The organism is Salinivirga sp. (assembly GCF_055145285.1).
Genome location: NZ_JBSRDC010000022.1, coordinates 1 through 57671, shown reverse-complemented (window position 1 = coordinate 57671; position 57671 = coordinate 1). Strand labels below are relative to the sequence as shown.

Genomic DNA, 57671 nt, shown 5'->3' with positions numbered 1-57671 from the left:
TTAGTTATTCGTTTGAATAAATTACAATTTTTTTGCCTTTGGTCAGCGATGATCTTTTAAAAAGCATCCTGCAGTAAAGGTTATAGCCTTTTCGATACCCTCAAAATTGGTTTTTAGTGTTTGTTCAATTTTGGTATTGTCGTAAAGGGTTTTTGAGAAAGCAGAGCTGGCTGTGTCTTTATTAATTTGAGATCGCTTTCCGGTGAAATTGGAGAAGAAGCCGGTAATGGAAGCTAAAAAATACATCATCCAGGGCTGGGCCTCGAATCTTGGCCTCCTCACACTTAAGTTGTCTGCCACCATATTGAAGAATTGACGATAGTTGAGATTTTCATTATTTAGAATGAATTGCTGGTTGCTTATGTTACTGAATAATAATTCCCTGATTGTTTTTGCCACATCTCTAACATCAACAAAACCGGTAGTGCCCGTGGTGAAGAAGGGTAATCCTTTCCATACAGATTTGAATAGCTGCGGACTACCCTGATCCCATTGGCCGGGTCCAATTATTATGGTCGGATTTACAATAACAGCATCCATACCTTCTTCCACTCCTCGCCATACTTCAAGCTCTGCCAGGTGCTTGGAATTGCCGTAAACCGAGACAGGGTTAAACTCAAACTCCTGGTTATCTTCTTTAACCCTGCTATCTGATCCATCTCCCAGGGCAGCATTAGAGCTGACAAATATGAATTTCTTTACGCCGGCTTCAAGGGCAGCATTCACCATATTTTCTGTCCCCAGGTGATTAATATTGAGCAAATTACGCTTGTCGAGTGGCGAAAAGGAGACCAGTCCGGCACAATGAATCACTGAATCAACATTTTTCCCAAGTGCCGTTTCAAGTGAAAATATGTCAGTTATATCTCCTTCAACTAATTGAATTTGGTTTTCGTAGTTACTTAATTCGGCACCATAGTATTTGAAGGTCTGGGCAAGACGGTTTACTCTGTGCTTGTTGCGCACAAGTAGTTTTACTTTATGTCCCTCACTCACCAAATGATATGTGAGGTGACTACCTACTAATCCTGTTGCGCCTGTTACAAAAATCATTTATTAAAAAATTGATTTTTTTACTTCGTATGAAGTGCTACCAATTATGTGGTTGCTATGAATAAGCTCGAATCTGTACATCCCCGGAGGTAAGGTTTCGTATACCTGGTAATAGATGCACATATCAATAGCTTCATTGTTGTACTTCAGGTTTCTTTGGGCAGAGTACATTATATTGGTATTGTTTACTTTTACAGAATCGAGCTGTTGGTTTTCCATCACGAAATCTGCCGGGGTAATAATTCGTAAATAGATTGTTTTATCACCAGGTTCTACAACTTTGTTTTGATCGATGGTGAAGCAAGCTTTGAATTTATCGATTCGTTTGTTGCGGTTCCTTTCGTTACCATTTTCATTTAACCCAACAGCTGTAATATTCATAGCACGAAGTATCGATGCAACTTCAACTTTTTCAGATGCTTCTTCCATTTTTTCTTCGAGCTGTTCTTTTTCTGTTTGAACATCTTTATACCGGGTTCTGACTTGTTTATTTTCCTTACGGAGTGCTATATTGCTTTGGTTCAGAGAATCGATTTGTACTATGTAGCTTCGCATAATTTTGCGTAAGGTTGAAAGCTCTTTTTCGTATTCTTTGAATTTTGTTTTACTGTAACTTCGCTCATTACGAAGCCGTGTCAGTAATTTTTCGACCCTTTCTTTTTCGGCCAGTAATTCCTGATTTACCTCTTCATTGGTGGTTTGTAGCGACTCATACTCTGCAATCATATTTTCCAGATTGTTTTCCAGACTGTCTTTCGTTAGCGTTAGGTCAACGTTTTCCTGGATTTGAGCTTTATTTTTCTCTTTTTCCGTATAGTATAACCATGCCAAACCAATAACTGCGAGTGTCAATATGGCAAGGGTAACGTTGTAAAACAGATTTGAACGGTTTTTGCTACTATCGCTGTCTGTTAGGTTATGATCGAAATTCTCTGTGTTCATTTTAGTTTTTTTTTCGTTTTCTCAGCTTCTTATTTTTGCAAAAATAATAGATTGTCAGTTCATTCAAGGAAAAATGGCACCAAAATAAATTAGGAAATTGTAATTCAAACAAAAAACGCCTGATTTTGTACCAAATATTACAATTATTGCCATGCTAAAGGATTATAATTGCAAACGCACTGAATAAAGAATAATTTTACATTTGGAATATATTTTGTGTATTTAGATTAATTAAAAATTAAATAAATTCAAGGCTTATGGCCACAGAACAAGATAAACTACTTGATGAAGTAACGAAGAGCGATTATAAATACGGGTTTGTTACTGATGTTGAGGCTGATGCTTTACCAAAAGGATTAAATGAGGATATTATCAGGCAGCTTTCGGCCAAGAAAAATGAGCCGGAATTTATGCTGCAATACAGGCTCACTGCTTTCCGGAAATGGAAAGAGATGAAAACACCCAATTGGGCTCACCTTAATATTCCTGACATCGATTTTCAGGATATGGTTTACTATTCAGCCCCGAAGAAACAACCCAAATACGAGTCATTGGAAGAGGTGGATCCGGAGCTGATAGATACTTTTAATAAGTTGGGGATTCCGCTCGAAGAGCAAAAAGTTTTGGCAGGAGTAGCCGTGGATGCTGTAATGGATAGCGCCTCTGTAAAAACCACTTTCAAAGAAACCCTTGCCGAGAAAGGAATAATTTTCTGTTCTTTTAGCGAGGCAGTTCAGGAGCACCCCGATTTGGTTAAGAAATATATGGGTACGGTAGTGCCACCCGACGACAACTATTTTGCTGCCCTGAATTCAGCTGTTTTTTCAGATGGGTCGTTTGTTTATATTCCAAAAGGAGTGCGTTGTCCAATGGAATTGTCAACCTATTTCCGGATTAATGCAGCCAACACCGGCCAATTTGAGCGCACACTGATTATAGCCGAAGATGATAGCTATGTGAGTTATCTTGAGGGATGTACAGCCCCGATGCGCGACGAGAATCAGCTGCACGCAGCTATTGTGGAGATTGTGGCATTTGATAATGCAGAAGTGAAATATTCAACCGTACAGAATTGGTATCCCGGTAACTCCGAAGGTAAAGGAGGTATCTATAATTTTGTAACCAAGCGCGGATTGGCTAAAGGAAAAAACTCAAAAATTTCCTGGACACAGGTTGAAACAGGTTCAGCCATTACCTGGAAATATCCGAGCTGTGTGCTAATGGGCGATAACTCTGTAGGCGAGTTTTATTCAGTTGCAGTTACCAATAACCATCAGCAAGCCGATACCGGCACTAAAATGATTCATTTGGGAAAAAACACTAAAAGTACAGTGGTATCGAAAGGTATATCTGCCGGAAAAAGCCAGAACAGCTACCGGGGATTGGTAAAAGTTATCAAGCGTGCCGACAATGCGCGCAATTTTTCGCAGTGCGATAGCTTATTACTGGGAGACAAGTGTGGTGCACACACATTCCCATACCTGACAATAAATAACAATTCTGCAAAGGTAGAACACGAGGCCACTACATCTAAAATAGGCGAAGAACAAATATTCTATTGCAATCAGCGCGGCATAGAAACCGAAGATGCCATTGGTATGATTGTTAATGGTTATGCCAAAGAAGTGATTAATAAATTGCCGATGGAGTTTGCAGTAGAGGCACAAAAGTTATTACAAATAAGCCTTGAAGGCAGTGTAGGATAGAAATTAAAAACATCAATTAGCAAAATACAATATCATGTTATCAATAAAAAACTTACATGCATCCATAGAAGGACAAGAGATATTAAAGGGAATCAACCTTGATGTAAAACCCGGTGAGATTCATGCCATAATGGGGCCTAACGGTTCAGGTAAAAGCACCTTGGCCTCAGTATTGGCCGGCCGCGATATTTTTGAAGTTACCGAAGGTGAAGTAACATTTCAGGGCGAAAATTTATTCGATAAAGAGCCAGACCAGCGCGCAAAAGAAGGACTGTTTTTAAGTTTTCAATACCCGGTAGAAATTCCGGGTGTGAGCATGGTCAATTTCATGCGCACTGCTGTAAACGAAATTCGTAAACATCGTGGTCAGGAAGAGCTCAAGTCATCTGATTTTCTTAAAGTACTGCGTGAAAAGAAAGCATTGGTTGAAATAGATTCAAAATTAACCAATCGCAGTGTTAACGAAGGCTTTAGTGGTGGGGAAAAAAAGAAAAATGAGATTTTTCAAATGGCAATGCTTGAACCTAAGCTTTCCATTCTGGATGAAACTGATTCTGGTTTGGACATTGACGCCCTTCGTATTGTAGCTAATGGAGTAAATAAACTGAAAACCAAAGACAATGCTACAATAGTGATTACGCACTATCAACGGTTGTTAGATTACATTGTACCTGATCATGTGCACATTCTGTATGATGGAAAGATTGTAAAGTCTGGCGATAAGCAGTTGGCTGTTGAACTTGAAAATCACGGTTACGAATGGATTAAAAAAGAAATGGCACTTTAAAACTCTTAACTATGAGTACTGATTTAAACCAAAAATATAATCAGTTAATTACTGATAATCTTGCCAATATTCAAGAGCATTCAAGTGATTTGCTGAACAGTTTTCGAAAAAATGCTCAGGAGGCATTCCAAAAAAACGGTTTGCCCAGCATTAAAAACGAAGATTATAAGTACACCAACGTTTTACCGCTTTACAACCAGGATTGGAATCTGCCATTGTTGGAGAAAGAACTTCCAATGAATGTAAACGACATTTTTCGTTGCGATGTACCCAACCTCGACACCGATTTGGTGCTTACTGTAAATGGACGGTTTTATGAGTTCCAGGGAAATGCTGATAATTTACCCAAAGGCACCATCATTGGAGGTTTAGCCGAAATGAGTGAGCAGCATCCCGAATTAGTAAAGCCCTACCTGTTTCAGCAAGCCGAGCAAAATACAGACAGCCTTGTGGCCTTGAACGGTGCCTTTGCTGTTGACGGTTTGTTTATGTATATTCCGCGCAATGCGGTTTTTGAAAAACCCATACAGATTGTAAACTTGCTTTTGGGAGATAAGCCATTACTTACCCACAAGCGCAACCTTATTGTGGCAGATGAAAATGCACATTCGCAAATTGTAATTTGTGACCATACACTCAGCGCAGAACGCTTCTTTGACAATAGTGTTACCGAGGTGGTTGTAAAACAAAATGCCCAACTTGAGTACTACAATATCCAAAACCAGCATAACGGTTCATCACAAATTACTTCTTTATTTGCCAATGTACACCGCGATGCCACCTTCCACACGAGTACCATTAGTTTGCATGGCGGGTTAATCCGTAATAACTTACGCATTTCTCTGCTCGAAGAAGGGGGACATGCTGACGCATCGGGATTGAGTCTTACCGACAGAGAACAGCATGTAGATAACCACACTTATATCGATCACAAAGCGCCCAACTGCACAAGTAATCAGTTTTTTAAAAGCGTTTTAGACGATAAATCTTCTACTGCTTTTACTGGCCGCATTATGGTGCAACAGGATGCGCAGCAAACCAATGCTTATCAGAGTAATAAAAGCTTATTGCTTACCAATGATGCATCATCGAATAGTCGTCCACAGCTCGAAATATATGCCGATGATGTGAAGTGCAGCCACGGAGCCACTACGGGACAAATTGATGAGGAAGCTTTGTTTTATATGCGGCAAAGAGGCATTAATCAAAGGGAGGCTCGTTTGTTATTAATGTTTGCATTTGCTTATGAGGTTATTGATAAGATTAAAGTAGCGCCTTTAGCACTCAGGATCGAAGACCTTGTGAATAAACGATTAAGAGGAGAACTCTCAAGGTGCAACAATTGTGAGATAAGGTGTCAGTAATGATTAGCATTATTTTTCAGGACAATTTATAAATTTATATATCATGAGTTTTAATGTAGCAGATATTCGAAACCAATTTCCAATTTTGCATCAGCAGGTTTATAAGAAGGATCTGGTATATCTCGATAATGCTGCTACAACTCAAAAACCTCAACGGGTAATAGATGTGTTGGATAAGTATTACCAAAAATATAATGCCAACATACACCGGGGAGTACATTTTTTAAGCTCACATTGTACCGATGCCACTGAATCTGCTCGAAAAACGGTTCAGGAATTTATTAATGCAGCTCATTCACATGAGATCGTATTTACAAGAGGCACAACGGAATCTGTAAATCTTGTAGCTCAAACTTTTGCCGAAAAGTTTATAAAAAAAGGAGATGAAATTGTAGTGACCCGCATGGAGCATCACTCCAATATAGTTCCATGGCAAATGGTATGTGAAAAATATGGCGCAGAGTTAAAAGTTGTCGATATTCACCCGGACGGGCAAATAAATATGGACAGTTTCAAGGCCGCCTTGAATGAAAAGGTCAGGCTTGTTGCATTTACGCATGTATCCAACACGCTCGGTACCATCAACAATGTAAAAGAGTTGACAAGCTCGGCACATCAACAGCAAATACCGGTTTTAATTGATGGAGCACAGGCTGTGCAGCACACACATGTAGATGTGCAGGCAATAGACGCTGATTTTTATGTTTTTTCAGGACATAAAATTTACGCCCCAACGGGTATTGGTGTTTTGTATGGGAAAGAAAAGTGGCTTGAGCAATTACCCCCCTGGCAGGGAGGCGGTGAGATGATAGATCAGGTTACGTTTGAAAAAACAACTTTCAATGAGTTGCCCTTTAAGTTTGAAGCCGGCACCCCGAATTATATCGGTGCTATTGCGCTGGGCGAAGCTTTGGATTTTGTAAGAAGCACCGGAATAGACCAAATAAAGGCACATGAAGATGCATTGCTTACCTATGCTGCAGAAAAAATACGGCAATTTGATGGCATAAAAATTATAGGAGAGGCCCCGGAGAAAAGCAGTGTACTCTCTTTTGTAATAGACAATATTCACCCCTATGACATTGGTGTGTTACTCGATAAAACGGGCATAGCGGTGCGCACGGGAAACCATTGTACACAACCTTTGCACGATTGGTACAAAGTTCCCGGGACCGTACGTGCATCTTTTGCATTGTACAATACAAAAAAAGAGATCGATTATTTTATCGAGAAACTGGAACAGGTTTTGGAGATGCTTAAATAAATCAAAGAAAATCCCATATTATGAGCACGATAGACGATAAGCAACAAGAGATTGTAGATGAATTTTCAGTATTTGATGACTGGATGGATAAGTACGCTTACCTTATTGAACTGGGCAAAGAGCTCTCAGGACTAAAAGATGAGCACCGTACAGACAATAATGTAATCAGTGGTTGCCAGAGTAAAGTATGGCTACACGCTGAATACGAAGATGGTAAAATTGTGTTTGCAGCCGATAGTGACGCTATACTGACCAAGGGCCTTGTTGCTATGGTAATAAAAGTGTTTTCGAATGAGGAACCTGATACCATAATTAATGCCGAACCCTGGTTTATTAAAGAAATAGGGCTTGAAGAAAATTTGTCGCCTACACGCTCAAACGGACTTAATGCAATGCTTAAGCAAATTAAGTTTTATGCCATGGCATTTAAAGCCAAACACGGTTAGCGGCTAATTTATTGTGAGTTAATTGATTTTTGAACGTAGGACTCAAAGTATTATACGATGGCACAAAAAGTTGAAGAAGAAAAAGTACTGGAAGTACTAAAGAACATATTCGACCCGGAGATACCTGTAAATATTTATGACCTGGGCTTAATCTATAAAGTAGATATTGACGACGACAATACAGTGGAAGTTCTGATGACCCTAACTGCACCGAATTGTCCGGTGGCACCTACGCTTGTATCAGAAGTTACCGAAAAAGTAAAAGAGATAGAAGGCGTAAAAGATGCTTTTGTGAACCTGACCTTTGATCCACCCTGGGATCAGGAAATGATGAGCGAAGAGGCTAAATTGGAATTGGGGTTTATGTAACTCTGTCAGACAAATCCTGGAGCCTTTCTACTTTGTTTAGTTTAAATAAGCTGCTTGTTTATGAAGGAGATACAATGCATCACTAATTTGTGTTTTGAGCATTCGAGTGCTCCATAGCTTTCAACATAATTCTGCTACAATATTCATTAAATATTGTCATTTCATTGTGTCGTTCTGTTTTAGCCAGAAATGATGCTCGCTCCATCCCTCCGAAGTAGGTTTTGTAGAAGGTCCCGAAACCCACGAAGTATCCTGTGATCCAGAATTTAAAATAGGCCTGGTGAAAACCAAACGTAATCGCTGCAGCATTAAGCACAAAACTTGTGATACCTTCCCATGTACGACCAGCATAGATTTGACCGGCGCCGGGAATAAAACGGGACCAGTTTTTTGCTTTTTCACTTGAATAATTTTTGGGTAAGTTTTTCCTACTGTAGTGTATGTTTATACTATCCTTATATTGATTTACAAGCTTTTTTTTAATATTCAAATTATTGATTAATGAAATAAAAGTGTCTTGTGCAGCTTTCCATTCTCTGTTATGATTTAATATTAAAACTTGAAGCGGCTTGATGGCCAGTATTTGGCGGTTACGCGTAAATTCAGGTCTAATCTGATTTAGATTAAATAGAGCTCTTACAGGCTGTTCAAGCATCAGAAAGTTGAGAGACTTTTCATAATAAATAAGATTTTTAAGGGTGTCGTGCAGCGAGAAAAAATTAATACGATTTAGTTCGTTGAGTGCATCTTCGTGTCTGTGCAAAAAACGGTAGCAATAGGCCTTTTTAATTTTGGTTTTTGTGGCAAATTTACTATCTGCATTATAAAAAAGAAACTTTTCATATGCAATGGATGCTTTGAAATAGTGCCCTTTGTCAAATAAGGAATCTGCTTTGTAGAGCAGATTATTATCGGATTCTGCGTTAATTGAATACGGTACGCAAAGGGATATGCAAATTAAAAAGAATACGATGATTGTTTTCTTGTTGATATTCATCTTCAGAGATTTTAACTGTAAAAATGGTACCGTAAATATTTCCAATATAAAATGTTGTGAATAGGGCACCAAAGAATATTGTTTTTACATTTTTGATGCCGAGCCTGTCGTAATTTTCCCAGGTAGCTAAACCAAGTCCGGTTACGGTTAATAGAGTGGATATACCCTGACCTGTTTTGCCTGCATATATTTTACCACTACCAGGAATTAAGGCAGACATTATTCCAGCCATCCAGGGCGATTTTTTTTTATGATTTTTCAGGTTTTCTGCGATAATATTTAACTTCTTAATTTCTTCAGAAATAGCATAATATGATGTGTCGGGTTTTTCGATATATTGATGGAATTTTTGATAGTCTCTTTCTAACAAACTAATACCTGCCCTCTGAAAGTTTTTTAAATATTCGAGTTCTGTGTTTGCATGCTCTATATTATTTAGAACAGATTTGGCGCTTTTATAGTCATTGAGATATGTGTAATTATAACCTGTAAAGAAGCGACTTTTATGGTAAAATGGGCTATTGGGGGTGACTTTCATAAATGTTTTTGAGGATAAAAGCAGCGATTTTTCAGCATATAAACTCCATCCTCTTATGTAATGCAGACTATCTTTTAGTGATTGACTATAGATTTTAAAATTGATGTCGTTTGTCAGGAATATTACTTCTTTATTAAGGGCTTTTGATGATAAATGAAATAAAAAGCGGGAATCTGGTTTTTCCTGTGCATTTAGTGAAAAAACCATAACCAATAAAACAGCAATAAGGGCATGTTTTAAATTAATGTTCATATAACCTTGCAAAGTCATTATTTTCTTTTATTTGTTCATTCATACTGACTCACAGGATCATTTGCTTTGTGGTTATGGGGGTTAATCGATATTGGATGAATATCCTGACCAGCGATTTTGTTGCACCTGGTTAACCTGTCTGCTGCTATAAAAGTGCCCTTGAAAATACCATACTCCTTAATAGCTTTTTTCCCAAAATCGGAACATGAAGGTTCATAAAGACAATTGGCCGAGAGTTGTTGAGAAATTGTATTTTGATAAGTGTACAGTAAACTACCAACTATTAAACTTATGGGATTGTACTTTTTGATGAAACTTTTTTCATTTTTGTACATATAGTTTCTTTTTTGGAATACCGGCTTGGTTGTTTTATTTTCTTGAATAAAAGTTATATCCTGAGCCGGTTTTATTTCTTGTGCATTTATTGCTGAAGGAAGAATAACTATAAAAAAGATGAATAGAATGGTTTTGGTTGTGTTCATGCGATTGAATAAGGAGTAGTTATTTCAGTATTTTTGCGTCCTGAGGTATTTCAAAATCTAAATAGTAGGGATTAACTTCCTCATTTTTTTTAATGTCAGAAAAGATTGTGCGTTTTATTGTGGAATCTTTTTTAGATGTAAAACTAATTTCAGTAATCTTTTTTGGCAACACGAAACTGTTTCCAATATAGTAATCGCTGTAGTAAATTTTTTTGATTACATCGTTTTTTTTATTGAAATAAGCTGAATAAACAGGTAACATGTTTTCATATACCATTTCAACTTTTTCGATTGTATTCATTTCTTCTGGTGCTTGCCAGGTGGTAACCAGATAATTTTCCTCCTGACGAGAGCTTTTCATTCTAAACCCTTCGTTTTCGAGTCCAAGGTCTTCTGTGAGGTTATTTACAAAATAATGGAGTAATTCATTATGTGAAGAAAAATAAAAATCCTGATATATTGAAACCTTGTTTTCTTTGGGGAAATATACTTTCATCTCACCGTGCCGGTTTGTATTTTTTATAAATTCTTTGGGCGAGATGTAGTGCATAACAAATATTTCTGATTTTGGCTCATAGTAGCAATCGGCAGTTATGGTTTGCTTTTTGCCTTCTTTCAGAACCTGACTTTTTTTATGTACACTTACTCTATCTATTTGACCAAAGCCGATGATAGATGGCAATACCATAATAATGACTAAAAGTATTTTTTTCATCAGCAATACTGTAAAATTAATATTAAAAAAGAAACCGGGTGGAAAAGCACCCGGTTTTAATTGGTCTACCACATAAAGAATTTTGAGTTATCGATATAGGGTGAAATATCGTTGAAATTGACAGCTAATACAATAAGGTCAACTAATGGAACAATACCAAAAATTCCTCCGCATGTTAAAATATAGCCAATTCCAGTCATAGTCTTAGTTCCGAGGTAGAAACGGTGAACACCAAAACCACCCACAAAAACATCTAGTAATATTGCTACTAGAGCATCTTTTTCATTTACAGCAGACTCTACTGCAAAAGCTGCATTAGCAGGGGCAGAGCTGAAATCAGTAGTAAATTCAATTGATGTTGCCTCGGCGAAAAGTGCGTTTACTTTTGCATCATTAAGCTCATACTTTGAAGCGTATGTGTTAGCCGCAAAAAGGCCTAATGAGAAAAGTAATACAAAAAGCATTAAAAATTTCTTCATGACTAATAAGATTTAATTTGTTTAGTACAGTGCAAATATAAATTTTTTTTTGGTTTTTGACATTTAAGATTGATGATTAATTTTTAGGGAGAAAACAAAGGGTTGTTTGGATAGTAGCCATTCAGGGCTTTACGGTATTTTTGTGCTTTCCCATTTTCATTTTCAATTTCACTAAATATTTTAAATAGAAGATATTTACTTTCAGTATTTGTAATAATATCCTGCTCTTTTGCTAGTTTGACCAGTAAATCAAGATAATGCATTGCTTTCGCTTTGCTTTGTAAAATTAACCTATGTCTCGTATAATGGAAAAAAGCATATATTACTTCAAACCTTTTTTGAGATAGAGTATTATTAGATTGGAACTTCTCAATCGTTTTTTTAAAATCATTATAAGCGAAAAGTACTTTAAAATAATTCCCTTCCATTAGATGAAATCTAATGGAATATAATTTATAAAAAAGATTCGTTATGACAGACTCCTTGGGGTTTTCTTTTATAGTTATAGAGTTGGTTTCGATTATTTTTTTAAAGATTCTTTTTTCCTTTTTACTGTTTTGCGCAATCATATACCACCAGTGGTATGTTAAATCAAGCACCAAAATATTATCGTAAGAGCTGTCTTTATTTTTAAGTAAATTTATTAATTGATTAGCCCTGGAAAATTCATAGTTATAGATAGCCCTATAGCACTCATGAAATATTGAGTCACTATAATTGTTTTGTAATTGAACACCTTTGGAGCTAAAACTGATGAGCAACAAAAAGCAGACAGAAAGAATGATAGAATACTTTTTGGGTTTTAAAAGCATTGTTGAATTATTGATTTACTGTGCAAATAAATAAATTATAACAGTAAGTAGAAAGGCTTATTTGTAAATGTTTTAAAATTGCTCGGCAATCATTTTCAAATCATTGGTTTTGATGATTTTAATTTTGCGGCCTTTTAATTCAATAAGCCCCTGAGATTTGAATTGTGAGAGCATACGAATGACCGATTCTGTAGCTGTACCCACAAGGTTGGCCAGTTCTTCACGCGTAAGTGGAATGTTGAGGTAATCTTCTTCGTTTCTGCCAAATTGCTCCAAAAGGTTGAGCAGCACCTCTGCCAATCGTTCTCTAACAGTTTTTTGGGCAATATCTGTAATGTATTTGTTGGCATCACCCAGCTCTTTACAGGCTTGTTGTATCAATTTCAGACTAAAGTCTGTATTGCTTTCAACCAATACAAAAAGCCGTGGTGCGGGAATGAAACAAAGATAAGCATCAGTGATTACTTTGGCTGTAGTACAAAAGGTTTCTTTACTCAGCACGGACCGGTAGCCAATAATATCGCCTTCTTTTGCAAAGGTTATGATTTGTTCTCGTCCTTCGGGACCCGTTTTATACAGTTTTATAATGCCCTGGTTCACACAATAAAAACCTGTAGCATGGTTTCCTTCATGAAAAATAAAGTCCCCGCGTTTATAGGTCTGACAATTTTTGTCATAATTTAAGAGGGCATATTCTTCCTCATTCAACTGCTCAAAAAGCGTTGATGTTGTTAGTGTGCAGTCTTTACACTCTATATGCTTTTTATGCTTCAAGCGTCAAAATCTTAAGGTCAAATTACGTAATTTATTGGCAGGCCAATTTATCATTTTTTAATCATAAAAAAAAGAAAAGCCCAAAGTGTATTTTATGGCATCTAATTTCATGCAAAAAGGATTGAATTTTAGCTATGCGCTTTTGTAACATACCTTAATTCCTTTTATCTCAACGGAAAAATGATAAATTTGCAGTATTCAAATTCACTAAATATGAAGCACATTATAAAGGCTGCCTTTCTTACAATTGGTCTGGGTTTACTCATAACTTTTGCTTATGATATTAAGCAACCGGCTGATTTTTTCATCAATGATGCACGGACAACATATTTTGCAGCCACAATGCTTATAGTTTTTGGTGCACTTAGCATGAAGCGAGTAATGAGCTACAACACCAAAACCACAATTCAATATACGCCAAAGCATGAGGAGCTTAAAAATTCCGGTTTAAGTTTAGCGGTGGTCCTGCTTTTTGTACTTGCACCAATGTTTGATGAACCGCTACGGTTTTCTATTTGCGATTGCCAGTGGATAAGGTGGATTGGTTGTTTATTTTTGATTGATGCGATTACATTTTTTGGCTGGAGCTCATGGATATTGAGCAAACAATATTACAGAAACGACGGAAAACCATCAGAACTGAGGATTGTTAAGTCAGGACCATATGCCATTATCCGGCATCCCCGATTGCTTGGACTTATGTCGTGGGCGCTCTCCACAGCTTTGGTTTTTAATAATATAGTTGCGCTGTTAGTTGCTGTGCTTTTGGTTTGGATTGCAGGTTTGAAAGCCCGGGATGAGGAAGTATTAAAGGAACTAGAGTTTGGAGATCAGTGGATTGAATATAAAAAGCGAACTTATCGATTTATACCAATGATTTATTAAATATGGCACTACCTTATAAAAAATCAGATGTCATTGCTGCATACGCCCGTGTGAAAAAGAGTATTCATAAAACGCCTGTGATGACTTCGGCCCTGATTAATGAAATGGCCGAAGCGCAGCTGTATTTTAAATGTGAAAATTTACAAAAGGCGGGTTCTTTTAAAATCCGGGGTGCGACCAATGCTATTTTACAATTGCCGGAATTAGATCGCAAAAAGGGCGTGGTAACACATTCTTCTGGCAATTTTGCCCAGGCACTGGCCCTTGCTGCACGTAATTTATTTGTTCCGGCCTATATTGTAATGCCCGAGAATGCCCCACAGGTAAAAGTTGATGCCGTTAAAGCGTATGGTGCTGAAATACGGTTTTGCGAGAATACCCAGGAGCAGAGAGTAAGCACCATGGAGCAATGGCAAAAAGAAACCGGAGCTACTTTTTTGCATCCGTACGACAATACGGATGTGATTCTGGGACAGAGTACGTGTGCTTATGAATTGTTTGACCAGGTAGCAGACCTCGACAACATTATTTCTCCGGTGGGTGGTGGTGGTTTGATTTCAGGCACAGCCTTGTCGGCTTCTTTTTTCTCCCCGGAAACAAAAGTTTATGCTGCAGAGCCCAAGGGCGCAGATGATGCATGGCATTCGTTTACCTATGGAGAGATATACCCTTCAAAAAATCCACAAACCATTGCAGATGGTTTGCTTACTTCGCTTGGTGAATATACTTTTCCGGTAATAAGACAGTTGGTACGTGATATATTTATTGTGACCGATGAGGAGATTGTGGAAGCCATGAAATTGGTTTGGACCCGTATGAAAATTATCATAGAGCCATCTTCGGCTACCACTCTGGCCGTTATTTTAAAAAACAAGGAACAATTTCGGAGTCAAAAAACCGCACTTATTATAAGCGGTGGGAATGTAGATGTAAATCGTTTACCTTTTTAATGTTTTAAGTTATGGAGAATATTGAGTTCCAAAATATTATTTTAGCTTTTGGGTTAACCCTTTTTGCTGGCATGTCGACCGGAATAGGTAGTGCAATTGCTTTTTTTGCCAAGGCAACCAATTATAAGTTGCTGGCCATATCGCTGGGGTTCTCAGCAGGTGTTATGATTTACGTTTCATTGGTGGAAATTTTTCAAAAGGCTAAGACCGATTTGTCATCGGTATATGGCGAAATTGCGGGTTCGTGGTACACGGTAGCTGCTTTTTTTGGCGGTATTTTGTTTATTGCCATAATTGACAAGATGATTCCGAGCTACGAAAACCCGCACGAGGTTCGTAATATTGAGGATATTAATGCTCCACAGAAAAACAAAAAGCTCATGCGTATGGGTGTTTTTTCTGCTTTGGCCATTGCTATTCACAATTTTCCGGAAGGTATGGCCACATTTATGGCGGGGCTGGCCGATCCGTATATTGCACTACCCATTGCCGTAGCCATTGCTATTCACAATATCCCTGAAGGAATTGCTGTTAGTGTACCCATATTTTATGCTACAGGTAAGCGGCGCAAAGCATTTTTTCTATCGTTTTTCAGTGGGTTAGCTGAGCCTGTGGGTGCTCTGATAGGCTTTTTGGTCATTTACTTTTTCTTCGACAGTTTTAGTCCGGCTATTTCAGGTGTAATGTTCGGTGCAGTGGCTGGGATTATGGTTTTTATATCGCTCGATGAACTTTTACCTACCGCTGAGGAACATGGTGAGCACCATTTATCTATTTATGGATTGGTAGCCGGAATGGCTGTTATGGCATTGAGCCTTTTGTTATTTTTATAAAAAATTAGGACCATGAGAATACACTTAATAGAACCCCTATATGTAGAGGAGTATTTTTTAGAACAGTTTATTGAGAAAGTAAAAAATGCCGGGTTTGAGTTTCAACAGTGGCGCGACCGAAAAGAGGATACAGCAACTTTGATTGAACGCTGTAAAGATGCTGATGTAGTTATCTTTAGTAATATTCCTTTTCCGGCAGAAGTTATCGAGGCTTGCCCAAAACTTAAAATGTTGTCGGTAGCATTTACAGGAGTGGACCATGTAGATATGAATGCCTGCCGTGATCGGGATATTGTGGTTTCCAATGCTGCAGGATATTCCACTCAATCTGTTGCGGAGCTTACTATTGGGTTAATGATTGGGATATTTCGGGATGTGGTTGCCAATGAAAAAAAGACAAGGAATCTGCAGAGCAGAAAAGGGTATGTTGGTAGTGAATTAAACGGAAAAACAGTCGGTGTTGTGGGTGCAGGTGCTATAGGGGGCGCTGTAGGTCGTATTTGTGAAGTAGCCTTTGGGTGTCGGGTTTTATATTACAATCGGTCGCAGAAGGATTTGCAATTTGGGGAACAGGTGAGTTTAAAAGTGTTACTCAAAGAATCGGATATAGTAACTTTACACGTACCTTTAAATAGTGAGAGTAAGGGGTTGATAGGTGAAGAAGAACTGGCAATAATGAAGTCTACAGCTGTTTTAATAAATACGGCGAGGGGTCCTGTAGTTGATACTCAGGCATTGGTTGAGGCACTGCGCAGGCAAAGTATTGCAGGTGCGGCTATTGATATGTATGAACAGGAACCTCCTTTGCCCGAAGATCACCCGTTTTTGTCATGTCCGAATATTATACTTATGCCACACATAGCGTATGCTACGCATGAGGCATTTCGTTTAAGGGCAGAGATTGTGTTTGAGAATATTTTGCAATGGAATGCTGGTAACCCGCAGAATAAACAATAAAAAAGGCCTGAGCATTGACTCAGGCCTTCGTTAGTAAACCAAGAGTTGATTTTATTATTCTACTTCGTTTTTATAATCATCTGCTGAAAGCAGATCGTTTAGTTCATCCTTATTTTCAACTTTAATTTTTATCATCCAACCTTCATTGTATGGATCTTCGTTTACGGTTTCAGGTGCATCTTCCAGTTTTGGATTTACTTCTGCTACTTCTCCGCTAATTGGCATATACATGTCTGATACTGTTTTAACAGCCTCAATTGTACCGAACACATCACCTTTTTTGAGTGACTCACCTTCGGTTTCGACCTCAACAAACACGACATCGCCAAGTTGTTCTTGTGCAAAGTCAGTTACGCCAACGGTAGCAGTATCACCATCTATTTTCACCCATTCGTGATCTTTTGTGTACTTAAGGTTTTCTGGAATATTCATGATCGTAAAATTTTATTAGGTTTTAGGCAAAATTAATATTTTTTTATCGAAGCTCATCATTATTAAGTGTTTTTAGACACATTACATATTTTTTAATTCACTAACTTTATTCATGAGCTGTGTAATTTCTTTGTCGAGCTTAACTTTGTGGGTTATATCGGTAGCAATATTCAGTACCCGGTCTATTTCATCGTCTTCGTAAATGGGGATATAAGTTTCGCTAAGATAAATTGTTTGGTCACGTTTTGTGATTTTATGGATGCGCTTTTTAGTGACTCCACTTATAACTTCTTGCCAAAATTTAAGAAAATCTCTTCGTGAGGCATCATCCTGAGTGACAAAAGCATCCTGGAATTTGCCGGTCATATGTTCAGCAGCATGACCGTATGTGTTGGCCATGCGCTCGTTAATTCTGATAATACGGCCTTCCAGGTCATATTCGGCCATCATGGTGGTGTTTTGTAAGGTTTTTCTGATGGCAGAAAGTTCAGCTTCACGTTTTTTAGCTTCTTCTTGCGTTGCCTGCATTTCCTCAAGGTTTTGGCGCATTTCTTCTTCTTGCTGCGACAGCTCATCTTTAAGTTTTTCAGATTGTTTGAGCAGCTGCGCCGTGCGGATATTGGTTTTTACACTGGACACTGTAGCTGCAATGCTTTCAGCTACTTTTTCGGCAAATTCGATTTGATGACCTTCAAATGGGTTGAGTGCCATGAGTTCAAGTACGCCAAAAGGCTCGTCGTTCATGAGCATGGGTACAATGAGTAAGTTGTTGGGAATCTGGTCATCGGTTTTTCCGGTTGTAATAGAGGCGAATGATTCGGGTGTTTCGGTAAGGTGAATTGTATTTTTTTCGCTAATGGCCCTGCCAACTAATTCTTCGCCTTCTTTAACTTTTTTCTCTATTATTTTTTGGCTGCCATATGCATGTACGGCTTTTAGTTCGAATAATGTTTCTTTTTCTTCTTGTTCAATGATAAAAATAGCACATTGAGGGACATCCATATATTCGCAAATATTTTTTGTAATGTTTTCAGAGAATTTTTGCATATCGTCATTGTCTTCGCGCAAAATTTCTCCGAATTGTGCAAGTCCTTGAGTTACCCAGGCTTGTTTGCGGTCTTTTTCTCGTTTTTCTTCTTCAAACTTACGAGCTTCTTTGAGGCTTTCCCGCATATCTACCAGTGACTGGCCCAGAAAATCGTTTTTGCTCAATAATTCGTGTTCTTCTTCGAGGTTACCGTCGCCTATTTGTTTGGCAAAGTTTGCCGTGTTATTGAGCCCTTCAATTAATTTATTGACACTGAGGGTCATATCGTTTATCTCGTCGTTGAATTTTCCTTTTAATTTTAGGTTGGTATCGATATTACCTTTGGCAATTTCCTGCAATACTTTAGTGATATTTGTAACCGGTCTGGTAATTGAGCGTGCAATCAGGTATATGAAAATACTCAATATCGATAAAGCTACCAATCCAACAATAATACTCAGGATAAAACTGTTTTTAGCTACACTGTTTAACTCACTTGTTGGAACTGCAATACCAAAAACCCACCTTTCACTGGCTTTGCCAATAGTAAGCGGACTCATTGTAAAGTAAGTTTCCTGTTGGGTTACCGGGTCAATGTCTGTGAAATTATAATTGTTGTTCCATTGGGCATTTTGCAGGATTTCTTCAGCAGTTACTTTATTATATTGTAAAGTATCGAGTTTTTGTCCAACCCATTTTGCAGACTTATGGGCTACAATACTTCCGTCGTGAGCTATTAGAAAAGCATAGCTGTTGTCGAAAGGTTTAATTTGCTCTGCGTATTTTTGGAGGCTGTCTAATGATGCATCAGCGCCAACAACTCCCATAAACCTGCCATTGTAGAGCAATGGAACAATCATGTTGGTTTGCAGAATGGCTTGTTCCTTACCTTTCCCGTAGCTGTAATAATAGGGCGCCAGTAAGGTTTGTTTTCTGTTGGATTTGGGTGTAGTGTAATAATCGCCCTGAAATAGTGGCCCTGAACTTAAACCTTCAAGTTTAATACTATCGCGGTCTTTATAATAGGTAGGTGCGAAGTTGCCAAGATAGGTGTTCCCGGGTACGTTGATATATAAGCTGTCGAAATTGTCTATTGTATTATTTTCCCATATCGTCCACATACTAAGTATGTCGGTTTTTTTTCTGAGATTATACTTCAGAATTTTCATAAAGTTGTTTCTGCGGGCTGTAGAATCAAGGGCTTCGAATGACAAGAAAAAATTACTTAAGCCCTGAGCGGTACTCATATATTTTTGCATCTCGCCTTTTATTTTCCGTGCGTTTACTTCGGCAGTAAGATCGGCATATTCAACGCTTTTTTTGTATGCATTTTGCCTGATTTGTAAACCGATAACCAGAATAGATGCCCCAAAAACAACAAACGAGGTTGTTATTATGAGGAGTAGCATCTTGACGTATAGTTGAATTCTTACTTTCACGCTAAATTTTTTTATTTTGTTGGACTAGTCTAACTTATCGTTAAAATATTAAATGGTCTTTTATCTATTTAACTATTATTTTTTGCAGTTCAACTTTTGCATTGTTCCAAATTGTAGCAATTTCCTGGAGCAGGTCCTCAATGTTTTCTGTGTCTACTCCGGTTGCACAAATTGTTTCTATTTCCTTAGCCATTTCTACTACCCGGCTTAATCCAAGGTATGACATTTTGGTCCTAAAATTACCCATTTTGGTTCTAAGTAGTCTAAGGTCTGACTGGGCTATATTATTCAGCTCTTCTAATTGTTTGGGTATGGTGTCAACATAAATACTTACAATATTTTGGATTTTTCGCAGGTCGTTTTTATATACCTTTCTGAGGTGTGTGAGGTCAATGTACTCGAACCCTTCCTCTTGTTCTATAATTTCATTTATATCGACACTTTTCTTTTTGGAGTCTTTTGGATCACCTTTTTTATTGACAAGTTTGTTGTAGTCATCCTTTAATTGGCTGAGCTGCTTCTCTTTACGTTTTTCTTCTGAAACATCAATAGCTATGTTGATGATCTTGTAGGTTTTGCCTTCTTCATTTATCAGCGGATAATAATATTCCTTTAAATAATAATCTCTGCCCAGGTATTTTGAGTAGTAGCTGTTAGTTACTGACTGCCCTTTGAGTAATTTTTTCCAGATCACATCATAGTTATGCTTTATCTGATTGCTATTGAACTCATATGACCCAATTTGTTTATTTAAAACCTGTTCGCGCTTAAGTTGGAACAGATGGAGCATGTTTTGGTTGATTTCTGTAATTTTTCCGTTTATATCGTATTCAATGTACAATAGTGTGCTTTTTGCGGCATTGATAAAGTGTTGAATTTTACTTTCTCTTTTAGTTGCCTCTTCTTGCATGGCTTGCAGCTCTTCCATATTTTGCCGCATTTCTTCTTCCTGCTGGGCAAGCTCGTCGGCTTGTTCTTTTGATTCTTTTAATAATTCTGCTGTACGTGCATTGACTTTGGTCGATGATATTGTTGATGCAATAGATACACCAATTTTCTCAACGAATTGGATTTGATATTCTTCCATACGATTCAGCGATGCTATTTCGATAATACCAATTACATTTTCATTGATAATCATTGGCACTACCAATGTACTTCCGGGTTTTGTATTGCCAAGGCCGGAAAGTATCGGAGCCTGGTCATCAGGTATATCATCCATGTAGGTTCTTTCTTTTTCAAGAAGGCATTTACCAACCACGCCCTCGTTGGGTTGAATGGTTTTATGCCGCATTTTTTCTTTATCGAAGCCTATGGAAGCAACAAGTTCAAGGTATTGCTGTTTTTTTGTGCCTTCTGTGATGTACAGGCCTCCCTGATGTGCACCAAGATAATCGACCAGTGTTGATATAATTTTACCTGTAAGCTTTTCGAGGTTATCGTTATCCTGCCGTAAGATTGTTCCAAACAGGTTGATCCCTTCTGATGTCCATTTACTATGTTCTTCTTCTTTTTGGCGGTCAAATTCTTCTGCTTTTGCCTCTTTGAGTGAATCCCGCATTTCCAATACGGCATTACCCAGCACGTCTTTATCGCTCAGGGGAGTAAACTTATGATCAAAATTACCGTTTTTTATTTGGTTCGCAAATTCAACGGTGTCTTTGAAGCCTTTGATAACCGTATTAACCGAAAGACTCATTTGTTCAATCTCATCACCGGTTTTGATATTAATGTCATCTATTTTTTTGATTTCACCAAGTGATAATTGTTGCAGTACTTTGGTTGTTTTTTTGATTGGTTTGATGATTTGATAAGCTACAAGGAGGGTTACAAATATTAATATGAGTAACCCGTATATACCTACTTTTCGTGAATCTTCAATGTGGCTCTCGGCTTCGGTTATGATATTTTGTAAAGGCACATTGATGGCTATACCCCAGTGAGAGTCGCTTTTCCCAAAAGTGACCGGAATAATTGTTGTGTAAAATTCTTCACCCGTTTTATTATCCGCGGTAACAAATTTATTGTATTCCCCTTTTTTAATGTGGTCAATGATTGTATACTCTTGGTTCAGCAGGCTATCGGTAGTAGCGAAGTTTTTACCCAAATATGTTTCATTGGGATGTGCTACAATAAATCCTTTGTTGGATAGTATGTAAGCATAACCTTCGAATCTTTGGTCCAATGAATCAACGAGTATTTTTAGTTGCTTCAGACTAATATCTGCACCTACCATGCCCACGAAATTGGTGTCTTTCATAACGGGCACTATAATGGAGGTCATAAGAATTTCTTCGCCAGAGCCACCTGAATAAACATCAGTATATGGTTCTGTTATTCCTTCCCGGGGGTTCGATTTGTAATCATAATAAAGGCTTGTGGTGTCATCGCCAAAAGTGTTGAGCGTATCAACGGTATATGTAATCGAATTGCCTTCCCGGAAATAAATATATGAGAGGCGTCCGTAGGGTAGGTTCCAGTTGGGTTCTATATATTGTCTTTCCCAGTTATCCCATACGGAGATGTATCTTGGATTTTGTCTTAGCAAACGTTCCAGGGCACTGTTGAAGAAATCCCGGTAGGTTTGAGGCTCCAGGGCATTGAATTTTTCGAATGTGTTGCCGTAGGTTCTTATCAATTCGAAGTCGGCTTCAAATAAATTTTTAACCCGGGAGGTTATATTTTCGGCTTGCTGCCCGGCTGTTTTTTTGGCCATTTCTATGGCAACCTCTTTATAATCGTAGTTGATGTATTGGATGGTTATCAGATAGATAATGCCAGCAACCAGCACTACTCCTAATAATAACCGGATGCTTAAGCTAAACCTTATATTTTTAAATAGATTCATCAATCTTTGGATTTGTTATTTTTTTCTGATTGTATCTGTTATATCAATGGCCAGGTTAATAACTTTATAAATATCGCCATTTAAATTTCTCACTGGTATATAAACCTCTGAAAAATAAAGGTTTTTACCTTTGGCCATTATGTGTTGCACTAATCTTCTTGTTTTCCCGGCTGACAAATCTTTCCACAACTGATTAAACTCTTTTTGTTTTTCGGGATCGGTTTCAAAAGCTCCTTGTTTTACACCGATCATTTCTGATTTTTTTGTTCCCAGCAAATTAAGGAAGTTCTCGTTAATATCAATAATTTTTCGGTTCATATCATATTCTACGTAAAGGGAAACGTTTTTTACGCCATCAACGAGTAACTTCATTTCCTCTTTACTGGTTTCGGCCATTTCTTTAAGCTCCTTAAGCTGCTCCATTTTTTGCTCAATATCTTCCTGTGCTTTTTTCTTTTCGGTTAAATCACGCAGCACGCCTATAAATTTAGCTTCGTTGCCGAGCCGGCCTTCTTCGAGTCGTAATTCGACTTGGAATTTTTTGCCTGATTTGTGCATACCCATAACTTCTCTCGATTTTCCAAGCACATGCCGTTGTCCGGTTTTCAGATACCTTTTGATATAATTATCATGGTCCCTGGCATTTTCTCCATACATAATGAGTTTTATGTTTTGGCCAATAGCTTCTTTTGAGGTATAGCCAAAGAGTTCTTCGGCAGCTGGATTCCAAAGTTCTATAATGCCATGGCTGTCGATTGTAACGAGGGCATCGATAATATTATCGAAGATCATTTGTGTTTTGGCCTGGCTTTCTTTTAACGATTCTTGTGTGGCCTGAATTTCTTCCATGTTCTGGCGCATTTCTTCTTCTTGTTGCGCCAGCTCGTCAGCTTGTTGTTGCGATTGTTTGAGTAAAACTTCGGTACGCTGGTTAATTTTTGTGGTTGAAATATCACTGGCTACATTCTCTGCGGCTTTCTCCAAAAAGTCTACATGATAATCTTTGAATTCATTGAAAGATACAAGTTCAATTACCCCCAGAACCTGTTCATTTACTTTAAGGGGAATTAGAATAAGGCTCCTTGGCTTGCTTTCACCAAGTCCGGATGTAACACTTACGTAGTTTTCGGGTATTTCCCGCAGGTGTATGGTTAGTTTTTCGTGTGCACATCTTCCAACGAGTCCTTCTTCAGGCCTTACTTTATCGCGCATTAGCTTTTCGCGCTCATAGGCTACTGCTGTTATCATTTCGTAATATATGTCATCTTTCTCGGCATCGTTTAACACATAAATAGCGCCCATGGCAGCATCTACATATTTTATAATATTCGAAAGGATGGAGTAAGAGAGTTCCTGAAGATCTTTTGACTGGCGTAGTAAATCATTGATTATACTGTAGCCGTCGGCTGCCCATCGTCTTATTTCTTCTTCTTTTTTACGTTTGGCTTCTTCTTCTTTTGCTCGTGTGAGGTTATCGCGCATTTCCAGCAAAGCTTTACCGAGCATGTCTTCATCGCTGAGTTTCTGAAAGTCGACATTTAATTCACCATTTCCTACTGATGAGGCAAATTCTGCAGTTCTGTATAAACCTTCTGTCAACTGGTTTACAGAATCAGCCATCTCACCAAGCTCATTTTTTGTTTTTATGTCGAGGTGGTTTTTTTTGTCAATATTTCCATTGGAGAGCTCTTTAAGGATTTTTGTGCTTTTAATAATTGGTCTGCTTATGCTGCGAGCTATTATGGAAATTATAAACCCCATTACAATTAAACCCAGTATACCAATGGTAATTCCTGTGCGTAAAAAAGAGTTTGTTCTTTCTTCAATTATTGTGGTTGGAAATGCTACTGCCAATGCCCAGTTGGTGTCGGTTTTTCTGATTTTTATGGGAGAGAAAGTATATTGATACGCTGTTCCCATCAATGTGTCGTGGTGGCTGAAAGTAAATGTTTTACCCTTGTCAATGCGTTTGTCTATATTGCCACTCGCTGCGTAGACAGAGTCAATGGTGCTTAATTTTTGCCCAATCCAATCTTCTTTAGGGTGAGCAACAACAGTTCCATCTGCTGATAATATAAAAGCATAGCTTCCTTTGTAGGGCTGAATGGAGTCTGTAATGGTTTGGAAGTAATTCATATTAACATCAGCTCCGGCCAGACCTACAAAGTCGCTGTTTTTTAGAATAGGAACTGAAATATTGGTATTTAAAACAGCATCTTTTTCATTTCCCGTATAGGAAAAAAGCTCCGGGTTACTGATAAAGTGTTTTTTATTGGTCTTTATTTTATAGTAGTTACTTGTATAGTTGTCTCCTTCGAGGTTTCTTTTGGCATCAAAAAGTTTTATAACATTTCCTTCCCGGTAATAACCTCGCATAAGCCTTCCATAATCATTATTGTAGGTTGAGTCGATGTATTTAAGTTCAAAGCTTGTGGCAACTGAAATATATTGTGGGTTATTTTGGAGTATGGCTTTTTGTTGAGCCAGATATATTTTTTCCCATTCCTGAAAAGCAGCCATCTTAAATGTTGTCCCCACATCAGCGAGTATTTCGATTGCTTTTATGTCGGAATCAATTACAGATTTAATAAGGTTGGCTTTTTCTGCTGCTGTTTTTTCGACTATTCTGTAAGTATCTTTTTTTGTGCTATTAATAGTTTGCATTATTACAGTGCCCAATGAGATTAAATAGATAAATGTGGCCCCACTTAGCAGGTAAACCATCATCCGGGTGTTTAGATTGAATCGTATATTTTTCATTGCTGTAATGCTTTTAGTCTTCGCTTTTCATTTTCAGGTGTGTAATGTCTATTGCTATGTTTACTACCCTTTGAGGTTCTCCGTCGTTGTCTTTTATGGGGGTGTAAACTTCTGACAGCCACCTTGTTTTATTGTTAATTTCAATTTTTTGTTCTTGTTTGTGGGGGATTCCTTTCCGCATTTTCGCCCATAGTTTTTCAAAATTCTCAATGCGTTCTTTGTCATTACTTAATTCGAAAAATCCTTGTTTTTTGCCAATAATTTGTTGTCTGGGCAATTCAAGCAATTGGGCATATGCTTCATTGATATTAATGATGTATCCATCCATGCTAAACTCGGCTACGTAGGCTAAGGAATTTATGGCTGTAATCATTCCGGTCATTTCAGCTTCGCGCTTATTGGCTTCTTCCTGTGTCGATTGCATTTCCTCCATCTGCTGCCTGAGTTCTTCTTCTTTTTCTGTAAGTTCTCCGGCCTGACTTTTTGTTTGCTCGAGAAGTTTACTTGTGCGTTGGCTTATTTTTAGTGATGCTATTGTGGAGGCTATACTTTCTCCGGCTTGCTCTACAAATTCTATCTGATATTTTTCCAGCTCGTTGAATGAAATAATTTCAATAATCCCCAATACCTCTTCATTTAGCATCAAGGGTACAATAAGCAATGATCTTGGGTTTGCCTTGCCTAAACCTGATGTAATGTTGACATAATTGTCGGGTATTTCTGTCATGTAAAGTGTAGCTTGCTCATAGGCGGCCCTGCCAATGAGGGTTTCTCCCATTTTAACGGTTCTGTGCAAAGGTTTTTTTCTTCCCCATGCCAGGGCAGAGGTCGCTTCAAAGGTTATCTCTTCCTCAGATGCTATATTATCCTTGTCAGCTACAACGTAAAAGGCTCCCTGATTGGCGTTGAGGTAATCTGCTATAAATTTGACTACTTCATAAGAGAGTGTCTTTAGTTGATTATGTTGGCGCATTAAGTCATTAATTTTAGCTATGCCATCGGTGATCCATTTTTGGATTTGGTCAGTCTTTTTGCGCCTTTCTTCTTCTTTTTCAGATTTTTGCAGGCTTTTCCGCATGTTTAGTAATGCGTTGCCTATGACATCTTCATCGCTTAATTTTTCAAATTCTACATCGAGGTTGCCTTTCCCGATTTCTTCTGCAAACCCGGCTGTTCTGGCCAGGCTGTTTTTTAACCCATTGACATCTAACGATATGCTTCCTATTTCATCTTTTGTTTTAATTTTAAGCTCACGGTCTGTATTGATTTTGCCTTCGGCCAGTTCTTTTAGCAACTTAGAGATATTAACCAGTGGCCTTGTTATGTTGCGCGCAATAACCCAAAGGACTAATGCCAAAATAATAATTCCTGCTAATCCAATAAGCAGCGATTTTTGCATATTCTGATTCGCCTGTATTAGCATTTGTTCGTAGGGAACTACAATGGTTAAATACCATGGGGTATGGGTATCGCCTATGTATACGGGAGCAAAAGTTGTAAAGTGTTTTTTACCATATTTTGTTCGGTCGAATGAAAATGTTTTACCCGCTTTCATTCGTCTTTTGAAGTTGAATTTTTCAGCGTCCCTGGGGTTGTCTTCGAGGAGGTTGCTGCCAATGTTAGCAGATTCGGGGTGGTATATTATAGTGCCTTCGTGGCTTACGAAAAAAGCATAGCTGTTTTTATAGGGATTAATAGATTTAATTAGGCTTGAGAACCGTTCCAGTTTTAAATCTATACCCATTAATCCCAGAAAACGCGTACTTTGGAGCACGGGAACACATATGCTGGTTTCCAGTATTTTATTGGTTTCGTCTTCTGTATAGGAATACCAGTAGGGCTCTGTTATTACGTTCTTTTTTTCTTTTTTTATTTTGTAATATAAACCATCAATGTCATCCCCTTCAGTATCAACAGTATCTATTTTTCTTTTAATCTCATTATCAACTCTGTAGTAGTTCTTGCGCACTCTGCCGAAATTGTTGGGATAGTCTTCTTCAATGGCCGCAAGTTCCCAATGCATCCATATAGACTGTAGGTGCTGGTTTTGTTCGAATACGCGTTTTAGCATTGGTGGCAGCACCTGGTTTCTGATTGAATCATTGTATAGCACAAAATCTTGTATAGCTTTACCAAGGGTATGTGTGAGCATGAAGTCTTTGTTGAGTTCACTTTCAATATCAGCGGCTCTTTTTTCGGCAATTTCAATGGTTAACCTTTTTGCTTCATCCAAAGCCATCTGCCGGGTTTCTATACTAACATATAAAATGGTTAATAAAAAGATAACCGTGGCACTACTCAAAATAAAGAGCTGCAGTTTTGCCTGTATACTTTCTTTTATTTTATTGATTAACCCTTTCATGGTGATGCTTTAATCTGAGTTGATTTATAATACGTCTATGTGTTTTTTGTATGTGTAATGTCGATACCAATATTGATGACTTTGTATGGCTCGCCTTCAGCATTAATTATTGGTTTGTATGTTTCCAACAACCATACATCTTTATTACCTGATTTAATTTTTTGTTCTATTGTAATTGATTCACCTGCGCGTAGTTGTTCCCATGTTTTTTCAAATTCCTGTTGGTCAATGTTTCCGGAAAAACTGCCCTGCTGCATTCCTATCAATTGGTCTTTAGGCTTTGCCAGTAAAACCTCCAGGTTTTTGTTCATATCAATCAAATGACCGTCCATGTCAAATTCAGCTACATAAGCAATATCATTTACCGCCTCGTGGAGTGCTTTCATTTCGTGTTGTCTTTGGTGTGCTTCCTCCTGTGTAGCTTTCATTTCTTCTACATTTTGCCGCATTTCCTGTTCTTGCTGTGCCAGTTCGTCGGTTTGTTTTTGGGAGCGGTGCAGGAGTCCTTCTGTTTTTTGGTTTATGCGCACATTGGCTATTGTGGCAGCAAGGTTGCCTCCAATTTGCTCTACCATTTTTATCTGATAGTCGGAAAATTCATTGAAAGAAATGAGTTCGATTACCCCCAGCACTTCTTCATTATTTTTTATGGGAACCAGAAGTATTGTCCGTGGGTTGGCACCTCCAAGGCCGGTTTTAATGTTGACATAATCTTCAGGGATTTCTGTCATATAAACTGTTAAGCCCTCATAAGCACAACGTCCTACCAGGCCTTCTTCGTCTTTTATCTTTTTTTCGATGAGTTTATCGCGACCATAAGCAATTGCCGAAATAAGTTCGTAATATATTTCATCATCCTCATCATTTTTCACATATATTCCGCCTTGTGATACGTTGAGGTAATCAAGCAAGTATTTTAAAGTGTTAAATGTGAGTTCTTTAATGTTTTGGTTGTGTTTTCTGAAAATGTCACTGGTTTCTGTTATGGCCTGATTGACCCATTTATTAATTTCGTCTTCTTTTTGTCTTTCTTCTTGCTCTTTTCGCGCTTTTTGAAGATTTTCCTGCATTTCGATAAGCGACTGCCCTAATTCATCTTCTTCATCGTCAATAACCAGTTCCTGTTCTAAATCTCCTTGTCCGAGATGCCTGGCAAATTGGTTCTTTTGGTTGAGTTTTTCAATTGTTTGGTTAAGGGCTTTTGCCATTTCTTCAATTTCGTCTCCTGTTTTGAGCTCTAACTTGTTGCTTGTCTTAATTTCACCTTTAGCCAGCTTATTTAGTTGTTTGGTTACCGCCTGTACGGGCCTGGAAATACTTAGGCTTACGAAATATATTACAATGCTTAGTAAGATTAAACCTAATGTACCAACAAGGAATGATATATATAAATTTTCGTTAACCTGTTTAATAATAGAATCTTTTGGTACTGTAATTCCAAGGTACCAATAAGTGTTGGTGCGACTAATTTTTATAGGGAAATAGCTTACAAAGCGTTCTTTATCACCGTTATTATTTATAATAGAAAATGGCTTTCCCAGTTTTATTTTCTGATAAATATTGAAGTCGGGGTTGCTTGTGGGGTTTTTAGGAATATAGGTGTTTAATTTTTCGTTATCAGGGTGTCCGGCGTATTTACCATTGTGCGATATCAGGAAAGCATAGCTTTTTTCGAGGTTTTCTATTTGAATATTGCTTACAATTTCCTGAAAACGATCAAGTGTAACATCTACACCAACCAGTCCTACAAATTTCTTTTGGTCCATGATGGGGGCTTCGTAGGAGGTCATGATTTTTTTATCGGCTTTTTGCTCTGAAAAAGCATCGGCATATATTTCTGAGATGAGTTCTCGGGCAAGTGCTTTGTCTTTTGCGTAATACTGATTGTCTCCATCCAGACTGCGAATGTCGATAAGCCTTTTCATTTCACCTTTTTCACGCAATCGGGTGTTGGTAATTCTACCAGTGGGGCGGTTCCATGTGCTATCGACAGCATTCAGCTCCCAACTATCCCAGAGTTGGTAAAAGTCGGGGTTGCCCTGGAACACATGATCATAGATTTCATTTACCAGTTTCTGATATGTATCTTTATCAAGAAATTCATATGTTTTAAAGGCCAACGCAAGCGTTCTCACCACGGCAAAGTCTTCATTTATGAGCACTTTAATTTCATTTGCATATTTTTCCGTTTGGGCTTCAATAAGTCGGGTTTGGTTTTGGTAAGAAGCCTGCCGGTCTTTATAGGCAATATAGCTAATAGCTCCTGTAAATACCAATATCGATAGCGATATGATGATAAACTGTATTTTATGTCGTAGGCGGAGTTTGATTTTCATTCCTGTAAAAATAATTAAGCATCTAATTTACTTGATAAATGTAAGTTGCTGAAAAAAACAACGCAGTAATTTTCATTTTTACCTGTAAATTACTGCGTGTTGCCTGTTCATTGTATGTTATATTTTATCAGTTGCATGTATTCTTCATTATTTGCATGACAAAAGGCTTTTAAACTTAATAAAATCAATCAAAAGCTCAAAATTTTTTAAAACCAATAATTTCGCGCACTTCTTTAATGGTTTTTTGCGCACTTTCTCTGGCTTTTTCAGCTCCCATTCTCGCTACTTTCTGTAAATATGTGTTGTCAGCAGATATATCCTGTATTCTGTTGTAAATGGGTTCGATGTATTTAATTATATCGTCGGCCAATTGTTTTTTCAGGTCGCCGTATCGAATACTGGATTTGGCATATTCTTCTTTGAAGAATTGTAGTGTTTCAGGTTCTGATACTACCTGCATAATGGTGAAAAGGTTTTGAATGGGTTCTGAAACCGGTGAATTGGGTTCTGCTGGACCGGCATCAGTAACGGCCTTCATTACTTTTTTTCTGATTTGTTTGGGTGTATCGGCCAAATATACACCATTACCTTCAGATTTGCCCATTTTTCCACTGCCATCTAAACCAGGTATTTTTAGGAGGTCATCGCCAAAGTTCCATGGTTCCGGTGGTTTAAAATATTCTGTTTTATACATGCCATTAAACCTACGCGCATATTTACGGCACATTTCAAGGTGCTGCTCCTGGTCTTTACCTACAGGCACTTTTGTGGCCCGGTGAATTAGTATGTCGGCGGCCATAAGAACGGGGTAGGTGAGCAACCCGGCATTGACATTATTGGGGTTTTTACGAACTTTTTCTTTGAAACTTGCAGTGCGTTCCAGTTCACCCACATATGCATTCATGCTTAGCAGTAGGTTTAGCTCTGCTACTTCGGGCAAATCGCTTTGAATAAATAGTGTGGCTTTCTCGGGGTCGAGACCTGCTGCCAGGTATTCAACAAGCACTTGTTTTACATTACTATGCAAATCTTTCGGGTTGGGGTGGGTTGTCAGTGAATGATAATCGGCTATAAAAAAATAGCAATCATGATTCTCCTGCATCTTAATAAAATTTCGTATTGCACCGAAATAATTTCCTAAATGTAAATTTCCTGTTGATCTGATTCCACTTACAACTCTTTCCATATCAAATAATCTCGCTTTATTAATCTCACAAATGTACGAAATTATTCGTTTTACCCGATTTGAACTTACTCAATTTGCCTTAATTTGCATAAGGTTTTTTTGAGGTTCCATACGTTTTATCACTGTTTCTCAGGGTCGAACTCATTCAGGATGCTGCCGGTCATTCGCATAATTTCTGTATAAGTATCCATGATGTCATAAATGGTTTGTAATTTGGATAAAGAGGCATTAAAATAGGTGAGCTGAATTTGTCTGAAGTTGATGCTGTTGATTGTTCCCAGTCGGTATCGGTCGCGGGCCAGTTCATAATTCAGGCGGGTAAGATTTTCGTTTTCTAATGCTACATCGTACAGCTGTTTTCGAACGTTGTACAAGTCGTAAAGTGAAACCAATTGCATCTTAAGCTGTTTACTCATCTCCTGAGTTTCCAGCTTGCTTTGCTGCAATGAGATTCTGGCGTTTTGAATGGCTCTGTTTACTTGTCCGCCATTAAACAGGTTAAAGCTTAGGGTAAAGTTACCATAAACCATTAAAGGGTCTGAGTTGGTTCTGGGCATATCGTCTACTTTTCTTGAGCCATAGGTATAACTTGACCCGGCATTAAGCGAAAAAGTTGGGTAAAGATTACTTTTGCTCTGCTTTAGGTCGTATTCAATAAGTTTTTGGTTTATATACTGGTTAGTAAGTGTTTGATTGCTTGACTCAAGCCGATTATAAAGTTCTTCGAGATTAAAAGTATGCGCTATGGGTTGAAAACTGTCTGTTAGAATGTATTGTTTTGTGTGAGATTCGCCCATAATGAGGTTCAGATTACGTCTGGTATTGCGCAAGTTAATACCTTGTAAAATGTAATTGGAACTATCTTCGAGGTAGGCAGCCCGGGCTTGCTGTAAGTCGAAAGTGGTTCCGTTTCCTGTGGCTTTTTGTGTTCTGGCATATCGAAGCTGATCGAGAGAAATGTTCATTACTTCTTTTGTAATCTTTAAACGTTCTTTCTCAAGCAAGGTCTTCTGATAAGCTAAAATGATGGCTTGAAGTGTATTTTCTACTACCACACCCATCATTCCCTTTGAGAGGTTTTGTAGCTCAGCAAGTCGTTCTCGTGTAATTTGTACGGAGAAACCGCCAAAAAGAAGCCAATTGAGATTTACAGACGGAGAAATATCATTGGAAATGGTAGTACTGTTTTGGGGTTGGGTTTGGTCTGTCCATCTGTTGTTTTGCGCTGCTGACAAAGTAATTGATGGCCACATTCCTGCTGCTCCGGGAGTGTTATTGTTAGCGGAAATTTCCACGTCTTTTTGAGCAATGCGTATTTGGTAATTGTTTTCAAGGGTTTTAGATATGGCATCAAAAAAAGAAAGTGGCTCCTGGCCAAGAGCTGGCCCGGAACCACCAATCCAAATGAAAACAGCTATGAGATTACAAAAGTATATATATTTTTTTGAAACAACCATAATATTTATCGAATTTTTTTCTTTTCATTCAAAATAACAAATTCTACTTCTTCTGCTGTATGCATTTTTTTCCGTTTGCTAAGGGCCCAGAAAACAACCCTGCGTGAATCATTTAATACACCAATGAGTACTGGGAAAAAGACTAAAATAAAGCCGGTTCCTATTAAAACACCGTAGGCAAGTGCTACTGCCATTGGTATTAAAAATTGTGCCTGAAATGAATTTTCGAGGATCAATGGATATAAACCTATGGTAGTTGTAATGGTGGTTAGTACAATAGGTCTGAAACGAGTCATGCCTGCTTTATATAAAGCATCGAGCATTTTGTAACCTTCGAGCAAAAATCGGTTGTATTTGGCGAGGAAGACTACAGCATCGTTTACAATAACTCCGGATAATGCTACCATGCCCCAAACACTAAGCATGGAAATGGGGATACCCTCAATTCCGTGCCCCCACATAGCACCAAGCCATGCAAGTGGTATCATCAGTAGTACTATGGCAGCTTGTTCAAATGATTTGAAATGTATCATGAGGATAAGCACAATGATCAGAAAGGCAAGCAGGTAATATTTTTGAATTTCAGCAATCGATTCGCTGCTTCGGCGTTGTTGCCCCTGGTAGGTAATGTCCACTCCGGGAAACTGTGCCTTGATTTCAGGGACAATTTTTTTATTGATTCGCTCAATTATTTCCGGAACAGGTTCCAGTGGATCTCTGGTATCAGCTTCAATTCTGATTTCCCGCTGACTGTTGTATCTTTTAATACTTACGGGACCCCTTTCAATTTTATAATCGGCAAGTTCCGATAAGGGATAATATCCTGCAGCGGTTTTTATTTTCATATCTTCGAGTTGTCCGAGCCGCATGCGGTCTTCTTTGGGATATCTTACATACACTCGAAGTTCGTCTTTTCCTTTTTGTAAACGTTGCGCCTGGCCGCCAAAAAATGCCTGACGAACCTGCGTGGCTACATAATTTTGGTCTAATCCAAGGAAATAAGCCTTGGGTTTTAAGTCAAGTTGTACTTCCTGCTTGCCTGGCACGTTGTTGTTTGTAACATCTTTGAGTTCAGGAAATTCATTTAAGCGGTTTTCCACAAAATCTTTTGCAGCACTTAATTCTTTAATATTTTGGCCCAGCAAACTCATGGAAACCGGTTTGCCAAACCGACTGTTGCCTCCCACAGCAAACTTTTGTGCTTCGGGCACATCGCCAATTTTTTTACTTATCAGGTTGATAATATCGTAAGAATTAACCGGGGCCCCTTCCATATCGCGCAAAATTACTCTTATGTTACCAGCGTGGCTGCCTGTTTCGTTACCATTAAAGGCATTCCCCAGGTTTAAGAAAGTATAATCAATGAAATTCTGATCGTCGTTATATTTTTCTTTGAGCTCTTCGTTTACTTCCCACGTAAGATCTTCAAACTTTTTCAGGTAACGTATTGTTTGTGCCTCTCCTTCGCCGGGTTTGAACGCAAGGTCTATATTAAAAAAGTCAAAAGCTACTGGAGGGAAAAACGTTAATTTTATAAAATTTCCTTTTAAAAGTCCTACAGTCATCAATATTACAAAAATGGGCAGGAATACGAAAAACCAGCGCCAACGAATTACAAATCGTAAAACCCTTCCATAAATATTGTCGCGCATATAAAAAATAAACCGATCAAATAGTTTACGTAAGCGCTTTCCGGGACTGTTTCCTTCGATTGGTTTTAATACACGATGATTTCCCAGATGGGCCGGCAGCACAAGAAATGCTTCAAAGAGCGAAAAGCCTAAACTGGCTACAACCACAAATGCCATTTCGAACATAAACTCCAACCCGCCTTCGCGAATCAAGAAAAGTGGAGAAAAGGCTACGATAGTGGTGCTTATAGAGGTTACTACTGCCGGAAGGACTTCTAAGGTACCATCAATTGCGGCCTTCTTGGGAGGTTTGCCTTCTTCAAAATGAGCATAAATATTTTCTGCAATAACAATTCCGTCATCCACCAAAATACCAATAACCAGGATCATTCCAAACAGGCTGATCATGTTAATTGTAATGCCATAAATGCTGGCTATGATAAACATGCCCAGGAATGAGGCTGGAATACCCCATGCAACCCACAATGAAAGCCTGAAACTTAAAAAGAAGGCCAGTGCAACCACAACGAGCAACAGCCCAATACCTCCATTTCGATATAAAAGATTCAGGCGACTTTTTAATACAGTAAGAAAGTTAAAGGTTTGTTTCAGTGTAATGTCATCGTGTTCTGCATTAAAATCTGCAATATATTGGTCAACGTACTTTGATATTTTTTCCAGGTCCTCTTCCGGTAGTTTTTGAATGGAGATTGAAACAGCTCTCTTTCTATTGAGCGTGTATTCCATGGGCACATCCTGGAATTTTGTTTTTACTTCGGCCACATCTCTAATGCGTATGTAATCTCCCTTTTCTCCGGCGCGCAGTATAATTTCTCCTATTTCATTAGGTTCTACAGAACGGTTTCTGATGCGCACAAGGATTTCTTCCTGTGGTGATTTTATCAGACCTGCAGCAATGTCGCGGTTAGTAGTGGCAATGGCCTGTATGAGATCATTCATTGTAAGTTGATAACGCATCAGGTCTTCCTCACTGATTTCAACAGAAATTTCGAGATTGGGATATCCGGATATACCCAATTGAGAGATTACTCCGGAGGCGAGAAAGTCGTTCTCTATTTGGTCGGCATATTTTTTTAAGGTAAAAACATCTGTGTCGCCGTATAAACTTAAGAACATGGCTTGCGACACAGATCGTTGTTTATAAACAATGGGTCGTTCAGCGGCTGTAGGAAAAGAGCTGATCCCATCCACTGCATTTTTTACCTCCATAAGGGTTTCGTCCAGGTCGTATTCGCCTGTTGTTGTAATCTGGATCCTGGAAAAATTTTCCGAAGAAGTACTGGTAAATTCTTTAATCCCAACAATACCGCGTATGGCCTGTTCTATTCGTGTTGTAACACCTTCTTCCATCTGTTCGGGCGAGGCTCCTGGATAAAATACAGAGATTGTAATTTCGCGGGAAGTACGCTCAGGAAAGAAGGATTTTTTCATGCTCAAATAGCCAACTATCCCTCCAATGAGTAAAACTGCAATTATAACATTGGCATAGAACGGAAATTGCACAAATTGTTGAATCAGTCTTCTCATTGCCTCTTTTTGTTTTCTGCTTTATCAATAATTTTTACCTGCATGTTCTCATTGGCATTGAGCAATGGTTCATTCACAATAAATTCACCCGGTTGAAGTCCATTGAAAAAAAGTGTTTTTTCGTTCACTTTTACAATATTAATTTCTTCTTTTTGCAACCGGTCATTCTGCACCAAAAAAACTTCATTGTGGTTAAAGACCGCACTACGAGCTAATTTCATAGCATTTTTTACTGTAATGTTTTGGAAGAGACAATTGTAATAATCGCCTTCGTACACCAGGCCGGGTTTTGCCGGAATTTGCACGTATACAGGAATGCTTTGAGTCTGCGGGTCTTTAAACTGGGCTATTCGTACAATATTTCCTTTTAATGTATCAGCTGTATTTTCTTCTGGCACAACTTTCACTTTTTGGCCTTTTCTCAGCCATCTTACTTCATTTTTTTCTACAGGAACTTCTACTTCGTAAGTTGAAGTGTTGATAATGGCACCAATAATCCCTCCGGGGTTGATTACAGAACCTTCCTGCATATTAACTTGTGTGAAATTTCCTGTAAAGGGTGCTACAATTGTTTGTTTATTTACTCGTTCTTCAAAGCTTTTAATGGAGTAATATTCACCAAGCACATTACGTGAAGAAAGGAATATTTTTAATTGATTATTAGATATCTTGGGGAGTTTTGGCAGGTTATCGTGTACGTTTACTAAACTGAAGAATTTTTGCCATTCCTCATAGACATCGGGAAAGTCGAGTTTCAGGTCGGCCAGCACATTGGCCAGCGACATTAAAAATTTGCTTTTTTGGGATTTCAAGTTATAGGTTACTTCTTCATTGAGAATTTTTGCAAGTATCTGACCTTTTTTGAAACGGGCACCTTTTTTCAGAACTACGTCACCACCATAAACTTTCCCTTGTACTTCACTGCTCAGGTTTATTTGTTTTATGGCCATGACCCTGCCTGACGCTTTTATTTCTGTTTTGTAATTTTCATAACTGATTTTTTCTGCGCTTACATACCGGGTTGCCTGTGGTGGCTCTTGTTTTGGCTTTTCCGGTTTCAGCGATTCCAATGTTATCATCAAAACTGCCCCAAGTCCCAGAAAAATAAGAACTGCCAGCAAAATTCTGTAAAATTTTTTACTCATTTTCTTTTATCCTTTTCAAACAGTGATAAAACTATCGAGAATATGTTTTGTTTAGAAGCCATCCTTATATAATTCCCGAAACATTACTTTTTGCATTTCGCGCTGAATAATTAAAAAAGTAATTACATCCCGTTCCGGCATGGTGGGATCATATTCCTTCAGTGCTTTCATTTTTGATTCCGATAAATCAATTCGATAAAGCAGGTTCATTAATCGAGCATAGTCTCTATGAAGCAATTGCTCGATATGATTTTGCATCAAGCTGATAATTTCGGGACTTTCAATGTTGAGGCTTAGGTCTAATTGTGAGAAATCTTTTTCAATTTGCTGAAGCACTTTTTTGTTCAAAGAAGCATCAAGCAGCATTTGGTTGAGCTCCTCTAAGCTATGTATGCTATTGAGTTTTTTTAGTTTTTTTTCCATGAGATACTTCTTCCGGAAATTTTATCATGTAACCAATTGCCTCTAAATACCTAACAAACTTGCGTTTATTGCCACCCGGGTTATATACGTAGCCATCGAAAACAACTACGCGGTTACGTTTTTTGTCTAACCGGCTGATTTGTATAAACGGCCCACCCATAAAATCGTTGACCACTGTCCATAGCCCCCGGATTTCTGTGTAATATTTATTTTCAACCATTAATTCCGTGAATTTGGGTGGGATATAGCGGTATTCAGTAGTCATATAGGTTTCTCTCGTTTTTGCCAGCGGCCCTTCCACATATAACTTAAGTAATGAATCTCTTTTATTCAGCAAATAATCTTTCGAAAAAGTATTGGTGTCTTTATATGGGAAATGGTAAATAAAAGCTCCTGAGCTCATATCTTTAGTTTCGAAAGAAACCCACAAAAAATTAGTGGTATCGAGTCGCACCTCATAACCTTTTGGGAAGGTTGTATGTAGATTGTAATTTTTAAGAATGTAGTTTCTGAGGTTTTTATTAACTCCTTGTCGTATTTTGTATTTGGCATATTTTTTTTCGGTGTAATGGAGTAAATCAAGCAGTTGTTGCTGGTTACTCATCAGTAGCTCCACAAAAGCCGATTCATTGGGAGCCTTAAAGTGAAATACCACCTGCATGTTGGCCCTTTTGACGGTAACTTTTGGTTTTTTTACATCCGATGAAATTGTAATTTTTATAATATTACGAAAAGCCCGGAAGGTATTGGAAAAGGCATTCCATGGAATCATATAAACTTTGAACATGGGCTCATATTGCGGCAACCCGTAAACCGGAGCTTTGAGCACTGTGTCAACATAGTCTCCAGCTTTTGTTTCATGGAACTTTTTATCGAGCACAACCACAACTTCGCCTTCTCTTCCTCCGCCACTGGCAGTGCTTATGTCTGTACATGATTGTGTAGAAAAAAATGCTGCTATTATTATACTTATAAGAATTACTTTATTCATTAGTACGGGGTTTTGGTTTAAAAAATTAAATAAAAATACAACTCTTAAGCTTCACACAAAAATTCTATGAACTAAAACGCAAATTTATATTAAAATTGTGTGTCGAACGTTGTATTAAAGCGAAATTGATTGATAAGCCAAAATATTATTAATGAAAGCATTCAATATGAATAATATCCATAAGGCTTGATATTTCAAATAACCAACGGAAGTATTATATTTGCAGAATATTGTACCTTCTGATTTTTATATTAATAAAGTTTCATGGCTAAAAAAAATAAAAAGAAAGTTATATCGCGGCTGCGCCGTACTTACAGGCTGGTAATTATGAATGACCAGACTTTTGAGGAAAAATGGTCATACAGACTTACCGGATTAAATGTTTTAACCGCTGTTAGCGGTATTGCAATGGTGCTGATTTTTATTGGGATTATGCTTATTTCTTTTACCCCGCTTAAACGGTTATTGCCGGAATATCCGGATGCTGAATTTCACGAGCAAATGATTCAAAATGCGGTCAGGCTCGATAGCATTGAGCATGAGTTGATGGTAAGAGATCAATATATACGTAATTTGAGACATATTTTGGCTGGAGACAGCAGAACCAGGGTCGATGATGTGCCCGATACCGTTGAGCTTTATGATGAGTTAAACATGGAGCCTTCCAGGGAGGATTCGGTTTTACGAAAACGTGTAAAGCTTGAGCAACAAGCCAGTTTATTGGGAAGGCAATTCAGTAAAGCTGAAGATAATATCCAAAGCATGACATTTTTTGCACCTGTAAAAGGGTTAATTAGCAACCGTTTTAATTATGGTGAGGGGCACTATGCTATTGATATTGCCACAGAAAAATCAACTTCTGTTCACGCTGCTTTGCCCGGAACAGTTATATCAAGTTCCTGGTCTTTAGAAACTGGTTACAGTTTGCAAATACAGCATCCAAATAATTTAATTTCCGTTTACAAACACAATGAATCTCTTTTAAAAGACCAGGGAGATTTGGTAGTGGCCGGTGAAGTTGTGGCATTTGTGGGTAATACAGGTGAGTTTACCACAGGACCACACCTGCATTTTGAATTGTGGCACAATGGATTGCCGGTAAACCCGGAAGATTATATCGATTTTGAATAGCATGTTTTCAGCATGAATGCTTTGCTGATTATACCCCAAAAAGCAAAAATTATGAAGAAAATTGCCATATTAGGAAGCACGGGTTCCATAGGTACACAAGCTCTGGAGGTTATTCGTCAACACCCCGAGCGGTTCGAAGTTATTGGACTATCTACACATGCAAATGCCAATTTAATTATTGAACAGGCGCGTGAATTTAAGCCTGCAATGATACATGTTACGGATGAAACTCAGGCGAAAGAAGTTAAAAGTGCCCTAAAAAAATCCTCTGTTAAAGTCTTAACAGGAGCAGATGAGCTTGATGCCCTGGCTACGGATAAAAATGTCGATATGGTGATTTCTGCTATTGTCGGTTTTGCCGGGCTTAAACCCACAATTGCTGCAATTGATGCAGGTAAAGATATTGCACTTGCCAACAAAGAAACCCTGGTCGTAGCAGGCGATATTGTTATGGATATGGCCACCCGTAAAGAAGTTAATGTATTACCGGTAGACAGCGAGCATTCGGCCATATTTCAGGTGATGCAGGGCGAAAATTACGACAAGGTACGGCGATTAATACTCACAGCTTCCGGCGGTCCGTTTCTCGATACCGATGTAAAAGATATGTATGGTGTTTCATGCGAAGATGCTTTGAAACACCCCAACTGGAATATGGGGAACAAAATTACTATTGACTCGGCTACAATGATGAATAAAGGTTTGGAAGTAATTGAAGCCTACCATTTATTTAAAATTCCACCATTTAAAATTGAGGTCGTTATCCATCCCCAATCTATTATTCACTCCATGGTCGAATTCGATGACCGGTCTATAAAAGCACAAATGGGATTGCCGGATATGCGGGTGCCAATCCAATATGCACTGGGTTATCCGGAAAGGCTTAAAAACAAATTGCCCGAATTAGATTTTACTGAATATAGTTCCTTAACCTTTCAAAAGCCCGATTTAGAAAAATTTCCGGCACTTGGCATTGCTTTTGAGACCATTAGAAGAGGAGGAAATTTCCCTTGCATTATTAATGCTGCCAATGAAATAGCTGTTGATGCATTTTTAAACAATCAGATTGGTTTTATGCAGATATCCAAAATAGTGGAACAAACTATGGAGTCGGCTACACCAGTTGTCAACCCAGCCATAGAGGACTTAATAAATAGTGATGTTGAAGCCAGGGGAAAAGCAAAAGAGTTTATCAAACAATTAAATAAGTAGAACTGAATGGAGATTATAGTTAAAATAGGTCAATTTCTATTAAGCTTATCAATATTAATAGTGCTCCACGAGTTTGGGCACTTTTTCTTTGCAAGGCTTTTTAAAACCCGCGTGGAGAAGTTTTTCTTGTTTTTTGACCCGGGGTTTTCGTTGCTTTCATTTAAAAAAGGTAAAACAACATATGGTTTGGGATGGTTGCCTCTGGGTGGTTATGTGAAAATATCCGGAATGATTGACGAATCTATGGATAAGGAACAGATGAGCAAGCCGGCCAAGCCCTATGAATTTAGGGCCAAACCCGCATGGCAGCGTTTGTTGATTATGCTTGGAGGTGTATTCGTTAATTTTTTGCTGGGGTTTCTTATATATGCCACCATTTTATATACCTGGGGCGAAGATTATTTACCGGTAAAAAACATGGAGCATGGTGTTGTGGTAGATTCTGCTGCTGCCCAGGCAGGTTTCAAAGATGGTGACCGAATTGTGAGCCTCGACGGCAAAGAGGTTGTGCGTTACAGAGAGATTATCACTAAAATACTTTTGGAAGATGTATCGACAGTTCAGGTAATACGCAATGGTGAAAAAATGAGTATAACTCTTCCCGAAGAGATAAAGAAAAAAATTATTAAAGGCGATCGCCTCTTTACACCGCGTATTCCATTCGTGGTGGGTGGGTTTGCGAAAAACAGTGTGGCACAAAAAGTTGGCATTCAAAAAGGCGACCGCATAATTCAGATTGATACCATTGCCACACCATTGGCCGACCAGGTAAGCCCTGCCCTCGGGAAATATCAAAATAATCAAGTTGATGTTACCGTATTGCGTAACGGCCGCGAGAAAACTTTTGAAGTACAACTGGACTCAACAGCAATGTTAGGTGTGGCTGTTGACATCACAAAAGCACTCGATTTTGAAACACGCCATTATTCTTTTCTGGAGGCTATCCCCGCCGGAGTATCAAAGGCATACGATACAGGGAAAAAATATCTCCAGCAATTTAAGCTGATTTTTTCGCCCGAAACAGAAGCATATAAAGAAGTAGGTGGTTTTATTACAATTGGAAAGATTTTTCCCGGTGTGTGGAACTGGCAATCATTCTGGAGCTTAACAGCTTTTTTATCGATAATGCTGGCCATTCTTAATTTACTGCCAATTCCTGCACTTGATGGCGGACACGTTGTGTTTTTACTCTATGAGATTATTACAGGCCGCAAACCCGGTGAGAAATTTATGGAGTATGCACAAATGACAGGTATGTTTATCTTGCTGGCACTCTTGATTTTTGCTAATGGAAATGATATAGTGAAATTATTTCAATAAAAATATTTAAATTCGCAAATAACATTATTAAAACATAAAATTTCAGTTTCTACGTTCTATTTTAGATTGAAGCAAAAAGAAAATCGTATATTATGCAATATTTCAGGTTAGTGGGTTTGTTTTTAGCCTTTTTTATGGTTGTTCAGTTAGCTGACGCACAGCAAAGAAGAATCGAAAAGGCTGAGAGCGCTTTCAATTCAGGAAAATATTTTGAAGCCATTGATTTATTTAAATATGCCTACGGAAAAGTTGACGACCGCGAACTCGAAAATGAGTTAATTTTTAAAACAGCTTTATGTTACCGGTACATTGATGATGTAAGGCAGGCAGAAATCTGGTTCCGAAAAGCCGTAAGGCGCGGTATTGAAAATCCGTTGGCAACACTTTATTATGCCGATGCGCTGCTGGCCAATGGTGAATATGAAGAAGCCAGGACTAATTACAATAAATACAAGGAATTAGTGCCGGATGATGCCCGAGCCAACAAAGGCATTGAATCTTGCGACTTTGCTATTGAAGCCAAGAAAACCCCAACCCGGCATAAGATTACACCTATGTACTTCTTCAATACACGCGAAAGTGAATTCTCCCCCTGCTACGGCAAAGATAATTATTCAATAGTGTATTTTACAACTACAACTGAAGGAACCACAGGAAATGAGATAAATCCCGTAACCGGTCAGTATTATGCCGATATCTACCAATCGCGCGTCGACCGGAAGGGTGAGTGGTCAGACCCAACACCTTTGGGAGAAAATATTAATACTGAATTTGATGAGGGTGTAGCCTGCACCAATGAAAAAGCCAATACGATGTATTTTACAGCCATTCGCGACAATAAAGATGGCGATATGGTAACACAAATATACAAGAGTGAAAAACAAGGTATTGATTGGGGAGAAGCTACACGGGTAGCAATTTATGAGGCAGACTCTATTATGGTAGCCCATCCGGCCATTTCTTACGATGAAAAAACACTTTACTTTGTAAGCGATAAATCCGGAGGTGAGGGTGGAAAAGATATCTGGAAAGTTACGGCCAGCGATGATGGCTGGGGAACACCCGAAAATATGGGAACCGATATTAACACAAGTGGTAACGAAGTTTTCCCTTTTGTGCATAAAGACGGAACACTATATTTTTCTTCTGATGGCCATGTAGGTATGGGTGGACTGGATTTATTCATGGCTCGTCCACAAGGTAGTCAGTGGGAAATAGAAAACATGGGATACCCCATGAATTCACCAAGAGACGATTTCGGAATTGTATTCGAGCGGAAACTGGAACGCGGTTTCGTTTCTTCAAACCGTGACGATGCCAGAGGTGAAGATGATGTTTTTCAGTTTGCGCTGCCACCACTTGAATTTAAACTTAAATTGGTAGTCAAAAACGAAAAAACAGGTGAAAAAATTCCTGATGCATCGGTGAATCTTATTGGTTCTGATGGTACAAACGAAGTTAAAACCAGCGAAGCCGATGCGACTGTTGAATACGACCTGAATCCGAATACAGACTACAGAATTATTGCGCGTAAAGGTGGATTTTTGGCAGGCAAGGAAAAGCTCTCTACCAAAGGATTGACCGAAAGTCAGGAAATAGAACTTGACCTGTTTATGCCGCCAAATGATGAACCCAGACTCGTTAAGGTATTCTACGACTTTGGAAAATGGGACCTTAAACCTGAATCGATGGTTGCGCTGGAAGAGCTCGTGGAATTGCTCAGAGACGATAACCCCAATATTACCATCGAGTTGAGCTCTCATACCGACTTCCGCGGGAGTGATGAGGCAAACAGGGAGCTGTCATACAAACGGGCAAAAAGTGTTGTTGATTTCTTAGTTCTTTATGGCATCGATGAAGAAAGATTAACTTCAAAGGGTTACGGCGAATCAAAACCCAAAAAGATTTCTCCAAGAGAAGCGCAGGAATATGCCAACAAACCCGGTTGGGAATTTCTTAAAGCCGGTGATGTGCTTTCAGAATCTTATATCAGGAATCTACCAACAGAAGAAATGAAAGAAATTGCCCATTCGCTTAACCGTAGAACTGAGTTCCGCGTAACCGGAACCGATTACGTTCCCCGAATTCGACGAAAGAAATAAATATTCATTATAATACAGCTCCGGTGGTCCATGGCATCGGAGCTGTTTTTTATAATAAATAAGCATAAAATGATTAATTTTGTGGCCAATAATTAATTTGTAATGGAAGATAACAGATACGCCCGCAGAGGGGTTTCCGCCAGTAAAGAGGATGTACATAAAGCCATTTCTAACCTTGATAAAGGCATTTTTCCCAATGCCTTTTGCAAAGTAATTCCCGATGTTTTGGCTGGTGACCCGGAATGGTGCAATATTATGCACGCTGACGGAGCCGGCACCAAATCATCGCTTGCTTACATGTACTGGAAGGAGACAGGAGACCTGTCTGTTTGGAAAGGCATAGCACAAGATGCTATTGTAATGAATATCGACGATTTACTTTGTGTGGGTGTTACAAATAATATTTTGGTCTCGTCTACAATTGGGCGCAATAAAAACCTGATTCCGGGAGAAGTAATCAGTGCAATTATTAACGGAACTAATGAAGTACTGGAACAGCTTACATCGCTGGGTGTTAACACGGTTTTTACCGGTGGCGAAACAGCCGACGTGGGCGATTTGGTGCGTACCGTTATAGTCGATTCTACTGTTACGGCCAGGGCACGAAAAGACCATATTATTACGAATGAAAATATCCGGGAAGGAGATGTAATTGTAGGTCTTAGCTCAACCGGCAAAGCCACCTATGAAGATACTTATAATGGCGGCATGGGAAGCAACGGATTAACATCGGCCCGCCATGATGTGTTTGCCCACTATTTGGCAAAAAAGTACCCTGAAAGCTTTGACCCGGCAGTAGATGACTCGTTGGTTTATTCAGGAAGTAAGGCCCTAACCGATGCTATTTATGGACTAAAACTTGATGCCGGGAAATTAGTTTTATCACCAACCCGAACCTACGCTCCGGTCATCAGGCAAATCCTTAATCAGTACCGGCCCGATGTGCATGGAATGATTCATTGCAGCGGAGGCGCCCAAACCAAGGTACTTAATTTTGTTCAAAATTTGCACATTATAAAAAACAACATGTTTCCCACACCACCACTTTTTAAATTGATTCAACAGGAATCGCAAACCACCTGGCAGGAAATGTATAAAGTTTTCAATATGGGGCACCGTTTTGAACTTTATGTACCTGAAGATATTGCACAGAATATCATCGATATAGCAGCAACTTTTAATGTGGAAGCACGTAAAGTGGGTTATGTTGAGTCATCAACACAAAAAAAATTAACTATAGATAGCGAACACGGAAAATTTGAATATCATTAATTGGAGGAAAAAATGAGTAATTTACTGGAAAAACTGGAGGGTATTAAAATACGATTTGAGGAAGTTGGAGAATTAATTACAGATCCGGAAGTAATTGCCGATGTAAAGCGTTACATCAATCTTAATAAGGAATATAAAAATCTTGAACCCATTATCGAAGCAGGTAATGAGTATAAGCTGGTGCTAGACAACCTTGAGACATCTAAAGAGATGCTCAGCGGGGAAGATGAGGAAATGAAGGAAATGGCTAAAATGGAGCTGGAAGAACTGGAAGCCCGGAAAACTGAACTGGAAGAAAAAATTAAAGTTTTACTTGTACCTAAAGATCCCGAAGATGATAAGAATGTGGTACTCGAAATACGTGGCGGTACAGGTGGTGACGAAGCCAGTATTTTTGCCGGTGATCTTTTTCGCATGTACACTAAATTTTGCGAAAATAAGGGATGGAAGTTTCAAATGACGAGCAACACCGAAGGTACTGCAGGAGGTTTTAAAGAGGTCATTGCCTTTATTTCAGGAAATGGCGTGTATGGCATCATGAAATATGAGTCGGGTGTGCACCGCGTGCAGCGGGTTCCGCAAACCGAAACTCAGGGTCGTGTGCATACTTCAGCTGCCACTGTTGCAGTGCTGCCTGAAGCTGAGGAGTTTGACCTCGAGATTAACCAAAATGACATCCGTAAAGACACTTATTGTAGCTCGGGTCCCGGCGGACAGTCAGTAAATACAACCTACTCTGCCATACGTCTCACACACATTCCTACCAATATTGTGGTAACCTGTCAGGACGAGAAATCGCAGATTAAGAACCTGGACAAGGCCATGAAGGAGTTACGGACGCGCCTTTACAACCTGGAATACCAAAAACGAATGGATGAGATTGCATCGAAAAGAAAAACAATGGTATCATCAGGAGACCGCTCTGCAAAGATCAGAACTTACAACTTCCCACAGGGAAGGGTTACAGACCACCGCATAAACCTTACAATGTATAATTTACAGGCTGTGATGAGTGGTGAAATAGAAGAAATTATTGAAAAGCTACAAACTGCCGAAAACGCTGAAAAATTAAAAGAAAGTAATTTATAAAACATGAATGCCCAAGCCCTTTTTGATCAGATCAGAAAAAAACAAAGTTTTTTGTGTGTAGGATTAGATGCCGATGAAGATAAAATCCCTTCGCACCTTTTTAAATACGAAGACCCCGTATATGAGTTTAATAAAGCAATCATTGATGCCACACACGATCTGGTCGTGGCTTATAAACCTAACCTGGCTTTTTATGAAGCCATGGGCACCAAAGGTTTAGTTAGTTTGGAGAAAACAAATGCTTATATCCAGCAAAACTTTCCTGAAATAATAATGATTGCTGATGCCAAACGTGGAGATATTGGCAACACAGCACGTATGTATGCAAAGTCTGTTTTTGAGCAATTTCGATTCGATGCCGTTACATTATCGCCCTATATGGGAAAAGACAGTATAGATCCATTTTTTGAATATACAGATAAATGGGTGGTTCTTCTCGGTGTTACTTCCAACAGCGGAGCGGAGGATTTTCAACTTGCGAAAACAGACACCGGCAGGCCCTTTTTTATGGAAGTCATAGACAAAGGCTCAAAATGGGCCGATGAGAACCAACTGATGTTTGTGGCCGGTGCTACAAGGCCCGAAATGCTCAAAGAAATTCGCCAGATTATACCCAATCATTTTCTACTGGTCCCCGGAGTTGGTGCACAGGGCGGAAGCCTTGAAGAAGTCGCTGCAAATGGAATTAATGCCCAATGTGGTTTGCTTGTAAATAGCTCAAGGGCAATTATTTATGCCGGAAATAATGAACATTTTGCCCAGGAAGCCAGAATTTCGGCCCATGATTTGCAGGATAAGATGAAAGCCATACTTTTTGAGCATAATTTAATGGATTAATCTCCGTTTATGTTTTACAAAATAGTTTTCGCTATTGCTTTGTAGTAAAATTGTTGGTATTTTCGCAAGGCTTTAAAGACGTTGTTTAATTTCAAATATCCGATACCTGAATGAAAGGTTCATTTTTTTGCATATTCGTATTCTTATTCACGGCAGCTGCTGTGTTTAATGTGCGCGCTCAAAATTCTTATGATGATGAACCAGCACACCTTTTTCACGACGATGAACCCACAACCATACAGGCTAACGTGCTTATTACAGACGACCGCGCAAATGGCGATTCAGCCGGAGTAAGGCTCGATTTTAGACGTTTAATTCAGAATCATCTCAAGGAATCTTTCCCGGCAGTAAAATTCGTCTTTGTTCAAAAAATGAGGGAACTGAAAAGATCCGGCGACCATGTAAATATTATGATTTCGGTTAAGTATAGCGGAATAGAAACAGATACTACCGATAAAATTGCAATGACCCATTACCACGTAACCATTTACGATGTTTCGCGCACACCAATTCATATTAAAGATGGCGCAGTTAAATACGACAGAAACAATTCAACTTCAAATGAGATAGAACAAGCAGTTGAATACACCGTAACAGTTGCAAATAAGCGTTTGGTAGCTTTCTTAAAACGAAATATCAAACATCACACCTTCCAGAAGACAGCTCAAAACATTTAATCAACGGAGTTTAAGCGTTCCAAACTCTTGTTTTACCCTTTTCTTACCAAATAAATTTCTCATCTTTGTATTCCGCCTGAACAATTAGAGATTGTCAAGGTTATCGAATATGTAACTTTAACTTATTAAACCGTTTTAATCAGAAGCAATATGTTGTGTATAAAATCAACAACTCATGATCCGGCATTTAATTTGGCCACGGAAGAATATTTATTGAGACACAAAGACGAAGAGTGTTTTTATCTTTATATAAACAGCCCTTCTATTATAGTTGGCAAACATCAAAACACATTGGCAGAAATAAATGTGGATTATGTAAAAGCCCAAAAAATTGCTATAATCCGGCGCCTTTCAGGTGGTGGAGCAGTGTTTCACGACCCCGGCAATTTGAATTTTACTTTTATTAAGAAAGGCGAAAAAGACCAATTGGTAGATTTCAGAAAATATACCCGCCCCATACTGGATGTATTGCAAGCTCTGGGTGTAAATGCACGTTTCGAAGGCCGAAACGACCTTACCATAGAAGGGAAAAAGTTCAGTGGTAATGCAGAGCACGTGTACAAAAGTAAAATTCTACACCACGGCACACTGTTATTTAGCTCTAAATTACCCGATCTTTCACAGGCACTGAAAGTAAACCCCCTTAAGTACAAAGATAAAGCAGTGAAATCTGTCCGTAGCCGGGTTACCAATATTAGTGAACACCTGGAAGAGCCCATTACGCTTCAGGAATTCGAAGACCGGGTTATGAAGCATATTCGCGACATGTATGCCGATAGCCGCATTTATGAACTTACGGAAGAAGATAAGCAAGGGATTCAAAAGTTGGTGGATGAGAAATTTGGCACATGGGACTGGAATTATGGTTATTCGCCGGAATACAATTTTCAAAAAGGCATTAAAACTGAAGGTGGCCATATTGAAGTTAATCTCGATGTGAACAAAGGAATCATCCGTAGAGCCAAAATTTTTGGTGATTTTTTCAACACCAAAGATATCGGTGAAGTTGAAGCATTATTAATTAACACGCCGCATGAATATAGCCATCTTAAAGAAAATTTGTCTCGAATAGATGTAAGCCAGTATTTTTCAAAAGTTAGTCGTGAAGAATTGCTGGAAGGTTTGTTTTAAAACCCAATTAGTAAAAAAATGAAGGTTAAACCCATTGAAACTGCCGATGGCAGCCACAGCCTTTATGTGGAATCGCTTGATGAACATTACCATTCTACAAAAGGTGCAGTGCAGGAGTCGCGACACGTATTTATCGAAGCAGGGTTAAAACAGAAAAGGCAAAGACCACTTAAAATTTTGGAAATAGGATTGGGAACAGGTTTGAATGCTTTATTGTCAATTATTGAGCGTAGTAAAGGTCAGGAAATTTTTTATACAGCGTTGGAAAAATATCCTTTGCCACCCGAAATCACCGATAAATTGAATTATTCCCGTCTGCTGAATGTCAACGAGCCATGGTTCAGTCAAATTCATCATGCTGTGTGGGCTGCCTCCCAGGAAATTGCACCCGCATTTTATGTAAAAAAAATTGAAACGGACTTGCGCAACTGGGAACCCGAAGACACTTATGATTTGGTGTATTTTGATGCCTTTGGACCTGACAAGCAACCCGAAATGTGGTCAGTGCCCATTTATCAGACTGTTTATGATGCCATGAATCCGGGAGGATTGTTGCTAACCTATACGGCAAAGGGCGCAGTTCGGAGAGGGCTTGAGCAAGTAGGATTCGAAGTAGAAAGACTACAGGGGCCACCAGGCAAAAATCATATGACGAGGGCCCGAAAAGAGGCTTAGTTTTTGAAGTAAAACCATTAATAATTGTCATACTTAATTAAATTTGCAGGTTAAATCATTGCAGCCCTATGTCAATAAAAACGCAAAACCTCACAAAACTTTTTGGTACTCAAAAAGCACTCGATAATGTATCATTTGAAGTAAAGAGCGGAGAAGTGGTAGGCTTTCTCGGCCCCAACGGAGCAGGTAAATCTACAGCCATGAAAATCTTAACAGGTTTAATTCCACAAACTGAGGGAGATGCCTGGGTTAATGATGTCAATGTGCGGGAAGATAGCATGGCAGTGCGAAAAACAACGGGTTACCTGCCGGAAAATAACCCGCAATATGATGATATGTATGTGAAGGAGTACCTTAATTTTGTAGCTGGTTTGCACAAGATGGGAAAATCAAAAAACGAACGTATTGCAACGCTTGTTGAACAAGTAGGATTGACCCCTGAACAGCATAAAAAAATCGGAGAACTTTCAAAAGGTTACCGGCAGCGGGTTGGGTTGGCTCAGGCGTTATTGCACGATCCTTCAGTACTTATTCTCGATGAGCCCACATCAGGACTTGACCCGAACCAGATTATCGAAATTAGAAACCTCATATCGTCTGTTGGCAAAGCTAAAACCGTTTTATTATCTACACACATTATGCAGGAGGTAGATGCTATTTGCGACCGCATTGTGATTATTCATAAAGGGAAAATAGTAGCTGATGATACTACCGTTAATATTAAGAAAAAAATTGGTGGGGAGCAGCAGGTTATTGTTGTAGAGTTTAATTCAAATCCTGATATTAAAAAACTTGAAAAAATTGATGGTGTTCAGAGCGTCCTCAAAAAAGAAGGGAATCTTTATGAACTTACCGGGGGAAAAAATGTGGATATTCGCACAAAACTTTTTAATACAGCTGTAAAAGAAAAGCTCACCGTGCTCTCTATGCAGGAAAAAAGTCAAACACTGGAACAAATATTCCAGGAGCTTACTACCTCAAAACGTTAATTAAAACGCACCATTCTGGACTGTTGTTGAATTAAACACCTTTTTCGGGAACCCGGAATCCCATCACAAGGATATCATCGATTTGCTCTTCTTTACCCTGCCATTGTTCAAGAAAATCTATGAGTTCCTGTTTCTGGGTTTGCATATTCTGCTGGTGAACCTTTAAAATTAATTCCTGAAAACGTGGTTTTTTAATTTTACGACCGCGCTTTCCGCCAAATTGGTCATGATACCCATCTGTGAACATGTAAAAAGTATCTCCTGCATTAAAAGTTATTTCCTGGGTCGTAAATGATTTTAATTTAGGATAGGCTGCAATGGTAAACCGGTCACCTTGAAATTCTTTTAGCTGACCATTCTGAATATGATATACTGAATTGTGGGCGCCTGCATATAAAGCTGTGTTGCTGTTTTTTTCAAAAGTTAGTATGGCCATGTCAAGGCCGTCTCGTTGTTCACCGGGTTTATTTTTTTGCTGCATAGCTTGTATCACCTCTTCACGTAAGCGGTGCAGTATTTTGTTGGGTTGAGTAATTTTTTCTTTCAGCACTATTTCGCGTAGAAACGACATACCTAGAATACTCATAAAGGCTCCGGGGACACCATGCCCGGTACAATCTGCAGCCACTATAATTGTTTGGTTACCTACCTGGACCCACCAGTAAAAGTCTCCGCTTACAATATCCCGTGGGTGGAACAGTAAAAACGATTCCGGAAAAATAGAACCAAGACTCGAGAATTCTGGCATTAATGACGACTGAATTCGTTGGGCATAGTCAATACTCTGAGATGTGGATTTATTGATTTGCTCCATTTGGTCTCGTTGCTGAACAACCATATCACGTTGTGTTGCAATTTCGTTGCGTTGCTCTGTAACCTGTGCAACCAGTGCATTTAGTTCTTCGTTTTTTTCCTGAATTTCGACAGTGCGCGCTTTAACCTGATTTTCCAGTTCTTTTTGCCGCTTTTTTAAAAATCGGGTTCGCCAGCGGAATATTAGCATGACGATAGCAATCAACAATATTCCATAAAATAAAAAAGCCCAGATTGTCATCCACCAGGGTGTGGAAATACTAATTTTTTGTGTGGCTATTTTGCTGCTTAGCCCGCCCCGGGTCACAGCCTTTAATTGAAACACATAGTTCCCTGCTGGAATATTTCTGTAATCAGCTTTTGACTCAGTGCCGGGAAGGCTCCATTTTTTCTCAAGCGGGTACAAACGCGAAAGATATCGAATGTTCTGAATATTCTGATAATTGGCTGCACCGAAATGAAATGTGATGTGCCTTGCATTATAGGGAAGTTGCAGCATTTCGGGTTTATTATAAAAAGGAGTTGCACTGCCAGTACTAATATTCAAGGTATCGTACTCTGAAGAGGTTGATTCTGAAAGTTTATGGAAGTCAATCCATTTTTGTTTTACCTGCAAAGCATCTATGGTTACTTTCGGAGCGGTGGTATCGATAGCAAGTTGGGCCAGATTAAGGTACGTAAGCGCTTTCCCTGTTCCCCACCATGCTGTATTGTTATGGTCAATAAAGGCAGAATTGGTATGAAAATCCAACCCTTTCAATCCGTCATTTTTATCAAAATACTGTATGTTTAAATGATTCGGTGATGAAGGCGCTATTTTGTCTTTATGTTCAATGAGATTCAGACCCCGTTCTGTTCCTACCCAAATTCTTTGCTGATTATCTTCTATAATTGATTTGATATAGTTTGAACTTAGCCCATCGTCTGTGGTTAGGTGAAAACGAGTTGTATCATTTACAACAACAATTCCTGCATTATGAGTTCCAAACCACATGGCTCCATCACTCATTTGAACGGCAGAATATACCGCATTGGAGGTTAACCCGCTTGTGGTATCATAATTTAAAAATTGTTCTCCATTATATCGGGTCACTCCTCCGCCATCGGTTGCAAACCAAATGTCTCCGTGCCGGTCTTCCATAATGTCAAACACGTCATTATTCTCTAAACCATTTTCTTTGTTGATTTGCCGTACAGAATCCCCATTATACCTGAATACACCATCATCCCACGAGCCAAACCAAAGGTTTCCTTTTGAATCAGCCAACATGCTGATAATTTTTAATCGTTTTTTATCAGGGTTTAAATTGATTTCATAAAGCTTACGGTCTTCAATTTTATACACCCCTCCTTTATAAGTTCCAAACCAAAGGTTGTTCTGCTGGTCATTCATGGCTGATAGCACAATGTGACTTTTCATTTTAGCAGATTCACGGTCGTAATATTTCAAGGTATTGCCCTCAAAATGGCATATACCTGCTGTTTCAGTTCCAAGCCATAGATGGTTGTTTTTATCTTCTGCAAAAGCCCATATGTTCTCACTTTCCAACCCCTCTTCGGTAGTGATATGTTTAAATCCATTAATTCTAAGCCTGTTGACGCCACCGCCATATGTTCCCAACCACAAAATGTCGTTTTCCATGGTCATATCTGATATGAAATCGTGGCTTAATCCATGGTTTGTTGTGTAATTTGTATACCGGGCAGTATGATAATTTTTATCATCGGAAATTAACTTAAACACACCATATCCTGCAGTCCCTATCCATAAGTTACTTGACACATCTTTTTGCAAGATTTTGATTTTTATGCGCATTTTGACTTCCCGGAATTCGTTATTGTCAAAAATCACAAGGTTTTTGTGTGTACCGAGGCATAGGTTTCCAAATTTGTCTTCTATAAAACTTTTAATTTGGTTGCTGGCTCCCTGGTTTTTGAAAAAATAACTCGTTATGGTGTGGTCTTTAATTAATACTGGACCTTTTGCGGTGCCAACCCATATGGAGTCTGCATTTTCAGTATATACGGTAAAGACTTCGTTAGTGGGCAATCCACTTTTTTTTGTGAGTTGAAGTACAGCATCTTTTGTAAGGACAAATAAACCATTGTTTCTTGTTGAAACCCAGATTCGACCTTTGCGGTCTTCTGTTATTTGATAGACATACAGTTCGCTGAGCTTTGCCGTTTTGGGTAAAATGGTAATTTGATGCCCATCAAATACAGCGATGCCATTTCCCTGTGTTCCTATCCAGATGTTTCCCTTGCTGTCTTCGAACAAGGCTCTTATTGAATTATCGGGTAAACCGTGTGCTTTTTTGAAAATTGTAAAAGCATTCCCATTATATCGGACCAACCCTCCTTCGTAAGTTCCAAACCACAATAAGCCCCGGCTATCAGACAGGAGGCTGTGAATATAAGAGGAGCTTAAACCCTGGTCTACATCCAGATATTTTACATCGCAAATAGCCTGGTCTTTATACCTCGGTAATGATGCACTTGTTGGAGCCGGATAGCGGAGCGTGGTTTTAAGGGCCGTGTCATCTTTCCAGTCAGGCTGATGGTAAATAGTATCAAAAATGAGTGGACTGGTCGTTTTTAGATAATTGATTGGGGTTACTGTATCAACGGGATATGTGCTGATTCCTGAAAATTGGTTTACAGAACCTGGCTTGAGTTGTTTTTTGAGAACTTCTGGTTTAAATGTTATTATTTTACTTTTTTTAGCTTCAGTGGTATCGGCCGGTAAAAAACTGGTATGCGTGATTTCTGATTTTTTATCAATTTGGGCAAATAGTGTTTGTGCTTGAAGTGAAATCAAAAAAGCAATTAAAAGAAACCAATATTTTAAAGCGGATTTACCCATAAATTAATCTTCTATATAACAAAAATAGGATTATTTTCCTGACTATGAAATATGAAATGCTGAACAAATCAATTTATGAGCTGCTTGTTTTAATATTTCTTAATTAAATCCGGTGAGTTGAGAAGTATAATAATTATCGAAACAATTGGTAGGTTAATTTTACTTCATAGTTTCTACCTGGTTCAGGATACCCTTCAGAATAGTAGTAGAGTTCATCTGTAAGGTTTCGGAGGTTGAAGTGTATCTTGAGTTGCTCCAGTATCCGATAATTTGCCATCACGTTTATGGTTGTAAAAGAAGGCGCTTTGTATGCTCCATCGCTTGTACTATAGCGAGAAGACAGATAGTTGACTTCTACAGTGGTTTGAAATTTATCGCGCCACAATAGTTGACCATGGGTCTTTAACTGATGCGAAGGAATGTCAATGAATTTTATTTCCGGATTGGTAATGTTTTGCTGGTCGAGCAAGGCATAGCTACCGCCCATGGAGAAAAATTTGTTCATTTCCCATCCAAAGCTTATTTCGCCACCTCGAAAGTGCGATTTACCGGTGTTTTGCAACTGCCATAAGTCATCCTGCACTTCATTTACCCGCTGAATGGTATTGCCTACAAAATTGTAAAACAAGGAAAAGGACCACTGCCATTTAGCTTTTTGTCCACTGTAGCTGATTTCTGTGTTGACAGCATGCTCAGTTTCGAGGTCCGGATTAGGAATAGCTCTGCCAATGCGATACGAATAGCGGTCTTTCATGGTGGCGAAACGGGTTTTGCGTGCCACTGATGCATGTAGAAATTGTTTTTCGCTCAGTTGAAAATACGCTCCAGCCTGATAGTGCCAGGCTTTATCGTGCCCCATGGGAAATTTTACAATAGAGTCTGCTTCTGCAATGTAGTCATCAGCCTGCAGGCCTTTTCGTGTCATAAAAGCAACACCGCCAATTATTTTTAATCGTTTATCCACCTGCCAGATATCTTCTACAGCCAATGAAGTTGTAAGGTCTTTAATATGCCGTGGTGTTTCTCCTTTATTGAAATTTTTGTGATGATCGTATTGCATACGCACACCGGCTTTAAGTTTATGTGCATTTATGCTATACAGGTGCAGGTCAATGTTGACGCCCATCCTGCGGTCGTCGTATGTACTTGTGAACGCATAATTGTAGGTTTGTGATGAATAGGTTGAGTCGTCGAAACTTTTCAATACGTTTTCATAACTATCGGTAAACCAGCGCGATTTAAGGATAAGCTCATTTTGCAACTTGGTTTGGGAATGAAAATAAATTCCATTTTTCTCCCAGCGCGGATATTTCCAGTAGCGCACTCTTATAGCGGGATTATTGCCCAGATATACAGGTACCCCCTTATGAGACTGAACACCTCTTAAACTCAGCACATACTCGTCTCCTTCACGTGGCGTGTAGCCTGCCTGCAACGAATATTGCATGTTTTGGAATTGAGCGTTATCGCGTTTGTGGTCTGTTTCGAGCGAGAAGGGTTCAAAAGCTTCGGGCAGGTTGTAAAAATTTTGCTGCTGCAGTTGAAAAGAACCGGATGCAAACCATTTTTCCTGTCGTGTACCCAGGCTTATGTTTCCTGTGTAACCATTGAATCCTTCGCTGCTGAATTTGCTACCAGCCCCGGCTTTAAGTTCAAATGTAGCTGATGGCTTCCGCGATACCAGGTTAATGGCACCGCCCAATGTGTTAGCACCATAAAGAAGCGATGTAAAGCCCTTATCTACAGATATTTTAGATAACTGCCCGGCTTGAATGCGGTTTAGGTCAATATAGCCGTCGTACGGGATATAAACCGGCAAACCATCGACAAACACCGGAACGCGGCGTAAATCATAACCGCGAATAAAAACCAGCGCCTCATTGCGGCCACCATACTGTGAAATAGTTATCCCCGGTATTAAATCCAAAGCCTGGGCCGCATTTTCAGGATCAAACTGCGCTATCTCTTGTTCGTCGATTTCCTGCAAGGGTGTTACGGTTTGGGTTTCGGTAATGGTAATTTCGCCCAGCTTAAATATTTTGTTTTGTATACTGTCGTTTTGAGCTGCCAACTGTAGTGTGGCCAAAGTGAGTATGATAAATATTGAATTCTTCATTTGGTTTATTATTCTGTATCGGTTTGGGCCGCGAATATACTACGTACTTTTTCACCTATGAAAAAAACAATGGAGTTGTTTAATGAATTTTTGTTCAAAACAGCTGCTATGTTTTGCAGTGTGGCAGATAAAATTTGTTGACCGGGCAAAGATGCATTTGCAACCGCTACAATCGGTAAATTACCTGGCAAACCGTGTTTTAGCAAATAATCGATAATTTGTGGCAGTACATCTTCTGCCATGTAAAGGGCAACGGTGGCCTGTGTTTTCAGGAGTTGCGCAATTTGTTCTAAATTTTCACGTTGTTCGGTTTTCTGGTTGGCCATGTAAAATGTCACTGTATCGGCTTCTGCTTTTTCAGAAATGTGCACATTCCCTGCTACTGCAGCCGCTACGCCGGCAGTGATTCCCGGTATAACCAGGAAAGGCATGGCCATTTCGTACAACAACCCGGTTTCTGTTGCCCCACTTCCAAACATAAAAGCATCTCCTGTTTTAAGGCGCACCACTCGTAGACCTTTTTGGTGATATTCAGCCATTAATTGTGCAGTTTTTTTGCACAAAGCCACACTATCAGTGCTTTTATCTTTATTTATTTTTTCTCTTTTTGCCCGGGGTTGATAGTAATCCAGAATAGCTTCAATTTGTGGTGCATTATACACAATCACATCGGCTTGCATGATGGCTTTTTGTGTTTTTACAGTAATCAGTTCCGGATCACCAGGCCCGGTGCCTGCAATGGTGATGGGGTGTTTATTAGTGTATTCTTTCATGTTATATATGATATGGACTGCAAAATTAGTTTTTTTCGCGGCCTGGCTCAGCGACTTCATTAAGATTATTGTAAAATTATTACAAACACGGAAAGTTTGGTGGTATTCTGAATTGGAATAACTATGGCCAAAAAACCAAAGATAGCAAACTACGAATACACTATGCTGTGCTGGACGACGGAAGAACAGAACAGTTTTACTTGAAACACCTTAAAGAGATTAAAGGGTATGGCTATGCTATCAAGCCAAGGTTGTTCAATCGTTTGACAATAGAAGAGGCAGAAGGAACAATTGATGATCTGTTGAGCGGTGGAGCCAACAAGATCATTTATTTAGCTGACTATGATACAATCATTGAATTAGCCCCCGAATAAGTCTGACATAATTATCAATAAAAATTAGTAATTATGCACACAGACATGAAAAAAAGAAAATTTACAAAAGAAGACAAGCTTCAAATAATAAAAGAAGCTACAGAACA

46 protein-coding genes are annotated in these 57671 nt (G+C 38.8%); 22 read left to right on the top strand and 24 right to left on the bottom strand.

Going from position 1 to position 57671, the window contains the following annotated elements; all coding sequences use genetic code 11:
• Positions 1-42 precede the first annotated feature (42 nt).
• The gene (locus tag ACTB0Y_RS04505) at positions 43-1053 is read right to left on the bottom strand and encodes an SDR family NAD(P)-dependent oxidoreductase (RefSeq protein ID WP_463205610.1); all 1011 of its coding nucleotides are present in this window, start codon (positions 1051-1053) and stop codon (positions 43-45) included.
• 3 nt (positions 1054-1056) lie between these two features.
• The gene (locus ACTB0Y_RS04500) at positions 1057-1995 is read right to left on the bottom strand and encodes a hypothetical protein (protein ID WP_463205609.1); all 939 of its coding nucleotides are present in this window, start codon (positions 1993-1995) and stop codon (positions 1057-1059) included.
• 257 nt (positions 1996-2252) lie between these two features.
• Here ACTB0Y_RS04500 and sufB point away from each other — a divergent pair, with 257 nt between their 5' ends.
• The 6 genes from sufB to ACTB0Y_RS04470 are packed head-to-tail and all read left to right on the top strand — an operon-like array spanning position 2253 to position 7931.
• Positions 2253-3701: a Fe-S cluster assembly protein SufB gene (gene sufB, locus ACTB0Y_RS04495; protein WP_463205608.1), complete on the top strand. Its 1449-nt coding sequence runs from the start codon at positions 2253-2255 to the stop codon at positions 3699-3701.
• Positions 3702-3735: 34 nt separating this feature from the next.
• A complete protein-coding gene (sufC, locus tag ACTB0Y_RS04490; protein WP_463205607.1) occupies positions 3736-4488 on the top strand; it encodes a Fe-S cluster assembly ATPase SufC in 753 nt (250 codons plus the stop codon).
• Between the two features lie 11 nt (positions 4489-4499).
• Positions 4500-5852 carry a Fe-S cluster assembly protein SufD gene (sufD, locus tag ACTB0Y_RS04485; protein ID WP_463205606.1) on the top strand — a complete coding sequence of 451 codons (1353 nt, stop codon included), beginning with the start codon at positions 4500-4502 and terminating at the stop codon, positions 5850-5852.
• A 43-nt stretch (positions 5853-5895) separates the two neighbouring features.
• On the top strand, positions 5896-7116 hold the full coding sequence (locus ACTB0Y_RS04480) for an aminotransferase class V-fold PLP-dependent enzyme (protein ID WP_463205605.1): 1221 nt from the start codon (positions 5896-5898) through the stop codon (positions 7114-7116).
• Between the two features lie 20 nt (positions 7117-7136).
• Positions 7137-7562 carry a SufE family protein gene (locus tag ACTB0Y_RS04475; protein WP_463205604.1) on the top strand — a complete coding sequence of 142 codons (426 nt, stop codon included), beginning with the start codon at positions 7137-7139 and terminating at the stop codon, positions 7560-7562.
• 57 nt (positions 7563-7619) lie between these two features.
• The gene (locus ACTB0Y_RS04470; protein WP_463205603.1) at positions 7620-7931 is read left to right on the top strand and encodes an SUF system Fe-S cluster assembly protein; all 312 of its coding nucleotides are present in this window, start codon (positions 7620-7622) and stop codon (positions 7929-7931) included.
• An 82-nt stretch (positions 7932-8013) separates the two neighbouring features.
• Here ACTB0Y_RS04470 and ACTB0Y_RS04465 read toward each other — a convergent pair whose 3' ends face one another.
• The 7 genes from ACTB0Y_RS04465 to ACTB0Y_RS04435 all read right to left on the bottom strand — a co-directional run bounded on the left by ACTB0Y_RS04465 (position 8014) and on the right by ACTB0Y_RS04435 (position 12980).
• The gene (locus tag ACTB0Y_RS04465; protein WP_463205602.1) at positions 8014-8928 is read right to left on the bottom strand and encodes an outer membrane protein assembly factor BamD; all 915 of its coding nucleotides are present in this window, start codon (positions 8926-8928) and stop codon (positions 8014-8016) included.
• Complete coding sequence (locus ACTB0Y_RS04460; protein WP_463205601.1) at positions 8855-9736, bottom strand: hypothetical protein; 882 nt, start codon at positions 9734-9736, stop codon at positions 8855-8857. The genes ACTB0Y_RS04465 and ACTB0Y_RS04460 overlap by 74 nt, the downstream gene beginning before the upstream one ends.
• A gap of 17 nt (positions 9737-9753) precedes the next feature.
• The gene (gene yidD, locus ACTB0Y_RS04455; protein ID WP_463205600.1) at positions 9754-10053 is read right to left on the bottom strand and encodes a membrane protein insertion efficiency factor YidD; all 300 of its coding nucleotides are present in this window, start codon (positions 10051-10053) and stop codon (positions 9754-9756) included.
• Positions 10054-10219: 166 nt separating this feature from the next.
• On the bottom strand, positions 10220-10987 hold the full coding sequence (locus tag ACTB0Y_RS04450; protein WP_463205599.1) for a hypothetical protein: 768 nt from the start codon (positions 10985-10987) through the stop codon (positions 10220-10222).
• Complete coding sequence (locus ACTB0Y_RS04445; RefSeq protein WP_463205598.1) at positions 10981-11394, bottom strand: TM2 domain-containing protein; 414 nt, start codon at positions 11392-11394, stop codon at positions 10981-10983. The genes ACTB0Y_RS04450 and ACTB0Y_RS04445 overlap by 7 nt, the downstream gene beginning before the upstream one ends.
• An 83-nt stretch (positions 11395-11477) precedes the next feature.
• Positions 11478-12206, bottom strand: coding sequence for a hypothetical protein (locus ACTB0Y_RS04440; protein ID WP_463205597.1), 729 nt, complete (start codon positions 12204-12206; stop codon positions 11478-11480).
• A 72-nt stretch (positions 12207-12278) separates the two neighbouring features.
• Positions 12279-12980, bottom strand: a complete 702-nt coding sequence (locus tag ACTB0Y_RS04435; protein ID WP_463205596.1) for a Crp/Fnr family transcriptional regulator — start codon at positions 12978-12980, stop codon at positions 12279-12281.
• 213 nt (positions 12981-13193) lie between these two features.
• Between ACTB0Y_RS04435 and ACTB0Y_RS04430 the strand changes: the two genes are divergently transcribed.
• The 4 genes from ACTB0Y_RS04430 to ACTB0Y_RS04415 are packed head-to-tail and all read left to right on the top strand — an operon-like array spanning position 13194 to position 16605.
• Positions 13194-13865, top strand: coding sequence for a methyltransferase family protein (locus ACTB0Y_RS04430; RefSeq protein ID WP_463205595.1), 672 nt, complete (start codon positions 13194-13196; stop codon positions 13863-13865).
• Positions 13866-13867: 2 nt separating this feature from the next.
• Positions 13868-14815, top strand: a complete 948-nt coding sequence (locus tag ACTB0Y_RS04425) for a pyridoxal-phosphate dependent enzyme (RefSeq protein ID WP_463205594.1) — start codon at positions 13868-13870, stop codon at positions 14813-14815.
• 11 nt (positions 14816-14826) lie between these two features.
• Positions 14827-15648: a zinc transporter ZupT gene (gene zupT / locus ACTB0Y_RS04420; RefSeq protein ID WP_463205593.1), complete on the top strand. Its 822-nt coding sequence runs from the start codon at positions 14827-14829 to the stop codon at positions 15646-15648.
• Between the two features lie 12 nt (positions 15649-15660).
• Positions 15661-16605 carry an NAD(P)-dependent oxidoreductase gene (locus tag ACTB0Y_RS04415; RefSeq protein WP_463205592.1) on the top strand — a complete coding sequence of 315 codons (945 nt, stop codon included), beginning with the start codon at positions 15661-15663 and terminating at the stop codon, positions 16603-16605.
• Between the two features lie 54 nt (positions 16606-16659).
• Here ACTB0Y_RS04415 and gcvH read toward each other — a convergent pair whose 3' ends face one another.
• The 12 genes from gcvH to ACTB0Y_RS04355 all read right to left on the bottom strand — a co-directional run bounded on the left by gcvH (position 16660) and on the right by ACTB0Y_RS04355 (position 38190).
• Complete coding sequence (gene gcvH / locus ACTB0Y_RS04410) at positions 16660-17037, bottom strand: glycine cleavage system protein GcvH (RefSeq protein ID WP_463205591.1); 378 nt, start codon at positions 17035-17037, stop codon at positions 16660-16662.
• Between the two features lie 81 nt (positions 17038-17118).
• Positions 17119-19503, bottom strand: a complete 2385-nt coding sequence (locus tag ACTB0Y_RS04405; protein WP_463205590.1) for a GAF domain-containing protein — start codon at positions 19501-19503, stop codon at positions 17119-17121.
• A gap of 64 nt (positions 19504-19567) precedes the next feature.
• Complete coding sequence (locus ACTB0Y_RS04400) at positions 19568-22351, bottom strand: cache domain-containing protein (protein ID WP_463205589.1); 2784 nt, start codon at positions 22349-22351, stop codon at positions 19568-19570.
• Positions 22352-22366: 15 nt separating this feature from the next.
• Positions 22367-25111, bottom strand: coding sequence for a PAS domain S-box protein (locus ACTB0Y_RS04395; protein ID WP_463205588.1), 2745 nt, complete (start codon positions 25109-25111; stop codon positions 22367-22369).
• Between the two features lie 13 nt (positions 25112-25124).
• Positions 25125-27473, bottom strand: coding sequence for a cache domain-containing protein (locus ACTB0Y_RS04390; RefSeq protein ID WP_463205587.1), 2349 nt, complete (start codon positions 27471-27473; stop codon positions 25125-25127).
• Positions 27474-27508: 35 nt separating this feature from the next.
• Positions 27509-29809 carry a GAF domain-containing protein gene (locus tag ACTB0Y_RS04385; protein ID WP_463205586.1) on the bottom strand — a complete coding sequence of 767 codons (2301 nt, stop codon included), beginning with the start codon at positions 29807-29809 and terminating at the stop codon, positions 27509-27511.
• 196 nt (positions 29810-30005) lie between these two features.
• A complete protein-coding gene (trpS, locus tag ACTB0Y_RS04380) occupies positions 30006-30995 on the bottom strand; it encodes a tryptophan--tRNA ligase (RefSeq protein ID WP_463205585.1) in 990 nt (329 codons plus the stop codon).
• 119 nt (positions 30996-31114) lie between these two features.
• Positions 31115-32452 (bottom strand): TolC family protein, encoded by a 1338-nt coding sequence (locus ACTB0Y_RS04375; protein WP_463205584.1) that lies wholly within the window; start codon positions 32450-32452, stop codon positions 31115-31117.
• Between the two features lie 5 nt (positions 32453-32457).
• The gene (locus ACTB0Y_RS04370; RefSeq protein ID WP_463205583.1) at positions 32458-35631 is read right to left on the bottom strand and encodes an efflux RND transporter permease subunit; all 3174 of its coding nucleotides are present in this window, start codon (positions 35629-35631) and stop codon (positions 32458-32460) included.
• On the bottom strand, positions 35628-36776 hold the full coding sequence (locus ACTB0Y_RS04365; RefSeq protein ID WP_463205582.1) for an efflux RND transporter periplasmic adaptor subunit: 1149 nt from the start codon (positions 36774-36776) through the stop codon (positions 35628-35630). Before ACTB0Y_RS04365 ends, ACTB0Y_RS04370 begins: the two co-directional genes overlap by 4 nt.
• Positions 36777-36827: 51 nt before the next feature.
• On the bottom strand, positions 36828-37199 hold the full coding sequence (locus ACTB0Y_RS04360; RefSeq protein ID WP_463205581.1) for a hypothetical protein: 372 nt from the start codon (positions 37197-37199) through the stop codon (positions 36828-36830).
• Positions 37171-38190: a DUF4837 family protein gene (locus ACTB0Y_RS04355; protein ID WP_463205580.1), complete on the bottom strand. Its 1020-nt coding sequence runs from the start codon at positions 38188-38190 to the stop codon at positions 37171-37173. Before ACTB0Y_RS04355 ends, ACTB0Y_RS04360 begins: the two co-directional genes overlap by 29 nt.
• A gap of 264 nt (positions 38191-38454) precedes the next feature.
• On the opposite strand from ACTB0Y_RS04355, the gene ACTB0Y_RS04350 reads away from it, so the two are divergent.
• The 11 genes from ACTB0Y_RS04350 (at position 38455) to gldA (ending at position 50625) form a co-directional block, all read left to right on the top strand.
• Positions 38455-39321, top strand: coding sequence for a M23 family metallopeptidase (locus ACTB0Y_RS04350; protein ID WP_463205579.1), 867 nt, complete (start codon positions 38455-38457; stop codon positions 39319-39321).
• A 51-nt stretch (positions 39322-39372) separates the two neighbouring features.
• On the top strand, positions 39373-40533 hold the full coding sequence (locus ACTB0Y_RS04345) for a 1-deoxy-D-xylulose-5-phosphate reductoisomerase (RefSeq protein WP_463205578.1): 1161 nt from the start codon (positions 39373-39375) through the stop codon (positions 40531-40533).
• A gap of 6 nt (positions 40534-40539) precedes the next feature.
• Positions 40540-41853: an RIP metalloprotease RseP gene (gene rseP, locus ACTB0Y_RS04340; RefSeq protein ID WP_463205577.1), complete on the top strand. Its 1314-nt coding sequence runs from the start codon at positions 40540-40542 to the stop codon at positions 41851-41853.
• Between the two features lie 92 nt (positions 41854-41945).
• Positions 41946-43955: a PorE family type IX secretion system protein gene (gene porE / locus ACTB0Y_RS04335; RefSeq protein WP_463205576.1), complete on the top strand. Its 2010-nt coding sequence runs from the start codon at positions 41946-41948 to the stop codon at positions 43953-43955.
• Between the two features lie 102 nt (positions 43956-44057).
• A complete protein-coding gene (locus tag ACTB0Y_RS04330) occupies positions 44058-45227 on the top strand; it encodes an AIR synthase related protein (RefSeq protein ID WP_463205575.1) in 1170 nt (389 codons plus the stop codon).
• Between the two features lie 12 nt (positions 45228-45239).
• Positions 45240-46316 carry a peptide chain release factor 1 gene (prfA, locus tag ACTB0Y_RS04325; RefSeq protein WP_463205574.1) on the top strand — a complete coding sequence of 359 codons (1077 nt, stop codon included), beginning with the start codon at positions 45240-45242 and terminating at the stop codon, positions 46314-46316.
• Between the two features lie 3 nt (positions 46317-46319).
• The gene (pyrF, locus tag ACTB0Y_RS04320) at positions 46320-47153 is read left to right on the top strand and encodes an orotidine-5'-phosphate decarboxylase (protein WP_463205573.1); all 834 of its coding nucleotides are present in this window, start codon (positions 46320-46322) and stop codon (positions 47151-47153) included.
• Positions 47154-47263: 110 nt separating this feature from the next.
• Positions 47264-47830 carry a hypothetical protein gene (locus ACTB0Y_RS04315; RefSeq protein ID WP_463205572.1) on the top strand — a complete coding sequence of 189 codons (567 nt, stop codon included), beginning with the start codon at positions 47264-47266 and terminating at the stop codon, positions 47828-47830.
• Between the two features lie 150 nt (positions 47831-47980).
• The gene (locus tag ACTB0Y_RS04310; RefSeq protein ID WP_463205571.1) at positions 47981-48961 is read left to right on the top strand and encodes a lipoate--protein ligase; all 981 of its coding nucleotides are present in this window, start codon (positions 47981-47983) and stop codon (positions 48959-48961) included.
• Positions 48962-48979: 18 nt separating this feature from the next.
• Complete coding sequence (gene mnmC2 / locus ACTB0Y_RS04305; RefSeq protein ID WP_463205570.1) at positions 48980-49636, top strand: tRNA (5-methylaminomethyl-2-thiouridine)(34)-methyltransferase MnmC2; 657 nt, start codon at positions 48980-48982, stop codon at positions 49634-49636.
• A 68-nt stretch (positions 49637-49704) separates the two neighbouring features.
• Positions 49705-50625 carry a gliding motility-associated ABC transporter ATP-binding subunit GldA gene (gene gldA / locus ACTB0Y_RS04300; RefSeq protein WP_463205569.1) on the top strand — a complete coding sequence of 307 codons (921 nt, stop codon included), beginning with the start codon at positions 49705-49707 and terminating at the stop codon, positions 50623-50625.
• 31 nt (positions 50626-50656) lie between these two features.
• On the opposite strand, the gene ACTB0Y_RS04295 is transcribed toward gldA, so the two are convergent.
• From ACTB0Y_RS04295 to ACTB0Y_RS04285, 3 genes are all read right to left on the bottom strand, one after another.
• A complete protein-coding gene (locus ACTB0Y_RS04295; protein WP_463205568.1) occupies positions 50657-54301 on the bottom strand; it encodes a ligand-binding sensor domain-containing protein in 3645 nt (1214 codons plus the stop codon).
• Positions 54302-54434: 133 nt separating this feature from the next.
• Positions 54435-56417: a TonB-dependent receptor plug domain-containing protein gene (locus ACTB0Y_RS04290; protein WP_463205567.1), complete on the bottom strand. Its 1983-nt coding sequence runs from the start codon at positions 56415-56417 to the stop codon at positions 54435-54437.
• An 8-nt stretch (positions 56418-56425) separates the two neighbouring features.
• The gene (locus tag ACTB0Y_RS04285; protein ID WP_463205566.1) at positions 56426-57190 is read right to left on the bottom strand and encodes a uroporphyrinogen-III C-methyltransferase; all 765 of its coding nucleotides are present in this window, start codon (positions 57188-57190) and stop codon (positions 56426-56428) included.
• 167 nt (positions 57191-57357) lie between these two features.
• Between ACTB0Y_RS04285 and ACTB0Y_RS04280 the strand changes: the two genes are divergently transcribed.
• Complete coding sequence (locus ACTB0Y_RS04280) at positions 57358-57564, top strand: hypothetical protein (RefSeq protein WP_463205565.1); 207 nt, start codon at positions 57358-57360, stop codon at positions 57562-57564.
• The last annotated feature ends 107 nt before the right edge of the window (positions 57565-57671 follow it).

Bases quoted from the DNA above. Each gene is read 5' to 3' on its own strand.
- ACTB0Y_RS04500 (WP_463205609.1), bottom strand. From the start codon at position 1,995: ATGAACACAGAGAATTTCGATCATAACCTAACAGACAGCGATAGTAGC.
- ACTB0Y_RS04430 (WP_463205595.1), top strand. From the start codon at position 13,194: ATGAAGCACATTATAAAGGCTGCCTTTCTTACAATTGGTCTGGGTTTA.
- trpS (WP_463205585.1), bottom strand. From the start codon at position 30,995: ATGGAAAGAGTTGTAAGTGGAATCAGATCAACAGGAAATTTACATTTA.
- prfA (WP_463205574.1), top strand. From the start codon at position 45,240: ATGAGTAATTTACTGGAAAAACTGGAGGGTATTAAAATACGATTTGAG.
- ACTB0Y_RS04415 (WP_463205592.1), top strand. From the start codon at position 15,661: ATGAGAATACACTTAATAGAACCCCTATATGTAGAGGAGTATTTTTTA.
- gldA (WP_463205569.1), top strand. From the start codon at position 49,705: ATGTCAATAAAAACGCAAAACCTCACAAAACTTTTTGGTACTCAAAAA.
- porE (WP_463205576.1), top strand. From the start codon at position 41,946: ATGCAATATTTCAGGTTAGTGGGTTTGTTTTTAGCCTTTTTTATGGTT.
- ACTB0Y_RS04350 (WP_463205579.1), top strand. From the start codon at position 38,455: ATGGCTAAAAAAAATAAAAAGAAAGTTATATCGCGGCTGCGCCGTACT.
- zupT (WP_463205593.1), top strand. From the start codon at position 14,827: ATGGAGAATATTGAGTTCCAAAATATTATTTTAGCTTTTGGGTTAACC.
- ACTB0Y_RS04360 (WP_463205581.1), bottom strand. From the start codon at position 37,199: ATGGAAAAAAAACTAAAAAAACTCAATAGCATACATAGCTTAGAGGAG.
- yidD (WP_463205600.1), bottom strand. From the start codon at position 10,053: ATGTACAAAAATGAAAAAAGTTTCATCAAAAAGTACAATCCCATAAGT.
- ACTB0Y_RS04470 (WP_463205603.1), top strand. From the start codon at position 7,620: ATGGCACAAAAAGTTGAAGAAGAAAAAGTACTGGAAGTACTAAAGAAC.
- ACTB0Y_RS04315 (WP_463205572.1), top strand. From the start codon at position 47,264: ATGAAAGGTTCATTTTTTTGCATATTCGTATTCTTATTCACGGCAGCT.
- ACTB0Y_RS04330 (WP_463205575.1), top strand. From the start codon at position 44,058: ATGGAAGATAACAGATACGCCCGCAGAGGGGTTTCCGCCAGTAAAGAG.
- ACTB0Y_RS04310 (WP_463205571.1), top strand. From the start codon at position 47,981: ATGTTGTGTATAAAATCAACAACTCATGATCCGGCATTTAATTTGGCC.
- pyrF (WP_463205573.1), top strand. From the start codon at position 46,320: ATGAATGCCCAAGCCCTTTTTGATCAGATCAGAAAAAAACAAAGTTTT.
- sufB (WP_463205608.1), top strand. From the start codon at position 2,253: ATGGCCACAGAACAAGATAAACTACTTGATGAAGTAACGAAGAGCGAT.
- ACTB0Y_RS04345 (WP_463205578.1), top strand. From the start codon at position 39,373: ATGAAGAAAATTGCCATATTAGGAAGCACGGGTTCCATAGGTACACAA.
- ACTB0Y_RS04480 (WP_463205605.1), top strand. From the start codon at position 5,896: ATGAGTTTTAATGTAGCAGATATTCGAAACCAATTTCCAATTTTGCAT.
- ACTB0Y_RS04285 (WP_463205566.1), bottom strand. From the start codon at position 57,190: ATGAAAGAATACACTAATAAACACCCCATCACCATTGCAGGCACCGGG.
- ACTB0Y_RS04370 (WP_463205583.1), bottom strand. From the start codon at position 35,631: ATGAGAAGACTGATTCAACAATTTGTGCAATTTCCGTTCTATGCCAAT.
- ACTB0Y_RS04295 (WP_463205568.1), bottom strand. From the start codon at position 54,301: ATGGGTAAATCCGCTTTAAAATATTGGTTTCTTTTAATTGCTTTTTTG.
- ACTB0Y_RS04375 (WP_463205584.1), bottom strand. From the start codon at position 32,452: ATGGTTGTTTCAAAAAAATATATATACTTTTGTAATCTCATAGCTGTT.
- rseP (WP_463205577.1), top strand. From the start codon at position 40,540: ATGGAGATTATAGTTAAAATAGGTCAATTTCTATTAAGCTTATCAATA.
- ACTB0Y_RS04505 (WP_463205610.1), bottom strand. From the start codon at position 1,053: ATGATTTTTGTAACAGGCGCAACAGGATTAGTAGGTAGTCACCTCACA.
- ACTB0Y_RS04475 (WP_463205604.1), top strand. From the start codon at position 7,137: ATGAGCACGATAGACGATAAGCAACAAGAGATTGTAGATGAATTTTCA.
- gcvH (WP_463205591.1), bottom strand. From the start codon at position 17,037: ATGAATATTCCAGAAAACCTTAAGTACACAAAAGATCACGAATGGGTG.
- ACTB0Y_RS04355 (WP_463205580.1), bottom strand. From the start codon at position 38,190: ATGAATAAAGTAATTCTTATAAGTATAATAATAGCAGCATTTTTTTCT.
- ACTB0Y_RS04290 (WP_463205567.1), bottom strand. From the start codon at position 56,417: ATGAAGAATTCAATATTTATCATACTCACTTTGGCCACACTACAGTTG.
- sufC (WP_463205607.1), top strand. From the start codon at position 3,736: ATGTTATCAATAAAAAACTTACATGCATCCATAGAAGGACAAGAGATA.
- ACTB0Y_RS04385 (WP_463205586.1), bottom strand. From the start codon at position 29,809: ATGAAAATCAAACTCCGCCTACGACATAAAATACAGTTTATCATCATA.
- sufD (WP_463205606.1), top strand. From the start codon at position 4,500: ATGAGTACTGATTTAAACCAAAAATATAATCAGTTAATTACTGATAAT.
- ACTB0Y_RS04390 (WP_463205587.1), bottom strand. From the start codon at position 27,473: ATGAAAGGGTTAATCAATAAAATAAAAGAAAGTATACAGGCAAAACTG.
- ACTB0Y_RS04395 (WP_463205588.1), bottom strand. From the start codon at position 25,111: ATGAAAAATATACGATTCAATCTAAACACCCGGATGATGGTTTACCTG.
- ACTB0Y_RS04440 (WP_463205597.1), bottom strand. From the start codon at position 12,206: ATGCTTTTAAAACCCAAAAAGTATTCTATCATTCTTTCTGTCTGCTTT.
- ACTB0Y_RS04400 (WP_463205589.1), bottom strand. From the start codon at position 22,351: ATGAATCTATTTAAAAATATAAGGTTTAGCTTAAGCATCCGGTTATTA.
- ACTB0Y_RS04365 (WP_463205582.1), bottom strand. From the start codon at position 36,776: ATGAGTAAAAAATTTTACAGAATTTTGCTGGCAGTTCTTATTTTTCTG.
- ACTB0Y_RS04445 (WP_463205598.1), bottom strand. From the start codon at position 11,394: ATGAAGAAATTTTTAATGCTTTTTGTATTACTTTTCTCATTAGGCCTT.
- mnmC2 (WP_463205570.1), top strand. From the start codon at position 48,980: ATGAAGGTTAAACCCATTGAAACTGCCGATGGCAGCCACAGCCTTTAT.
- ACTB0Y_RS04460 (WP_463205601.1), bottom strand. From the start codon at position 9,736: ATGACTTTGCAAGGTTATATGAACATTAATTTAAAACATGCCCTTATT.
- ACTB0Y_RS04425 (WP_463205594.1), top strand. From the start codon at position 13,868: ATGGCACTACCTTATAAAAAATCAGATGTCATTGCTGCATACGCCCGT.
- ACTB0Y_RS04465 (WP_463205602.1), bottom strand. From the start codon at position 8,928: ATGAATATCAACAAGAAAACAATCATCGTATTCTTTTTAATTTGCATA.